The 55882-nt window shown below is 42.9% G+C and carries 62 protein-coding genes (2 of these 62 running past the window's edge); 23 read left to right on the top strand and 39 right to left on the bottom strand.

The window, feature by feature from the left end; all coding sequences use genetic code 11:
- Positions 1-283 carry the 3' end of a DMT family transporter gene (locus tag OFY17_RS03080; protein ID WP_263529234.1) on the top strand. 641 nt of this gene lie to the left of the window's left edge, so 283 of the gene's 924 nt are visible here — the last part of the coding sequence; its start codon lies off the left edge, out of view; it ends in the stop codon at positions 281-283.
- Between the two features lie 12 nt (positions 284-295).
- The gene (locus OFY17_RS03075) at positions 296-589 is read left to right on the top strand and encodes a putative quinol monooxygenase (RefSeq protein WP_263529233.1); all 294 of its coding nucleotides are present in this window, start codon (positions 296-298) and stop codon (positions 587-589) included.
- A 6-nt stretch (positions 590-595) separates the two neighbouring features.
- On the opposite strand, the gene OFY17_RS03070 is transcribed toward OFY17_RS03075, so the two are convergent.
- Both OFY17_RS03070 and OFY17_RS03065 read right to left on the bottom strand, forming a co-directional pair.
- Positions 596-1129 carry a DUF3750 domain-containing protein gene (locus OFY17_RS03070; protein WP_263529232.1) on the bottom strand — a complete coding sequence of 178 codons (534 nt, stop codon included), beginning with the start codon at positions 1127-1129 and terminating at the stop codon, positions 596-598.
- A gap of 81 nt (positions 1130-1210) precedes the next feature.
- Positions 1211-1849 (bottom strand): NAD(P)H-dependent oxidoreductase, encoded by a 639-nt coding sequence (locus OFY17_RS03065; RefSeq protein ID WP_263529231.1) that lies wholly within the window; start codon positions 1847-1849, stop codon positions 1211-1213.
- 364 nt (positions 1850-2213) lie between these two features.
- Here OFY17_RS03065 and OFY17_RS03060 point away from each other — a divergent pair, with 364 nt between their 5' ends.
- Complete coding sequence (locus OFY17_RS03060) at positions 2214-2732, top strand: glycine cleavage system protein R (protein WP_263529230.1); 519 nt, start codon at positions 2214-2216, stop codon at positions 2730-2732.
- A 29-nt stretch (positions 2733-2761) separates the two neighbouring features.
- Here OFY17_RS03060 and OFY17_RS03055 read toward each other — a convergent pair whose 3' ends face one another.
- The 3 genes from OFY17_RS03055 to OFY17_RS03045 are packed head-to-tail and all read right to left on the bottom strand — an operon-like array spanning position 2762 to position 4233.
- Positions 2762-3343 carry a LysE family translocator gene (locus OFY17_RS03055; RefSeq protein ID WP_263529229.1) on the bottom strand — a complete coding sequence of 194 codons (582 nt, stop codon included), beginning with the start codon at positions 3341-3343 and terminating at the stop codon, positions 2762-2764.
- 55 nt (positions 3344-3398) lie between these two features.
- Complete coding sequence (locus OFY17_RS03050) at positions 3399-3632, bottom strand: helix-turn-helix domain-containing protein (RefSeq protein ID WP_263529228.1); 234 nt, start codon at positions 3630-3632, stop codon at positions 3399-3401.
- Between the two features lie 10 nt (positions 3633-3642).
- Positions 3643-4233 carry an AraC family ligand binding domain-containing protein gene (locus tag OFY17_RS03045; RefSeq protein ID WP_263529227.1) on the bottom strand — a complete coding sequence of 197 codons (591 nt, stop codon included), beginning with the start codon at positions 4231-4233 and terminating at the stop codon, positions 3643-3645.
- Positions 4234-4362: 129 nt separating this feature from the next.
- Between OFY17_RS03045 and OFY17_RS03040 the strand changes: the two genes are divergently transcribed.
- Both OFY17_RS03040 and OFY17_RS03035 read left to right on the top strand, forming a co-directional pair.
- The gene (locus OFY17_RS03040) at positions 4363-4788 is read left to right on the top strand and encodes a VOC family protein (protein ID WP_263529226.1); all 426 of its coding nucleotides are present in this window, start codon (positions 4363-4365) and stop codon (positions 4786-4788) included.
- A gap of 117 nt (positions 4789-4905) precedes the next feature.
- A complete protein-coding gene (locus OFY17_RS03035) occupies positions 4906-5247 on the top strand; it encodes a zinc ribbon domain-containing protein YjdM (protein ID WP_263529225.1) in 342 nt (113 codons plus the stop codon).
- A 61-nt stretch (positions 5248-5308) separates the two neighbouring features.
- On the opposite strand, the gene OFY17_RS03030 is transcribed toward OFY17_RS03035, so the two are convergent.
- From OFY17_RS03030 to ahpC, 6 genes are all read right to left on the bottom strand, one after another.
- Positions 5309-6427 carry a siderophore-interacting protein gene (locus tag OFY17_RS03030; RefSeq protein WP_263529224.1) on the bottom strand — a complete coding sequence of 373 codons (1119 nt, stop codon included), beginning with the start codon at positions 6425-6427 and terminating at the stop codon, positions 5309-5311.
- Positions 6428-6516: 89 nt separating this feature from the next.
- Entirely contained in the window at positions 6517-8592 is a 2076-nt protein-coding gene (locus OFY17_RS03025; RefSeq protein WP_263529223.1) for a TonB-dependent receptor, read from the bottom strand.
- 83 nt (positions 8593-8675) lie between these two features.
- Positions 8676-9917 (bottom strand): MFS transporter, encoded by a 1242-nt coding sequence (locus tag OFY17_RS03020; RefSeq protein ID WP_263529222.1) that lies wholly within the window; start codon positions 9915-9917, stop codon positions 8676-8678.
- Between the two features lie 153 nt (positions 9918-10070).
- Positions 10071-10958, bottom strand: coding sequence for an AraC family transcriptional regulator (locus OFY17_RS03015; RefSeq protein ID WP_263529221.1), 888 nt, complete (start codon positions 10956-10958; stop codon positions 10071-10073).
- Between the two features lie 182 nt (positions 10959-11140).
- On the bottom strand, positions 11141-12688 hold the full coding sequence (gene ahpF, locus OFY17_RS03010; RefSeq protein WP_263529220.1) for an alkyl hydroperoxide reductase subunit F: 1548 nt from the start codon (positions 12686-12688) through the stop codon (positions 11141-11143).
- Between the two features lie 206 nt (positions 12689-12894).
- Entirely contained in the window at positions 12895-13452 is a 558-nt protein-coding gene (gene ahpC, locus OFY17_RS03005; RefSeq protein ID WP_263529219.1) for an alkyl hydroperoxide reductase subunit C, read from the bottom strand.
- Between the two features lie 340 nt (positions 13453-13792).
- On the opposite strand from ahpC, the gene OFY17_RS03000 reads away from it, so the two are divergent.
- Genes OFY17_RS03000 through OFY17_RS02980 form a run of 5 tightly spaced genes read left to right on the top strand, consistent with a single transcriptional unit; the run spans position 13793 to position 19268 of the window.
- A complete protein-coding gene (locus tag OFY17_RS03000; protein ID WP_263529218.1) occupies positions 13793-14650 on the top strand; it encodes a MurR/RpiR family transcriptional regulator in 858 nt (285 codons plus the stop codon).
- A 34-nt stretch (positions 14651-14684) separates the two neighbouring features.
- Positions 14685-15890 (top strand): aspartate aminotransferase family protein, encoded by a 1206-nt coding sequence (locus OFY17_RS02995; RefSeq protein ID WP_263529217.1) that lies wholly within the window; start codon positions 14685-14687, stop codon positions 15888-15890.
- Positions 15891-15919: 29 nt separating this feature from the next.
- Positions 15920-16939 carry an arginine N-succinyltransferase gene (gene astA / locus OFY17_RS02990; protein WP_263529215.1) on the top strand — a complete coding sequence of 340 codons (1020 nt, stop codon included), beginning with the start codon at positions 15920-15922 and terminating at the stop codon, positions 16937-16939.
- Between the two features lie 33 nt (positions 16940-16972).
- Entirely contained in the window at positions 16973-18433 is a 1461-nt protein-coding gene (astD, locus tag OFY17_RS02985) for a succinylglutamate-semialdehyde dehydrogenase (RefSeq protein WP_263529214.1), read from the top strand.
- A 34-nt stretch (positions 18434-18467) separates the two neighbouring features.
- On the top strand, positions 18468-19268 hold the full coding sequence (locus tag OFY17_RS02980; RefSeq protein ID WP_263529213.1) for a DUF1338 domain-containing protein: 801 nt from the start codon (positions 18468-18470) through the stop codon (positions 19266-19268).
- An 81-nt stretch (positions 19269-19349) separates the two neighbouring features.
- On the opposite strand, the gene OFY17_RS02975 is transcribed toward OFY17_RS02980, so the two are convergent.
- From OFY17_RS02975 to OFY17_RS02955, 5 genes are all read right to left on the bottom strand, one after another.
- The gene (locus OFY17_RS02975; RefSeq protein ID WP_263529212.1) at positions 19350-20207 is read right to left on the bottom strand and encodes a hypothetical protein; all 858 of its coding nucleotides are present in this window, start codon (positions 20205-20207) and stop codon (positions 19350-19352) included.
- A 73-nt stretch (positions 20208-20280) separates the two neighbouring features.
- The gene (locus OFY17_RS02970; RefSeq protein WP_263529211.1) at positions 20281-21453 is read right to left on the bottom strand and encodes an alcohol dehydrogenase family protein; all 1173 of its coding nucleotides are present in this window, start codon (positions 21451-21453) and stop codon (positions 20281-20283) included.
- Between the two features lie 210 nt (positions 21454-21663).
- Positions 21664-22245, bottom strand: coding sequence for a YceI family protein (locus tag OFY17_RS02965; protein ID WP_263529210.1), 582 nt, complete (start codon positions 22243-22245; stop codon positions 21664-21666).
- The gene (locus tag OFY17_RS02960; protein ID WP_263529209.1) at positions 22242-22811 is read right to left on the bottom strand and encodes a cytochrome b; all 570 of its coding nucleotides are present in this window, start codon (positions 22809-22811) and stop codon (positions 22242-22244) included. Before OFY17_RS02960 ends, OFY17_RS02965 begins: the two co-directional genes overlap by 4 nt.
- A gap of 137 nt (positions 22812-22948) precedes the next feature.
- Positions 22949-23869, bottom strand: coding sequence for a LysR family transcriptional regulator (locus tag OFY17_RS02955; RefSeq protein ID WP_263529208.1), 921 nt, complete (start codon positions 23867-23869; stop codon positions 22949-22951).
- Positions 23870-24053: 184 nt separating this feature from the next.
- Here OFY17_RS02955 and OFY17_RS02950 point away from each other — a divergent pair, with 184 nt between their 5' ends.
- Entirely contained in the window at positions 24054-24782 is a 729-nt protein-coding gene (locus OFY17_RS02950) for an SDR family oxidoreductase (protein ID WP_263529207.1), read from the top strand.
- A gap of 81 nt (positions 24783-24863) precedes the next feature.
- On the opposite strand, the gene OFY17_RS02945 is transcribed toward OFY17_RS02950, so the two are convergent.
- The 5 genes from OFY17_RS02945 to OFY17_RS02925 form a co-directional block, all read right to left on the bottom strand.
- Complete coding sequence (locus tag OFY17_RS02945) at positions 24864-25895, bottom strand: succinylglutamate desuccinylase (RefSeq protein WP_263529206.1); 1032 nt, start codon at positions 25893-25895, stop codon at positions 24864-24866.
- A gap of 22 nt (positions 25896-25917) precedes the next feature.
- Complete coding sequence (locus OFY17_RS02940; RefSeq protein WP_263529205.1) at positions 25918-26391, bottom strand: Lrp/AsnC family transcriptional regulator; 474 nt, start codon at positions 26389-26391, stop codon at positions 25918-25920.
- Between the two features lie 17 nt (positions 26392-26408).
- Entirely contained in the window at positions 26409-27746 is a 1338-nt protein-coding gene (gene astB / locus OFY17_RS02935) for an N-succinylarginine dihydrolase (RefSeq protein WP_263529204.1), read from the bottom strand.
- On the bottom strand, positions 27743-28771 hold the full coding sequence (locus tag OFY17_RS02930; protein ID WP_263529203.1) for an arginine N-succinyltransferase: 1029 nt from the start codon (positions 28769-28771) through the stop codon (positions 27743-27745). Before OFY17_RS02930 ends, astB begins: the two co-directional genes overlap by 4 nt.
- Positions 28772-29130: 359 nt before the next feature.
- Positions 29131-29787 (bottom strand): glutathione S-transferase family protein, encoded by a 657-nt coding sequence (locus tag OFY17_RS02925; RefSeq protein WP_263529202.1) that lies wholly within the window; start codon positions 29785-29787, stop codon positions 29131-29133.
- A gap of 104 nt (positions 29788-29891) precedes the next feature.
- On the opposite strand from OFY17_RS02925, the gene OFY17_RS02920 reads away from it, so the two are divergent.
- On the top strand, positions 29892-30752 hold the full coding sequence (locus tag OFY17_RS02920; RefSeq protein ID WP_263529201.1) for a LysR family transcriptional regulator: 861 nt from the start codon (positions 29892-29894) through the stop codon (positions 30750-30752).
- A gap of 44 nt (positions 30753-30796) precedes the next feature.
- On the opposite strand, the gene phnP is transcribed toward OFY17_RS02920, so the two are convergent.
- The 13 genes from phnP to phnC all read right to left on the bottom strand — a co-directional run bounded on the left by phnP (position 30797) and on the right by phnC (position 41538).
- On the bottom strand, positions 30797-31561 hold the full coding sequence (gene phnP, locus OFY17_RS02915; RefSeq protein ID WP_263529200.1) for a phosphonate metabolism protein PhnP: 765 nt from the start codon (positions 31559-31561) through the stop codon (positions 30797-30799).
- 3 nt (positions 31562-31564) lie between these two features.
- Positions 31565-32131, bottom strand: coding sequence for a ribose 1,5-bisphosphokinase (phnN, locus tag OFY17_RS02910; protein WP_263529199.1), 567 nt, complete (start codon positions 32129-32131; stop codon positions 31565-31567).
- A gap of 57 nt (positions 32132-32188) precedes the next feature.
- Positions 32189-33325: an alpha-D-ribose 1-methylphosphonate 5-triphosphate diphosphatase gene (gene phnM, locus OFY17_RS02905; RefSeq protein ID WP_263529198.1), complete on the bottom strand. Its 1137-nt coding sequence runs from the start codon at positions 33323-33325 to the stop codon at positions 32189-32191.
- 29 nt (positions 33326-33354) lie between these two features.
- Complete coding sequence (gene phnL / locus OFY17_RS02900) at positions 33355-34068, bottom strand: phosphonate C-P lyase system protein PhnL (RefSeq protein WP_263529197.1); 714 nt, start codon at positions 34066-34068, stop codon at positions 33355-33357.
- Positions 34069-34109: 41 nt separating this feature from the next.
- The gene (phnK, locus tag OFY17_RS02895) at positions 34110-34889 is read right to left on the bottom strand and encodes a phosphonate C-P lyase system protein PhnK (protein ID WP_263529196.1); all 780 of its coding nucleotides are present in this window, start codon (positions 34887-34889) and stop codon (positions 34110-34112) included.
- Positions 34879-35787 carry an alpha-D-ribose 1-methylphosphonate 5-phosphate C-P-lyase PhnJ gene (locus tag OFY17_RS02890; RefSeq protein WP_263529195.1) on the bottom strand — a complete coding sequence of 303 codons (909 nt, stop codon included), beginning with the start codon at positions 35785-35787 and terminating at the stop codon, positions 34879-34881. The genes phnK and OFY17_RS02890 overlap by 11 nt, the downstream gene beginning before the upstream one ends.
- Positions 35784-36893, bottom strand: coding sequence for a carbon-phosphorus lyase complex subunit PhnI (locus tag OFY17_RS02885; protein ID WP_263529194.1), 1110 nt, complete (start codon positions 36891-36893; stop codon positions 35784-35786). Before OFY17_RS02885 ends, OFY17_RS02890 begins: the two co-directional genes overlap by 4 nt.
- Entirely contained in the window at positions 36893-37540 is a 648-nt protein-coding gene (gene phnH, locus OFY17_RS02880) for a phosphonate C-P lyase system protein PhnH (protein ID WP_263529193.1), read from the bottom strand. Before phnH ends, OFY17_RS02885 begins: the two co-directional genes overlap by 1 nt.
- Before the next feature lie 2 nt (positions 37541-37542).
- Complete coding sequence (phnG, locus tag OFY17_RS02875; RefSeq protein WP_263529192.1) at positions 37543-37992, bottom strand: phosphonate C-P lyase system protein PhnG; 450 nt, start codon at positions 37990-37992, stop codon at positions 37543-37545.
- 3 nt (positions 37993-37995) lie between these two features.
- Positions 37996-38688 carry a GntR family transcriptional regulator gene (locus OFY17_RS02870; RefSeq protein ID WP_263529191.1) on the bottom strand — a complete coding sequence of 231 codons (693 nt, stop codon included), beginning with the start codon at positions 38686-38688 and terminating at the stop codon, positions 37996-37998.
- Between the two features lie 44 nt (positions 38689-38732).
- Positions 38733-39521 carry a phosphonate ABC transporter, permease protein PhnE gene (gene phnE / locus OFY17_RS02865; protein WP_263529190.1) on the bottom strand — a complete coding sequence of 263 codons (789 nt, stop codon included), beginning with the start codon at positions 39519-39521 and terminating at the stop codon, positions 38733-38735.
- Between the two features lie 120 nt (positions 39522-39641).
- Positions 39642-40655, bottom strand: coding sequence for a phosphonate ABC transporter substrate-binding protein (gene phnD / locus OFY17_RS02860; protein ID WP_263529189.1), 1014 nt, complete (start codon positions 40653-40655; stop codon positions 39642-39644).
- Between the two features lie 16 nt (positions 40656-40671).
- On the bottom strand, positions 40672-41538 hold the full coding sequence (phnC, locus tag OFY17_RS02855; RefSeq protein ID WP_263529188.1) for a phosphonate ABC transporter ATP-binding protein: 867 nt from the start codon (positions 41536-41538) through the stop codon (positions 40672-40674).
- Positions 41539-41913: 375 nt separating this feature from the next.
- Between phnC and OFY17_RS02850 the strand changes: the two genes are divergently transcribed.
- On the top strand, positions 41914-43344 hold the full coding sequence (locus OFY17_RS02850) for an EAL domain-containing protein (RefSeq protein ID WP_263529187.1): 1431 nt from the start codon (positions 41914-41916) through the stop codon (positions 43342-43344).
- Between the two features lie 228 nt (positions 43345-43572).
- Positions 43573-44079: a DUF7482 domain-containing protein gene (locus OFY17_RS02845; RefSeq protein ID WP_263529186.1), complete on the top strand. Its 507-nt coding sequence runs from the start codon at positions 43573-43575 to the stop codon at positions 44077-44079.
- Positions 44080-44101: 22 nt separating this feature from the next.
- Here the strand turns inward: OFY17_RS02845 and OFY17_RS02840 are convergent, their stop codons facing one another.
- A complete protein-coding gene (locus OFY17_RS02840; RefSeq protein ID WP_263529185.1) occupies positions 44102-45211 on the bottom strand; it encodes a PA0069 family radical SAM protein in 1110 nt (369 codons plus the stop codon).
- Positions 45212-45373: 162 nt separating this feature from the next.
- Here OFY17_RS02840 and OFY17_RS02835 point away from each other — a divergent pair, with 162 nt between their 5' ends.
- A complete protein-coding gene (locus tag OFY17_RS02835; protein ID WP_263529184.1) occupies positions 45374-45742 on the top strand; it encodes an MmcQ/YjbR family DNA-binding protein in 369 nt (122 codons plus the stop codon).
- Between the two features lie 35 nt (positions 45743-45777).
- On the top strand, positions 45778-46236 hold the full coding sequence (locus tag OFY17_RS02830; protein WP_263529183.1) for an OsmC family protein: 459 nt from the start codon (positions 45778-45780) through the stop codon (positions 46234-46236).
- 26 nt (positions 46237-46262) lie between these two features.
- Here the strand turns inward: OFY17_RS02830 and OFY17_RS02825 are convergent, their stop codons facing one another.
- The 3 genes from OFY17_RS02825 to prlC all read right to left on the bottom strand — a co-directional run bounded on the left by OFY17_RS02825 (position 46263) and on the right by prlC (position 49446).
- Positions 46263-46874, bottom strand: coding sequence for a glutathione S-transferase family protein (locus tag OFY17_RS02825; RefSeq protein WP_263529182.1), 612 nt, complete (start codon positions 46872-46874; stop codon positions 46263-46265).
- 183 nt (positions 46875-47057) lie between these two features.
- On the bottom strand, positions 47058-47318 hold the full coding sequence (locus OFY17_RS02820; protein WP_263529181.1) for a YheV family putative zinc ribbon protein: 261 nt from the start codon (positions 47316-47318) through the stop codon (positions 47058-47060).
- 97 nt (positions 47319-47415) lie between these two features.
- Positions 47416-49446 (bottom strand): oligopeptidase A, encoded by a 2031-nt coding sequence (gene prlC / locus OFY17_RS02815; protein WP_263529180.1) that lies wholly within the window; start codon positions 49444-49446, stop codon positions 47416-47418.
- A gap of 189 nt (positions 49447-49635) precedes the next feature.
- Between prlC and OFY17_RS02810 the strand changes: the two genes are divergently transcribed.
- The 7 genes from OFY17_RS02810 (at position 49636) to OFY17_RS02780 (ending at position 54030) form a co-directional block, all read left to right on the top strand.
- Complete coding sequence (locus OFY17_RS02810) at positions 49636-50181, top strand: gamma carbonic anhydrase family protein (protein WP_263529179.1); 546 nt, start codon at positions 49636-49638, stop codon at positions 50179-50181.
- Positions 50182-50547: 366 nt separating this feature from the next.
- Complete coding sequence (locus OFY17_RS02805) at positions 50548-51180, top strand: RNA polymerase factor sigma-70 (RefSeq protein WP_263529178.1); 633 nt, start codon at positions 50548-50550, stop codon at positions 51178-51180.
- Complete coding sequence (locus tag OFY17_RS02800; RefSeq protein ID WP_263529177.1) at positions 51177-51383, top strand: zf-HC2 domain-containing protein; 207 nt, start codon at positions 51177-51179, stop codon at positions 51381-51383. Before OFY17_RS02805 ends, OFY17_RS02800 begins: the two co-directional genes overlap by 4 nt.
- A gap of 163 nt (positions 51384-51546) precedes the next feature.
- Positions 51547-51822: a BufA1 family periplasmic bufferin-type metallophore gene (locus OFY17_RS02795; protein WP_263529176.1), complete on the top strand. Its 276-nt coding sequence runs from the start codon at positions 51547-51549 to the stop codon at positions 51820-51822.
- A 15-nt stretch (positions 51823-51837) separates the two neighbouring features.
- Positions 51838-52749 (top strand): MNIO family bufferin maturase, encoded by a 912-nt coding sequence (gene bufB / locus OFY17_RS02790; RefSeq protein ID WP_263529175.1) that lies wholly within the window; start codon positions 51838-51840, stop codon positions 52747-52749.
- Complete coding sequence (locus OFY17_RS02785; RefSeq protein WP_263529174.1) at positions 52746-53489, top strand: DNA-binding domain-containing protein; 744 nt, start codon at positions 52746-52748, stop codon at positions 53487-53489. Before bufB ends, OFY17_RS02785 begins: the two co-directional genes overlap by 4 nt.
- A gap of 61 nt (positions 53490-53550) precedes the next feature.
- Positions 53551-54030 carry a DoxX family protein gene (locus tag OFY17_RS02780; RefSeq protein WP_263529173.1) on the top strand — a complete coding sequence of 160 codons (480 nt, stop codon included), beginning with the start codon at positions 53551-53553 and terminating at the stop codon, positions 54028-54030.
- 341 nt (positions 54031-54371) lie between these two features.
- On the opposite strand, the gene OFY17_RS02775 is transcribed toward OFY17_RS02780, so the two are convergent.
- A protein-coding gene (locus tag OFY17_RS02775; protein ID WP_263529172.1) for a methyl-accepting chemotaxis protein crosses the window boundary here: on the bottom strand, positions 54372-55882 show its 3' portion. 115 nt of this gene lie beyond the right edge of the window; only the last 1511 of its 1626 coding nucleotides appear in the window; its start codon lies off the right edge, out of view; it ends in the stop codon at positions 54372-54374.

Genomic DNA, 55882 nt, shown 5'->3' with positions numbered 1-55882 from the left:
AACGGAAGCGAGCCAGTGGTTAGATCTTGTTGTATTGGGTGTACTGCTGACAGGCTTCATGTACATTATTATGTATGACAGTTTCCAGAAGTTATCGACCACCCTGATTGCGATATTGTCTTTTATCTACCCAGTTACCGCCCTTTTTGTAGATTATCTCGCTTTTTCGACACAGATAAGCGTGTGGCAAGGGTTCGGTGTTGTTCTGATATTACTAGCGGTTTGTGCTGTGAAGTTTAACTGGCGCTTGTCTCTAGGCAGTAAAAAAGCATTAACTAGATAAGGAGGTTTTGCTATGGGTGAAAACACGACGGGAAAAGTAATATTAAGTGGGCATATTGAAGTGACAGAAAATGAGTTGGAAGTGGTATTGACTGAACTACCAAATCACATGGCACTTACTCAGCAAGAGGAAGGTTGTTTAGTATTCAAAGTAGAGCGATGTAAAGATGACCCCTGTTGTTTTAGTGTCTATGAGGAATTTGAAAGTCAGGCAGCGTTTGATAAGCACCAAACGCGTGTTAAGTCTTCATATTGGGGAGAAATTACGAAAAACGTCAAACGATTTTATAGTGTGAAACAGGAGTGATGTAGCTTATTTTTTGCTCGCGTAACCACTTCCAATTGCACTAAAAGGCATGTCTAGGTTAAGTTCTGGTACTTGTAATCCAATCCAAGTTGGAAAAGTATTGCTATTGGGTCCGGGAAAAACTTTATATTCATCTTTCCAAGGGTAACGTGCCACTGCTGCGTTAATTTCAGGGATAAGTGCTTCAGCTTTCGGTCCAATAATAGACAGTATTTTTTCTGGCTTAGAGCCAAACCAATAGCGATCAGGGGTTTTTGTTTGGTACTGATGTAAAGCTGGTTGCCCGCGCTTAACTCGCCAACCAGTTACCTCGTAGACTTTATAGAATGACGCTCCCTTCTCTTTTACTGCTAGCCAAGAATGTACTGCAAACCACCCTCGCCAACTAAAAGCGTCTGCAGCGTAGAACTCAATAACTGCTGCATTTTCTTGTTTAGGGTCAGGAGCTATCCCTGCGGGTTCTCTACTAGCCGTCCGCCAGTCATTATTAGAACAAGCGCTGATTAATAAGCTACTTATAAGTAGGTAGAGATATTTCATAGTTAGCCTTTTAAAACATGAATTAATCGACTTCCATTATCTAAATACACAATTAGATAATGGAAGCTTGATTACCAGTGTTTATTTCATTTCAGTAATGAATTGCTCTTTGGGACGACGTACTTTCTTCAAGTCTTTTAGCCAATCACCTTCTTCAGCACGGTAACCTAGTGGCAACAAAATCACGGAGCGAAGTCCACGCTCTTTCAAGCCAAGTATCTCGTCGACTTTTTCTGGGTCGAAACCTTCCATAGGGGTGCTATCAACACCTTCTTCAGCGGCAGCAATTAAGGCGGTACCTAGTCCAATGTATGCTTGACGTGCAGCGTGTTGATAATTCACTTCGGCATCGCGCATTGGGTAGGTTGCTAAAAGCATTTTCCGGTAATTCTCCCAACCTTCGTTTACAAAACCGCGTTCATCATTAACAAGATCGAACATAGTGTTGATTCTCTCTTCGGTATAGTCATTCCAAGCAGCAAAGACTAATAAGTGCGAGCCATCAGTAATTTGGGCTTGATTCCAAGCATGAGGAACAATTTGTTCTCGTAACGAGTCGTTGGTAACCACAATGACTTCATAAGGCTGTAGACCGCTTGAAGTCGCTGTTAAACGAATGGCTTCTAGTATGCGTTCTACCTTTTCACTTGCTACAGGTTTACTCGGGTCCATTTTCTTTGCTGCGTAACGCCACTGTAATTGTTCGATTAAGTTCGACATTGAAAGTCCTATTTTTAATAAAGTATTTAAAGCAAATATGAGTCTCATATTGAGTGAATTCAAGCCTGACATTAAGAACAAAGTGTGCAAGTGAGCAGTGCTCGTTAAGCGGCTTGAGTTGGTTTTTATTTTTGCGTGTAACTACTTTGAATACAGAGTGTCTGATTATTGATAACTATACTTATGCTAGTTTGCCAGCTTGTATCAGCACTTATTATAGGAAAAAACACGATGAAGGAATCATGGGAAGTGTTTGTTTTACAGAGGCAGTAGTGAACAACTTTGGCTTATTGGAAGTGTTTTAATAAAGCGTCTAATGCCGAATAAGCCTATTCATAATAAAAAGTTTAAAAGGAGAGTTATTATGACGCAGTTCCTAGTTTTGAGTTTCATTGGTGATGATCGACCAGGCATTGTGGAACGTTTATCGGATACCATTTCTCGTCATCATGGTAATTGGGCTGAAAGTCGAATGGCACATCTGGCCAATAAGTTTGCTGGTATTCTTATTATCTCTGTTCCTATTAATCATCAAGAAGCCTTGATTAATGAGTTGAACGATTTTAAGCAATTAGGCCTGAATGTTTTAGTTGAATCCGCTTGTGAGAGTCCTTCATATGGTTCAACGTTATCGTTGACAGTAGTAGGTAATGATCGCCCAGGGATAGTAAAAGAGGTGTCAGAAGTACTTCATTCTCTCGTGGTGAATGTAAAAGAACTTAGCACGGTTTGTGAGCCAGCGCCGATGAGCTCGGACATGTTGTTTAAAACAGAAATGATCTTATCCCTTCCGGACGGGCTTTCACTCACTAAGCTGGAAGAAGCATTGGAAGGGATTAGTAGTGATTTGATCGTCGAACTGTCTATTAATGAGTTTGCGTAGCCCGTTATAAGACGTAGTAGTCTATTGCCTTAAGACAATACGAAATCATAAGCTACATAGAGCAGCAGCACTCCCATTATACGATTCAGCGCAGCCATGATGTTGGGTTGTAGCATGATGCTTTTTAGACTTCTTCCTGCTAGTAGATAGACACTGGGTGCGCCAAAAGCGAGCAAGCCCAGTAAGAGGCTCCATAGGGCAATTTGCTCCCCGACAATACCTGCTTTGGGAAAAAGTACCCCTGTCACAGGAATGATCACAACCAGAGATTTTGGATTACATAGTTGTAAAATCAGACCAACTTTAAAACCAAGGTCTTGTTGCACGAGCTTATGAGTAGCTGGCTGAAAACTCGCGATAAGAATTTTTACGCCTAGATATGCGATATAGGCTCCCCCAATGATAGCAATGCCCCGTTGAAAACGTTCTGGTATGACTTCACTTCCTAAATACCCAATGGTTAAAAACAATAGAAACATAGCGCAACCGACACCAAGGCTATAGAAGAGTATTCTCCAGCTTCGACTATGAACTCCAGCCATAAGAGCGATTAGGTTAACTGGCCCCGGTGTGTACATGATTGTGAATGCAAAAAGTAAAATATCAGACATAAAAACGCCTCAAATGGTCTTTGATAAAAAAGTGGTTAGGTAGTTTTGCTTACTATTAGAGAGTGTGTAAGCTGCGTTGGAACTGGTAAGGGGTCATACCGAATACTGGCTTAAAGCAACGGTTGAAATAGCTTAAGTCATTGAAGCCGAAGGTATAAGCCGCATCAGAAATAGACATGCCTGTTTCAAGAGCTTGTCTTGCTTTACTGAGTCGATGGTTTTGCCAATATCTATGGGGTGTCATGCCAAAATAATCACGAAAGCAACGCAGGAAATGATACTTCGACATATTTGCCAGTTTACTTACCTCTTACCTCGTCTAATGAAACCTCTTCTGTAACATGGCTGTGCAAGTAATCTCTTACTCTTTCAAATATGAAGTCTTTGCGAGTATTTTTTGACTCTATTTGAGTACCTGTTTGTGCGGTCAAGTAGCGAGCGAATTCAAATAAAGCCGATGAGTATTGCAACTCTGAGGTGTGCTTATTCTCAACTAATAAAGCGAGACGTAAAATATGTTGTCGTAATATCGGGTCTTCATGCACACATTGCTTCATACGAAATTGATGAGGGTTTGATAGTCCAGCATTTTTGAGCATAGGTGTTAGCTGATCTGGATGTATGTAGAGCATTTTGTAATGTAAAGTATCATCGCCACCAGAATGGCCGTCATGGGCATCATCAGGGTTAAATACAATGGTATTACTCGGGTGACTCTTGTGGTGTTCGCCGAGTGCAAAGAAGTCCTGTCTCCCTGCTAAAGTGACACCGAACGAAAACTCCTCATGGGCGTGCATTCCATAAGAAAAATCATTCATGGAAGCATCAAGCAATATGACTTCATTATCGAGGCTGCTTTTGGCATATTGAAAGTGATTTTCTGATCGCATGCTGTCATCCTGAAGTGGTACTTGAGTATTAATGAATATGATTCAGTTTAGCTATATGTGTTCTAAAAATATTGGATAATATTGCGCAATGCTAGCCAATACTAGTTTACTGAATCGCGGGAGAAAAATATGAAACAAAACTTGGTGCATATTGCTTTAGTCGTAAAAGATTATGATGAAGCGATTGATTTCTACGTGAATAAATTACAATTTGATCTCGTAGAAGATACCTATCAGCCAGAGCAGGATAAACGCTGGGTAGTTGTTGCTCCACCAAACTCGACAGGCGCTGCTATTTTATTGGCTAGAGCCTCTAAACCAGAGCAGCTTGACTTTATTGGTAATCAAGCTGGTGGTCGCGTGTTTTTGTTTTTAAATACGGATGATTTTTGGCGAGACTATGAAAGAATGAGGTCGGTAGGCATTAGTTTTGTTAGAGAGCCAAAAGAACAAGACTACGGTTGGGTGGCAGTTTTTGAAGATTTATATGGAAACAAATGGGACTTATTGCAACTTAATAGTGACCACCCTATGGCTAAGCGTATTAATCAGTAAAAGAATCTTTATTAAACATAGTGCCATTTCATTGATATCAATGAATAACCCTTGAGAAATTAAGGGTATAATGCGCGAAACTTTCCAATTCACCTTATTAAGGTAACGATAAAAACCATGAGCCTCCCTAATTGCCCACAATGTAACTCAGAATACGTTTATGAAGATCAAATGCTACTGGTCTGCCCTGAGTGTGCCTACGAATGGAACCCTAATGAAGAAGTGATTGATGAGGATGCATTAATCATTAAAGACATGAGCGGTAAGCTGCTACAAGAAGGCGATAAGGTGACTCTAGCTAAAGACTTAAAAGTTAAAGGCTCTTCTCAAGTTCTAAAAATCGGTACCAAAGCGACAATCAAGCGTCTTGTCGATGGTGACCATGATATCGACTGCAAGGTCGATGGCGCAGGTGACATGATGTTGAAATCTCAATTTGTGAAGAAACAGTCAGCATAATATATTCATAGATCAGGTATTGAATAACTAAATACCTGATCTCACCTTATTCTGATCAGCTTTATTTGTTCAACTTCCAATAAGCCTTCACGTGGTTATCTTTACCGCTTAATTGATATTCATTGCGTAAAAAATGTCGAACCTCTTTGGCAGATTTTGCTTCGCATGCACCCCAAGCTTTCTCAATTTTCCCCAATGTTTTTATAACTTCCAGTACCCTTTCTGACTGTTTTTCAGGGGGGCAAATAATTCTATGGGTAAGGTTTTCTGGTAGAGGTACGTTATCTTTGTCAAAGTAATCTCGGTCTTCCTCTTTTGAGCTGATCAAAATTACATGAGGTAATAATGGATTTGTCCACTTTTCTAAGATACCAGCTAATGCTGGGTAGGCCGTTTCATCGGCAATCAAAAGCGCTTGTCCCTCAGTTAAATGCTGATGTTTATCCGCAGACTCAGAACGACTCATAATGATGTCGCCCTCCGACAATGATTTCACCCATTTGCCGCCTGAGGTTTCCCCATGGATGAAAACATCAATACTACCCTTGTCTTCTATTCCATTATTGGGGTCACTTTTCCAAGATTTTCGTAAGGTATATAAGCGAATATCTTTATTGGCACTTTGTAATAGCTTTTCACGGTTTTTCGGCGATAGGTGTTTCATCATATAAACAAAAAAGCGGTCGAATAGTTGCTTATGCCAAGACTTACCCTGTTTATTTTTTTGGGGACTCTGGGGCACTGATTGCATCTTTTTAAGAACAAAAGCGTAAGCGTATCCGGGGTAATACTCTGGTAAAGCTGAGCTACTTCTTACATGGATACGCATGATGTTCTTGGTAATGTTCTCTGTACTGATAACCTCAAAAAAATTCTTACCATTACCACTGAAATCACGGCCTTCTTTGACGATTGCTGCATAAGCAAGATAGAGAATCTGATCTTCCAACTCGCCTTCAATTTGAAAGAACACCATCACCTGATTGGTAGCATATTCAGAGGTCACTTCAATACTCACACCTTCCTCGAATATATCTAGCACCTTTGCGGAAATCAGTTTTTGATTTCCCTTTGTATTATTTCTGGCTATGGCCAGTACTTCCTCTGGGTGATCTTGGTTAACGTGATCAATAATATCTAGCTTCTGGTCGATATTTTTAATAGCTGTGTATTCGCTCATTAAAATTCCTAAGGAGTAAATGAAAAAACACGCTTCTAAAAAAAGAACTGTGTTTTTAATGATAATCGTTTCTAAAGTTTAGCAGTGTACTACATCTTGTATATAGCGTTGATGCCGTAAGTGCGAGTTTGCCCCACTGTCGCTAAGGCACCCGTTGCTCCACTTCTATAATATACCGCATCCTCATCCATCACATTTTTGATATAAGCATTGATAGTCAGATCGCCAAAGGAATATTGAGCGCTTGTGTTAAACAAGGCAAAGCCGCCTGCTTTTTGGCTGTCTGTGTTTGCAAGGTCGGAGAAATACTCGTCTACATAGGTAGCGTCTGCACTAACAGACCAGTTTTCTCCGATATATTGAGTAAAGCCTAAACTCAAATTACTTTCTGGGGCACTAGATAGCTGGTTACCTTCATTACTTGTGTTTGACGCATATTCATTGATCTCACTTTTCAGAAGCCCTAGGCCAGCGCGAATTTCTAAGTCTTCACCAAGCCAAGTTATGGCTTCCAATTCGATTCCGTAAGTTGTGGCTGATTCCACATTGACAATTGTAAACCCAGAAAGAGCTTGATAATCCTTGTAGTCGTTGTAGAAAGCATTGGCATTCACTGTGGTGCCATTATTAAAGTCACTTTTACTACTTAATTCAAAAGACGTTACCTCTTCACTGTCAAAGGAAAAAACGTCTCCTGACGTATTTATATAAGTTCCACTGGGACTGTAGCCTTTACTTATACTGGCTCCTAATGTTGTTATTTTGGAGGTGGCGTGGGTTATAGCAAGTTTGGGTAGGGCATATGTTTCATCAATGTCTTGGTCAACTTCTGTGGTTGTGTAGAAAGAACCTGTTTTATCTATGTTTTCATTTTCCACACGTAACCCTGCGATGACTGCAGTTTTTGCTGATAAGTCATAAGAACTCTCGCCATAAATAGCCGTGGTCTCTACTTTGTAATCTGTATCAATGTTGATGACCCCTTGGGTGGCATCAATAACGGATTCTTTATTAGAGACAAATAACCCAAGAACTCCTGTCAGTTTTGAGTGAGTAGGGGTAAGAATGACGCGATTCTCTAACGAGTTTGTTTCTTGTTGAATATCATAGGTGTGTGTTGTTGTACCGCTTGCATAGCCATATCCATCAGCATAAATGTCGGAGTCAGTGTGGCTGATAATTAATGAATTCGTGATTGATGGTGTCAATTTATAAGAAACATCTATAGATGAGGTGTTTTCTGTAGAGTCTTGTACCCGTGAAAGAGCACCGCTAGAGTCTGCTATTGTCAGTGTCTGAGTTGCAATTCCTTCGCTTGTATTACTGGAAAAACTTGCATGCTCACCTTCGTTTTTTAAATGATTCAGTGTTAATTTCACAGATAGTTTTGGCGTACTTTGAGGCTCCCATAAAAGCTTGCCTCGTATATTCAAACTGTCCGATTCACTCAAATTGGGCAGATCACCGCTGTATCCACTGGTGTCGTAATTAAGCCAACCTTCACCTTCTGTTTTATCAATAGCAATACGATATGCTAATTCATCATTAATCAAACCCCCTGAAGACATGGCTGCTACATTGTATTTTAGATTTCCATTCTCATAGCTTTCCAAGCCAGCTCGTACAGCCGCTTCGCGTTCAAAGGTTGGGTCATTAGTATTGACGACTACAGCACCGCCTATAGCACTAGCGCCTTGAGTGGTTGATTGAGGGCCGCGTAATATTTCTACTTGTTTCGTATCCCATAGGCTAACAGGGGAAAAATTATAGCCGGACCAATCTTTAGTTGATCCGTCCACAACGGTTGTAACGCGAGCGCGAGCACCAGTCATTAACGCTACTCCACCTGTTGCAGCACCGCCACCAGAGACACCTCGCACAGAAACATTATCAAATGAGTCTGTGACGATATTGGGCGCTAAAGTAGCTAGCTCTTTTGCATTTTTTATTTGTCCAGAATCTAGGTCGTCAGCAGAAATTACGGTCACTGCCGTTGTAGTGTCTTTAATATCTTTATCAATTTTTTCACCGGTAATGATGATAGGTTGTAACTCAATAGCATCTGCATGAGCAGAAGAGGATATGAGTAAGCTGTTAATGCTGAGAATGGATAACGCGATAAGAGATAGTCGTACAGGAATGCGATTCATAGTTGCTTGGTTCATCGAGTGTTTGTCCTATTTATAAAGGTGATATTGTTGTTAATAATCATTTGCTATAAGTTTTAGAGAACTTAAGATAGCCATTATTAAAGTAAGCTGTGTTGTCGTGTGTATTGGGCCGTCTTGCGTTTAAGTGAGAGCACAATAAAAAAAGCTATGCAGATAGAGAGCATGGTTCCTATTGTCACAACTGTGCTGTAACCGACATGTTTTGCTATGGTCATGCTGATGCCTGAATATAGAAAGCCTAAAAGAGAGGCAAAGCTAAACTGTAAAGTGAAAAATGTTGCCTTATGATGAGTATCTGCAGCCTTATCTATGATGATGGTTGAAGTAATAACTAACAGCGCAGGGAAGCTCATAAAATGAAGAGTGACTGCAGCGTAAACCATAGTTTTATCCAATGATCCCAGCGTTAGAGGAATGACCATAGCTAAGGCAATTACTTGTAGAAGGATTGCACTAGATAGCGCTAATGCCTGTCCTATTCTTGCGATCAGAGGGGCGGCTAGCAAGGCTGATATGAGGCCGATGATAGAGCCGTAAATTTTCATAACAAATCCTATGTCACCCAGTGCCCACCCATGATCTACCAATAAAGGATTGATTAAAGAAAACCCACATGTGGAAGCAATAGGGTAAAGCGCCAGAATAGTGAACCAGCTCTTATGTTCAAGAACAAAAACCTTAATCGCGTATAGCAAGTTAGTGGGATTTTCAGGGTTGATATCGTCTTCGTCTAAATCATTTGGCTCTTGAAAGAAGATGGTTTGCAATAAAGATAAAGAGGTTAGTAAGGCAATGACCCACAATGCTCCTTGCCATTCCAGCGACGAGTAAAACATTAAGATCAATCCGCCACCTAAGATATTACCAAGCAAGTTACCTGAGAATTGAATACTGCTGGCGAGCTTACGTTTGTCTGGTGGAAAAAGCTTGCAAGATAAACCGTCAATCGAAACATCTTGAATGCTAGTAAAAAAAGCATAAAAAGCGAGACAGGTGATAATTAAGTGAAACTGACTGGAGAAGTCCATAAGCCCAGCGATCAGTAATAAAAGAGTCATGCAGGATTGTGAAATGATTAACCAACTACGGTATTTACCTTGTAAAAAGGCTTTGTATTTATCGATGAAAGGAGCGTATAACAGCTTTCCCATCATAGGTAATACAGCTAAATTCAGTAACGCTAGTTTATCTAATGCAATGCCTTGCTGACGCAAAATAGCGACAGCGGCAGATAGAATAAAGGCAATACCTATGTATTGCGTAATATAAACGCTCGCTAACATACCCCAAGGGTATTGTGCGCTTTGGCCATTTCTCATTTATGATCCTAGAATTTCACCCGATGTTAATAGGTATGATTATCATTTTATTTTAGTTGTGAGGAGGTAAAGAGTCTTTTGAATGGAGGTATGTTGCTTTTGAAAGTAGGTATTTCTATAACGCTTGAATCTGTCCGATACTTAACATTGTTATTAATGTTCAATAACGTTTTGGATTAAGAGTGATTTACGGTATTCGCTGGGAGATATGCCAGTCTCATTTTTGAACAGGGTGGCAAAATGAGCTTGGCTTTTAAAGCCAATACTATGTGCAATATGTGTGATGCTTTCCTTGCCGTTTAGTTTCTCGAGGGCAGACTCCATCCTGATTTTCTTTAGCCATTCTCGAAAGCTCATATTGGTTAAATTTTTGATATCTTGTTTAACGTAAGTGGGGTTACTGGCGGCCAAGCGAGCGACAGCGTCTAAAGACCAGTTGTCTTCTAAATGTGATTCAACATATCGCAATGTACTTTGTAAGTTGGTGAGCCTTGAGGGCAATACATCGAGGCTTTGAGAGTTTTTTTTATGCAAAAATAACGACAGTACTTCTAGTGCTTTGGCTTTGATGAAAAGCTCTCGTTCTATACCTTGAAACGTACATTGCCAAACAGCTTCACAGCAACTCAAGATATCTCTTGGGATGGGGCCAGATTCAGCCAGCCGATCTTTTCTTAGCAGCTTTGTAGATAAGCCTTTTACTTGTGGTAAAGAGTACTTATGAAATTGGTTGAGTGGCAACATGATTGAGAATGTTTGCCATGAAGTATTTTTTGCAAAATGAAGCTTGCTATTAGTAGCTTCTTCAACAGTGGCGACGATAAATTGATAGCTATAGTCACAATCTTCAAATTTATCATTATCAAACGTCTCACATCGGCACTTTCCTAGCATGGAAATATAAAGCCCGGGTGAAAAGTGGTTTTGAATTTCTGTATCTGCAGTAAAGTGATTGTTAACAATACGTACGCAACTTTGCGAACCAAAATCCAGATTCAAGTGTTCGAATGTCGGAACATTTTCAACAGCATGGCTTAACATTACAAACGCTCCTGCTTTGGATAGTTACAATAGCATTGATACTTCAGTTAAGAATCATTATCACCTATTCTTGGTTAGATTAAAAATAAAAAAACGCCTCCTAGTAAAACTAGAAGGCGTTATCAAGGAACTGCGTTGGAAAAAGAAAGGGGGTCTTATACCAACGCTAATGGTAACTAGCTTTAGTTGCGAATCAGGTAATCAAAGGCACCTAGAGCCGCTGTTGCACCGCCACCCATTGAGATAATGATTTGCTTGTATGGTGTTGTTGTCACGTCACCAGCAGCAAAGACACCTTGGATAGAGGTTTCACCGTGTGCATTAATGACGATTTCGCCACGATTAGTTAACTCTAGTGTATCTTGTAAGAATTCGCTATTTGGTACTAAGCCAATTTGTACAAAGATTCCTGCCAGCTCTACAAGGTGTGACTCATCGGTACGGCGGTCTGTGTATTTCAGACCAATGACACGCTCGCCATCGCCCAGTACCTCAGTGGTCATTGCTTCTTTGATGATAGTGACGTTAGCAAGAGATTCTGCTTTCTTCACCAATACATCATCAGCTCGTAATGTGTCACCAAATTCAAGAACTGTTACGTGTTCTACGATACCTGCAAGGTCGATAGCGGCTTCGATACCTGAGTTACCACCACCAATAACCGCCGTTTTCTTACCTTTAAACAATGGGCCGTCACAGTGTGGGCAGTAAGCAACGCCTTTACCACGGTATTCTTGCTCACCCGGAACGTTCATTTCTCTCCAGCGTGCACCCGTTGCTAAGATGACCGACTTACTCTTCAATACTGCGCCGTTTTCAAGTTCTAATTCAACGAACTCTTTTTTCTCTAAACGAACTGCTTTTTGTGTTTTCATTAAGTCTACATCGTAATCTAATACGTGCTGTTCAAGGCCTGCGACTAACTTCGGGCCATCTGTCGCTTTGACAGAGATGAAGTTCTCAATCGCCATAGTGTCGGCAACTTGACCACCGAAGCGCTCGGCAACCACACCAGTACGGATACCTTTACGAGCAGAGTAGATTGCTGCGGCTGCACCTGCAGGACCACCACCAACAACCAATACATCGTATGGATCTTTTTCAGACAAAGCAGCTGCTTGCTTATCTGCAGCACCTGTATCTACTTTGTTTAAAATCTCATCTAATGTCATGCGACCTTGGCCGAAGTGTTCGCCATTTAGGTAAACAGACGGTACCGCCATGATGTTCAGGTCATTGACTTCATCTTGGAACAAGGCGCCATCAATCATGGTCGCGGTTACTTTCGGGTTCAATACCGCCATCAGGTTCGTTGCTTGCACAATGTCTGGGCAATTGTGGCAAGAGAGGGAAATGTACACCTCGAAGTTTAATTCAGTATCTAGAGACTTAATTTGCTCTAGTAATTCTGGTGCCGCTTTTGATGGGTGACCACCAGCTTGCAACAAGGCCAAGACTAAAGATGTGAATTCGTGGCCCATTGGGATGCCTGCAAAACGCACTCGAGGTGCTTCACCTTTAGGAGCGATAGCCATTTGTGGCGCACGACCTGCTGGGTTCTCGTCTACAGTCAGTGTAATTTTGCCGCTTTCAAGCTCAGTGATTTCACGAGCTAGGCTAAGTAATTCTTGTGATTTTTCTGAACCATTTGAGGACACAGTAATTTCAATCGGATTAACGATATTCTTTAAGTATGCGCCCAGTTGCTGTTTTAAATTTGCGTCTAACATAATTTTTAACCCGTTGTATTTGTTGGTAATTCAATTAAAGTGCCGGTGAATTTCAGACATAGAAATCCCTGACCTATAAATTTAGGTCTAAGCATTTTATGTTTGAAAGGTATCTATTGGGCCTTTGTTTGCTGGCCTACATGTTTTGAGAGAGTAGGCGAGCCCAATGTTGGGTGCAGAAAGCACCCAACAAAAGGGAAGGCTTTTTAGATTTTGCCTACTAGGTCAAGAGATGGCGCAAGAGTCGCTTCACCTTCTTTCCATTTAGCTGGGCAAACTTCACCTGGGTGAGCTGCTACGTATTGAGCTGCTTTCACCTTGCGAAGAAGATCTTCAGCGTCACGGCCGATGCCTTCAGCAGTGATTTCCATTGCTTGGATAGTACCTTCTGGATCGATCAAGAAAGTAGCACGGTCTGCAAGGCCTTGACCTTCACGCATTACGTTGAAGTTGTTAGTAATGTTGCCAGTTTGGTCACCTACCATGTAGTAGTTGATTTTGCCGATAGTGTCAGAGCTGTCGTGCCAAGCTTTGTGAGTGAAGTGAGTGTCTGTAGAAACAGAGAATACTTCAACGCCTAATTTTTGTAGTTCTTCGTATTTGTCTGCAACATCACCAAGTTCAGTTGGGCATACGAAAGTGAAGTCAGCTGGGTAGAAGAAGAATACAGACCATTTGCCTAGTACGTCTTTTTCAGAGATTTCTACGAACTCGCCAGATTTGAATGCAGTTGCGTTGAATGGCTTAAGTTGAGTATTGATCATTGTGTTTCTCCTAGTAATTAACTTTGTTTAAGTTGTTAGTGCGTTTCCGATGTAAGGTATAGTAAAGAAAGGTTTCGATTTAATGAAATTGTTATTTTTTTATTTGTTGATAAAGAAAACCTATCATGCCTTTTGTGGTTAATATTTGATCTTTATTATGCTGGTCATAAAGCCACTTAATTTAACCCTCACACTCAAGCCCCCATCTACCAATAGTCACCTCATAGGAAATTTATTCCTCGTCATCTGATAAAATAATTCCAAATAAATAAAAAATTATTAATTTGACATTATATTTTTAATTTGATTTGATGTCGTTAATGATTAAAGAAGAAGCCTTATGACTATAAAAGACCGAATTGAAGAGATGTTTTCTCAACTGACAGCAACAGAGCAGCGCTTAGGGACGGCTATTTTAGCGGACTACCCGTTTGCTGGCTTGCAGCCTATTAATGAGCTTGCTGAGAAAACCAAGGTATCGCCACCTACTATTTCTCGCTTTGTTGCGAAGTTAGGGTGTGCGGGTCTTCAAGAGTTCCAACAGCTTCTGATCTCTGAGTTAAAAGAGAGTCAGCGTTCCCCTGTGGATTTAAAACGTACCAGTGCGCCAGTGGAAGGGGCTTATCTAGCGGGCTTTATGGCACGGGTTGAAGGCTTGGTGAAGCAGACAACAGAATCGATCACGGAAGCGCAATTTGAGAGAACGTGCAATCTCTTGGCAGATACGAGCCATAGGCTATTCATTATTGGTGGTCGAATGAGCGACGCCATCGCTGTGTATGCCTTTAAGCACTTCCGACAAATTCGCACTAAGGTGTACCACATACCAGCAGATCCAGAAGAGTGGCCAGAGTATCTGCTTCAGATGCAACCGAAAGATGTTTTGCTAGTGATCAACTTTAGACGTTACCAAGATAATTTATCAGACCTTGCAGAACAGGCGCGTAAGCAGCGCAGTGCGAACATTATCCTAATGACAGATCCTTGGTTGTCGCCAGTTGCCCAGTGGTCAAAGGAAGTGCTCACCTTGCCAATAAACAGTAATACGGTGTGGGATTGTTATGCACCTGCCTTTGGCGTGATGGAAGCCATTTTAACCTATGTTGCTGAGTTAGATTGGGATCGTACTAAAAACAGAATTGAGGCTTGGGATGTATCCAGAAGCCAAATCGGAAAAAATCGAAATACCAGTAAGTAAGAAAACTGAATTGAATTTTATAAGGACGAAGAAAATGACAAACAAAGTAGAACGTAGCTTATTTGATGACGTAATGGTGCCTTGTTACAACCCAATGAGCGTGATCCCTGTAGAAGGTAAAGGGTCTCGTGTATGGGATCAGGAAGGTAAGGAGTATGTCGATTTTGCTGGCGGTATTGCCGTAAGTTGCTTGGGGCATTGCCATGAAGATCTTGTTAATGCTGTGACAACGCAAGCGAATAAGCTTTGGCACCTTAGTAACGTGATGACCAATGAGCCGGCATTGCGTTTAGCTAAAAAGCTAACGGACATTTCCTTTGCTGACAAAGTGTTCTTCGCTAACTCAGGAGCTGAGGCCAATGAAGCGGCTTTGAAATTAGCTCGCCGTGTGGCAGTGGATAAATTTGGTGCGGATAAGTCAGAGATCATTGCCTTTAAAAAAGGTTTCCATGGACGTACTTTCTTCACAGTTACTGTTGGTGGTCAAGAGGCTTACTCAGATGGTTTTGGCCCTAAGCCGGGTCAAGTGACACACCTCGAGTACAATGATGTGGACGCTCTTAAAGCGCATTTCTCGGATAAAACTTGTGCCGTCATGATGGAGCCTTTGCAAGGTGAAGGCGGCATCATTTCATCTTCTCCTGAATTCATAAAAGCAGTACGTGAGTTATGTGATGAACATAACGCTCTATTGATCTTTGATGAAGTTCAAACGGGTAATGGCCGTACTGGTACTTTCTACGCTTATGAAGGCCTTGGTATCACACCTGACATCCTAACAACGGCGAAGTCATTGGGTGGTGGTTTCCCTATTGGTGCCATGTTGACGACGGATGAGTTTGCACCGCACATGAAAGTGGGAACACACGGTTCAACCTATGGTGGTAACCCATTAGCTTGTGCTGTAGCGGAAGCGGTTGTGGATGTTGTTGCCCAGCCAGAAACCTTAAAAGGTGTTAAAGAAAGAGAAGCACTGATTCGCGAAGGTTTGCAGCAGATTGATGAAAAATATGATGTGTTTAGTGAACTTCGTGGTCAAGGCTTGTTGTTAGGCGCAGTATTAAATGACCAGTGGAAAGACAGAGCCCGCGATATTTTGGTAGCGGCTGGTCAACACGGCTTGATGGTGTTGGTTGCTGGGACAAACGTGGTTCGTTTCACGCCTTCTTTGATCATTCCAATTGAAGATATTAAAGAAGGCTTGGCGCGTTTAGATAAAGCGATAGCTTCGCTTCGTTAATCTGATTAACGCCGCTAGGAGGCAGAACAATGCTTGTTGTTAGACCAATTAAACAATCCGACTACGACGCGTTAAATGTGTGTGCAGAAGAGTCTGGCTACGGCTTCACTTCTCTGCCCGTTAACGAAGAGTTGCTGAAAAATAGAATCAATCACTCTATTGAGAGCTTCGCTAAAAAAGATGTGCAAGAGCGAGAAGGTGAAGGCTATCTAATGGTGGCTTTCGACTCTGAAACGTGTGAAGTAGCGGGTACGACGGGTATTGAATCCTCGGTCGGTTGGGACATCCCTGCTTACAACTACCATATTGGTAATGTTGTTCATGTGTCCCACGAGCTTGGTATTAAGAATACGGTAAAAACCTTAACGCTGGGCAATAACTACACTGGCTGCACAGAAATTTGTACCTTGTTTTTACGACCGAATTTTCGTGGTGGTTTGAACGGAAAGCTGATGTCTAAGTGCCGATTTCTGTTTATGAAGGAGCACGAAGAACGCTTTTCGCGGTTAGTTATCGCTGAAATGCGTGGTGTTTCTAATGCAGAAGGTAAGTCTCCGTTTTGGCAGTGGCTACAGGAAAACTTCTTCTCCATTGATTTTACCCAAGCCGATTATCTGATGGGTATTGGTAAGAAAGGCTTTGTTGCGGATTTAATGCCGAAATTGCCTATTTATGTGAACTTGTTGAGTAAAGAAGCCCAAGCGGTGATTGGTCAAGTGCATCAAAAAACAGTCCCCGCGTTGAAGTTGCTAGAGAAAGAGGGCTTCACTTGTCGAGGTTATGTGGACATTTTTGATGCGGGTCCAACTGTTGAGTGCGACATACGCAATATCTCGTCAATCAGGAACTCGTTTCGTGCTCGTGTTGAGATTGGTGAACATGCATCGACAGAAAATTATTTGATTGCCAATACCTCTTGTGAAGACTTCCGTGCTGTTGCACAACCTGCGTCTTACAACAAAGAGACTCAAACTGTGGTGGTGTCAAAAGACGCTGCCGATGCTTTACAGGTAAACGCAGGTGAATTCGTGCGCATGCTTTCTATTTAGGTCAGGGCGCTAATAAATACTATAGGAATGATTATGAAAACTCAGTGGATATCAGGACAGTGGGTAGCTGGTGAAGGTGAAGCGATGGCTTCAACTAGCCCATACGACAGCAAGGTGATTTGGCAGGGCACAAGTGCCACCTCTGCACAGGTGGAAGAAGCCGTTACGACAGCACGGGATGCTTTGGTTGAATGGAGAAAAACCTCTTTTAAACAGCGTGAAAATATCATTCTCGCGTTTGCAGAAATCGCCAAAGAAAATGGTGATGAGATCGCCCGTATCATTTCACAAGAAACAGGTAAGCCTTTCTGGGAAACAAAAACAGAAGCGGCTGCTGTCGTTGGTAAGGTTGCCGTTTCTATTAAGGCTTACCATGAAAGAACAGGTGAGAAACAACGTGAAGCAGCAGGCAACAAGATCGTTTTGAGACATCGCCCGCTTGGCGTAATGGCGATTTTCGGTCCTTACAACTTCCCTGCCCATTTACCGAATGGACATATGATTCCTGCTCTATTAGCCGGCAACACTATTGTCTATAAACCTTCTGAGCAGACTCCAGCGATTGCCGAATTCATGATGACACTTTGGCAGAAAACGGGTATTCCTGATGGCGTCATTAACTTAGTTCAAGGCGCAAAAGAAACCGGTATCGCGCTTGCTGAGTCAAAAGGCATTGATGGATTGCTGTTTACGGGAAGTGCTAACACAGGTCATATCTTGCACCGTCAGTTTGCTGGTCAGCCGGGTAAAATGCTTGCCCTAGAAATGGGGGGTAATAACCCTATGGTCGTTTCAGAAAACTACGGTGATCTTGATGCTGCTGCTTACACCATTATACAGTCTGCCTACATGAGTGCTGGCCAACGTTGTACTTGTGCTCGCAGGCTATTTGTTCCTGCGGGTGAGCAAGGTGATGCTTTGCTAAATAAACTGACTCAAAGTATCGCTAAGATGAAAATGGATGAACCATTTGCTGAGCCTGCACCTTTCATGGGGCCGCAGATTTCTATTCAAGCCGCTCAAGGCATTTTGAACGCTCAAACCAATCTATTGTCGCTTGGCGCAAGCGGCATTGTTGAAGCAAAAAATACTCAGCATGCCTTTGTTACTCCGGGCTTGATTGATGTGACCAATGTTGCAGAACTGCCAGATGAAGAATACTTCGGGCCACTGTTACAGGTGATTCGTTACCAAGGTTTGGATAACGCGATTAAGCAAGCAAACGATACTTGCTTTGGCTTATCCGCAGGTCTTCTATCCACAAATGATGCCGAGTGGGATGAGTTTGTAGAAAACATTCGCGCTGGCATAGTAAACCGTAATCGTCCTTTGACAGGCGCAAGTGGTGATGCACCTTTTGGCGGCCCTGGAGCGTCCGGAAACCTACGTCCGAGTGCATATTATGCAGCGGACTATTGTGCTTACCCTATGGCTTCGATTGAAGGCAGTGAAGCATTGTTCCCAGAAACCTTAACCCCCGGGATTGAGTGGTAAGCCGTTTAAGTGGTTGTTCAACTGAGAGGTATTTATGCAAGCATCTGAATTTTTTGATTTTCTGTGGCAGAACTACATTGAAGTGACGCCTCAAGCGGAGCAGATACAAGAAATGTTCAAGGGGAATGGCGAAGAGGTGATTAACGACCATGTCGCTTTTCGTACTTTCGCTCATTCACCTGTTTCGTTAGCAAAGCTAGAGCCACAACTGGAAAGTATGGGCTATGTGGCCTATGGCGCTTTTCGGTTTGAGGCTAAACATCTTGTGGCAAGATGTTATAAGCATGCTGACCCATTGTTACCCAAGATTTTTCTATCAGAGTTGTTAACGGAAGAGCTGCCACAAAACTGCCAAGACATTATTGGTAAGTTGGTTGCTGAAATCCCAGAAGATGCGGTGCAATCGCCAGCTATCTTTTGGGCGAAGCGACTATGGAATACGGTGAGTTCAGAGGACTATGAGACTCTACTTGAGCACAGTGAATACGCTGCTTGGCTAGCAACTATGGGTCTTCAGGCGAACCATTTCACAGTGAGCATTAATCAACTGAATAACTTTACGAGTATCGAGGAAGTCAATCAGCTGCTTTTAGATGAAGGCTATACTTTGAATGAAGTGGGTGGCTTAGTAAAAGGTTCACCGACTTTGTTCTTAGAGCAATCTTCTACTATGGCGGATAAGATGTCTTTCACCTTTGCGGATGGTAAAGAGAAAACCATTTCCACTTGTTTCTATGAATTTGCCCGCCGCCATGAGATGCCAAATGGCGAGTTATTTGATAGTTTCATTGAAGGTAATGCGGATAAGATTTTTGACTCTACTAACGTTCAATAAAGTCGTTAGTTAGCGTTTTAAAATGCCAATCTTTTATGTAAAAGGTTGGCATTTTTTATCGCTATAAAAGTGTGGCTAGATCTATAAATCCATAATGTGTGGTGCCATGAAGAAAGGTATGTAAAGCACCCAAATTATTAAGAGTACATGCAATACATCGTTCTCAGAGAACCAAATTCCTTTCGCCCATAATTTGTTAGTAATATCGGCTTTGTAATACAGCCAATAGCCCAACATAGTAATAATTAATCCTGCCCAGCAACCTAATAAGGTTAAGTCCATTAGGTTTGGATTTTGCCAGTAACTCCAAGTGTTTAAAGCAATAAAGAAGATCACGATTGGAGTGGATACCTGCACCATAAACTCAAAAGTAATGAGCCATTTTATGGGCATGATAGCGCCATAAAGTACCAACAAAGTGTAGAGAATACTTAGTCCAATGGCGACTAGGATGAGCAGATCCAGTAGCCAGCCGCTGGTGTTAGAGTAGGCCACTGCGACCAGCATGACATTCATACTGACTTGTTGAAAAATAAGATAAATAACTTCCCACCAACTGGTCCAAACTGCTTTAGGTCGACCCTGACACTTGAGCTGAAAGCCAAAGGCTTGATAGCTAGTGCCAGCGATAATAGCGCCTAGGCCCCATAACACGAGAGACCAACCCCATAAGTGGCGGGACATTTGCCCTTCAGCAATAACAAAAAAGTAACCGCCAATCAGGGTGGTTAAAATACCCAATAGGTATACCCAAAAACTGGAGCTTGGCTGTGTGATGAAAACGGATTTGGAACCAAATTGATAACGTCGGCATGGCTGAACTTCTTGCCAGCGCGCTTCATCCATCGTTGGGTCACTATGGGGGATAGTTTCAAGGCGCCTTAAAGCTGCCTTGTTTAAAGGGGGAAGGTTTAGAGGAGGAAGGTTAAATAGACTCATAATCTCTCAAAAATACAGCCCCAGATGCCAAAGCAATCTGGGGCTGTTAGTTATCTGTAATTAAAAGGAAAGCTTAAGCAAGGCCATCGATATAGGCTTTTTGAGTGTCCGTCAGTTCTGGCGGAAGCAGCACAAACTTACCAACGTGCTTTTTCTTGGTGAATTCTTCTTGCGCTGTAGCAATCTCTTCAAGAGGGAAAGTCTTTGCTAATAGAGGTTTGATTTTACCTTGCTCAATGTATTTCACTAGGTCAGGGAAAGCGGGTTCATCCCAAGCGGTGCTACCGAATAGAGTTAAATCTTTTAAGTAGAAGCTGCGCATATCAAGGCTGACGATTGGGCCTGCAATGGCACCAGAAGAGGCATAACGACCACCACGCTTTAGCACTTCGATAATTTGACTGAAAGCTTCACCAGCTACATTGTCTACCGCCACATCCATGGATTTTGCACCAAGTACTTCAACTAGGTCTTCATCACGAGCGACCACGAAATCAGCACCAATGGCTTTTACTTGGTCGAATTTATCGCGACCACAAATAGCGGTTACTGTAGCACCACGACATTTTGCCAATTGAATTGTGGCAGAACCTACGCCACCAGATGCACCGGCAACAAGAACATGGTCATTCGCAGTAACATTGGCACGATGCAACATGGTTTCTGCTGTACCGTAAGCACAAGGAATGGTGCCGAGTTCCGCATCTGTCCAATCGCAATCTACAGGAAAGACTTCGCTTGCTGGAATACGAACAAACTGAGCGAATGCGCCGTCATAGTCGGAAGCCATCCAAACGTTTTCTTTAGAATCCCAACCTTCAGTACGAGAACAGGCACGAATAAGAGCACGTTTCCCCATTAATGCTTGGTCTGCATTTGGACCTACCGCTACTACACGACCACAGCAATCCGTCCCTTGAATGAAAGGGAAGGGGGTTGCTTCATTCCAGCCACCGTCTGCCTTTTGGCGACCGCGTTCCTCTTCGTCTCCATCTAAGCCTTCAGTTCCGGTTGTGACAGAGGCAGAATACCAACCCATACGAGTATTAATTTCAGTGTTATTTACACCCGCAGCAAGAACCTGCATAAGCACCTCACCTTCTTCCAAAGTAGGAATAGGCACGTCTTTGTATTCCAGCTTATCGTAGCCACCGTTTCCCGTTGTGATAACGGCTTTCATAGTGGTGCTTTTGTCATTCACGTCAAAACGCTGCTTATCATTGAGAGTTGGGGCTTTAAAGGTCATAGGATTACCTGAGAAGAATAAATGTGTGGGATATTGAATGCGCTAATGCATCCCATAACTGAATTTGAATAGGAGTGTAAAGGAGCGCTGAACGCTTATCAAATACTGTGTTATGAAACGGCTTTATTATCTGAATTTAAATGGTAAATAAAAAAGGGAGCACTCTCGGTGCTCCCTTTTTAAACAAGTGATGCGTTTAAGCAAGTGATGTTATTTTTTGGTAATACCTTCAAAAAACATGTTCACAGTGAAGTCATTGGTGCCGATACGCTTGCCATTGATATTGAAATCATCAAACTCAAGATCAACAGAGCCTTCGAATCCTGCGCGGTAATCACCCCAAGGCGAATCACCTTCACCAATTAACACAGCATCAAAGCTGATCGGCTTAGTAACGCCATGAAGAGTGAGGTCACCATTCACTTTTACTTTGCCATCGCCCATGTCGGCAATGCTAGTACTTTTGAACATTGCTGTTGGGTATTTAGACGCATCTAAGAAGTCTGACCCTGTAATGTGCTTATCGCGTTTAGCATGGTTGGAATCGAAGCTTTGCGTATTGATGGTCACTTCAACACTAGAGTCATTAATATTGGCTTTGTCGTAGTCAAAAGAGCCAGAAAAGTCATTAAAACGACCTTTTACCCAGCTCACGCCAATGTGTTTTACCTGAACGTCAATTTGAGCATGGGCACCTTTTGAAGCATCGTCGATGACGTAAGTAGCGGCACTTACTAAACTGCTGGATGCTATGGCGAGGGACAGTAATGTACCTTTTACTAAATTTTTCATTTCTTCTCCTTGATTCCTAACATATTTTTTAGGGTTGAGTCTTTATCTATGAAATGGTGCTTGAGCGCAGCCACCGTGTGCAGTACCACTAAGCCAATAAGAGCAAAAGCGGCATAATAATGAACTTCACCAGCGTAAGTGGCTTGGTTCTCAAAGAAGTCGTCTGGTCCGGGTATCAAAAACCAATCGAATATTTGAATACCTTGGCCGCCGGCATAACTGATGAGTAGGCCAGATAACAAAATGACGAATAACAATAAATACAGAGCTTTATGGGCGAGGTGACTGGCTGTATTGATAAAGGCGGTATTGGTTTTTGGAGGTTTAGGTACTTTATTGAATAGCCGCCATACAACGCGGAAAAGCATGAGAGCCAACACAAGTATGCCAACGGCCTCATGTATTTGCGGCGCTAATGTATAAAAAGAGTCGTAGTAACCTAGGTCCATCATATATAGGCCTAAAGCAAACAAACCTATGATGGGAAGCGCTAACCCCCAATGTAGAATGATGACCACCCAGCCCCATTGAGAATCGGTATTTTTATAATTTTTGATTAAACGCATGAATCACCAACATGTCCCTTCTTGATGAATGAAACTGTAATAGATGATCCGACCAATAGTTAAGAGAGGAGTTCCCAAAAATGTACTTATCCTTAATTGATTCTTTTTTTGTCCTCATCATGGCGCTTAAACAACAGCTATTTTAATGTGAATACGGCTTGTAAGTGCTCTAAAAGAGCCTCCCATATACAGCTAGATGCTCTGGTTCGATAGTTTCTTCCAAGACAGACTAGATTAATTGGCAGGCTGTCTGTGTATTGCCATTTTGTCAGTACAGGAACCAATGAGCCGTTGGCTATATCATCGCGAATTAAGATAGGATCTATCATCATTATCCCCATGCCCAAGCGAGACATTTCAACTAAGGCTCGGCTGCTGTCTGTGGCGAGTTGATTCTTGATTTTGACCTTATGTACTTCGCCAGTAGGCGATTTAAAAGGCCAATGGTCTAAGGTGACGTTTTTATTTTTGAAGACTAAGCAGTCGTGCTCTACCAAATCTTCGGGTGTTTTCGGGTACCCGTTTTTTTGTAGATAAGCTGGACTGGCGTACCAACCCCAATGCTTTTCACCGATTTTTCTGGCGACTAACGAAGAGTCGGGTAAGTGACCGATACGTATCGCAATGTCGATTTCTTGCTCAATGAGATCCACATAGTCGTCACTTAAAAATAACTCTAATGAAACGTCTGGGTATAAGTCTCGTAGCTCTTGTAAAAAGGGCAGAAGAAAGTGTTCTCCTATAAGGGTTGAGCTGCTAATACGAACTCTACCGGAAGGACTTGTCTCATGTTTTTCAACCACTTGCTGTGACGCTTCAACGACCTGATGTAAGGATTCTGAGGCAGCTAACAAATCTCTGCCTGCTTCTGTTAGGTTCAGCTTTCTTGTACTTCGTTGAATGAGACGTTGACCAACATGTTGTTCTAGTTGCTGAATTTTTTTACTGACAGAAGAGCGCGGTAAACCATATTTCGTCGCAGTGGCTTGGAAACTGCCTAGCTTGGCAATACTTTGAAAAAGATAAAGGTGAAATAAGTGATTGTGCAGTGAATCCATAACAAGGTTACCAATAAAGTAAGTCTAAGGTGTTTCTGCAAGCATAGCGCAAAAAAGGTCGCTCTATTGTTTCTATAAAAGAAATTTTAAGTTAGTTAATTGGTGTCTTATTAGAATCAGTTGAGGCTATTAAGCTTTCTTCCAAATAGGGCAATCAGGCCCCATTATCTTGGGAGATGAGAGAATGAAAACTAAGACTTTTTTAATAACGGGTGCTACTTCAGGCATAGGCTATGAAGCAGCAAAACAAGCGGTAGCCTTGGGTCACACTGTGATTATTACTGGTAGAACGCAAGACAAACTCGATGCTGTGTCGGCTGAGCTTGGGGTGAAGGCTTATTTGGCAGACAGTGCCGATTTGTCGGCACAGTTTGATTTAGGAGAAAAACTCAAGAAGGACAAGGTCACGTTAGATGGTTTAGTACTGAATGCGGGCGTTTTTTACCCCAGCTCCTTTGTAGAGGAAACGCCAGAGCAGTTTGATCAGTCTTTTGCGATTAATACCAAGGGGCCATTTTTCACTTTACAGGCGCTACTGCCTTGCTTGGCGAAACCTGCCAGTGTCGTTTTCACCTCTTCGATAGCCGTTCATAAAGGCTTTGTTGGAGGAGCGGTTTATTCTGCAACTAAGGCCGCTTTTGAAGGTATGGTTCGTACTTTGAATCTGGAACTGGCGGATTTGGGTATTCGTGTGAACTCTATTCGCCCCGGTATCACTGCAACAGAAATTCAAGCCAAAGCTGGTATGACGAAAGAACAAGAGCAGGCGCTGTTTGATAGTTTACAGACAACACCTGTTGGTCGAGAATTAGTTTCTGATGACCATACGGGCGCTATCTTGTACCTGCTAGACGATGCATCCAGTGCGTTACGTAATGCAGTGATAGAAGTAGATGGTGGTTATTGCCTTTAAGTTATTGTCTTTAAATAGTTATCTCAAATCTTAAGCCCCAACCGTATCATGGGTTGGGGCTGTATTTATTGAGTGTATGTACTAGCTGTTAGGCAAACTAAATTCTAGATAATCATCATTAAAACAGGCATTTACTTCGGTCACCATGAGGGCTGCACGGCTGCCAAGAGCCACATCTTTATTAGGGAAAACGACAGCTTCGTATTCTTGTTTCACCGTCAGAGTTGTTTCACCATCATGGCCTAGTTCATCCCCTTTATAAAAGCGGGTGAAGTTTTTCACTTTCGCATCAAAAGTGAAGTCGAAGTCTTCCTGAGTTCTGGTGAGGGTTTGGCAAACACCATAAATAATACTTTTAGACGTCGCTTCGATAGTGTCTAGCTGGCCACATAGTAATGCTCTTAATGCCAAGTTAAATCCATCCACCAATGATAAATCATTTTCTCCTAAAGGAGACACTTGCCCTAGCTCAACGGTAAGTGCTTGAGCATTATGGGTGTTAGCGCTGAAACAACTGAAAGTATTGGTTTTGCCTTGGGACAATAGAACTGCGTCAAGTTGTGCTTTATCAATAAAAGAAAATAATTCTCTTGAGCGTGTTTTTGTAAGGGTGTGGGGTGATACTGCAAAGGTAAAATGTTCAGATTTACGAATGGCGCAATGCAAGTCTAAATGCCAGCGTTGTGATTCTGGGGTAGGAGCAAAAAAAGCGCTCACGTCAGCCATCAGCTCTTTCGCTATGTCCACTTCTACACTCTCTCCTGCAACCTCTTTATAAAACAGGCGATTAAGGTTTTCATCAAGAAATCGGGTTTTATTATTAATGGCTTTTGGGTACGCCAAGATAAATAAGCAGCGCTCTTTTATTTCAAATGTCCCTGCCAGAATGTCATTAACAATGGCATCGACTAATTCTAATGGTGTTGTCTCATTGCCATGCACTCCAGCAGAAATAACGATGGATTTTGTCGCTTCGTTTACTTCGCTTGGTGTTACTTCCAACACACCACGTCTGATTAGTTTTAACTGGCCACCTGCGACTGCTTTTGTTGCAGCGGTTGGCATTTCAGTTGTTAGGTCCAATGTGTCGAATAAAAAGGATTGTTTAAACAAGAGTGTAACCTTCCATAAATTTCTAATTTAAAGTGTCTAAATCCACGTTAGTAAAAGGCTTATTTTCTTCCATAACCACATAACTATTGATGGTCGCTAAATAGTTAGGATTACTAATGAGTTGATCATTAATAGCTAGGTAAGCAGGCATATCACGGCAGACAATTTTTAGGATGAAGTCGCATTCACCACTGACCGTATAGTACTCAACTATCTCTGGAATAGAGGCCACCGCTTCTTTAAAAGCCAAAAACTCTTGATGGGTATGGTTTTTCAAATGTACGCCAGCAATACAGGTCACAAATCGGCAGACCTTATGTAAATCCACTCGTGCGTGATAATTGCTGATGATGCCTTCTTCTTCGAGATGTCGAAGACGCAATAAGCAAGAGCTTGGCGCCAAGTCTACCTGACGCGCCAGTTCTTGATTGGTAAGCCTGCCATCCTTTTGCAGTATGTCTAAAATTTTATAATCGATGTGGTCGAGCTTTTTCATTTTAAGACCCTTTATAGTTAATTTTTTTGAAAGTCATAAATAGGCCCGATATTTAGAATCTGCGTTAGTTCGTCTAATGCTGCTCTGGACTCTGCTAGTAATGCAGGGTCATATAAATCATCGGGTGTAAGTTCATCTCTATAGTGGCGGTTGACCCAATCTTTTAATTCTTGATAAAGAGAGTCTGTTAAAAATACATTTGCCTTGGTTTGTTCAATCTGTTGCTGGCTCATCACCACGCGCAAACGTAAGCATGCGGGGCCGCCACCGTTACGCATGCTCTGTTCTAAGTTGAAATAGTGTACTTGATTGATTTGCTGGTGGCGCTCAGGCAAGGAATCTAAATACGTTTTAACACTCTCAACTTTCATGCATTCGCCCGGCACAATCAGAGTGTAGCCAGTTTGCTCTGGTACAGTGAGTAGCTGAGAGTTAAATAAATATGAGCTAACGGCATCTTTTAGAGGTACTTCGCTATCGGCGACTTTAATGCTTTGGAAGTGGCCATCCATACTTTCTTCTAACTGAGAGATTACTTGCTCAGAATCTAAGAAAGCCAGTTCGTGATAAAACAGTAGGTCACGAGTACCTACGGCAATAACATCATTATGGAATACACCCGCATCAATTACGATAGGATTTTGCTGAGCAAAAACGGTCTTGTTGCTAGACAAACCGTGCTTCCTCGCAATTGCTTGACTGGCTTCTAATGTTTGACGAGCTGGAAATACCGCAGGTTTTGGTGTGTTTGGGTTAAAGCGGCTAGCGCCATACACAAAAAACTCGACCCCTTCCTGTCCATATTCTTGGCAGAAGCGCGTATGGTTTGCGGCACCTTCGTCTGAAAAATACTCACCAGCTGGAAGAGGCTCATGGTGACTATAGTCGTCCCCTTGGAAGATGGCTTTTAGAATATTACTGGTTGTTTTGGCTTCAATAGAGCGATGAAACATACTGCTCAAATTGGCTGGCGTGAAATGAGTCTTGCCATTTTGTGTATCACTAAATGGCGATACAGTCGCTGCATTCGCTACCCACATGTTGGATGCAGAAGACACTTGTTTTAGTAAGTATGGTGCTGAAGCAACCACTTCTTTTAAGACATCGCTGTCTGTCTCGCCTTGGAAGCCTAATTCCCGTAGGGTAGGAATATAAGGGCGCTCATGGGGCGGTAAAACGGCTTGTTTCATCCCCATATCAGCTAGGGCCTTCATTTTCTCTAAGCCCTGTAAGGCGGCTTTTTTAGGAGAAGAGGTCAGTGCGGCGTGTTTATTGGATGCCACGTTACCAAAGGAAAGCCCCCCATGATTATGAGTTGGGCCAATGAGTCCATCAAAATTCACTTCGAAAGTCATACTATCTCCAAAATATATAGGGGGCTACCAGCTTTCACTTGTAGAAGTTCTGCTGCTTGAGTAGAAATTTGAACGCCTTTAGATGAAGTATGTACCTGTGTGGGCACTACTCTAAAATTCTCTAAACTGCCGTTACTGACCATGCAGTATTGTGCAATGGCACCTTCTTCAGGGAACTGTTGGAATGTCGATTCTAGAAGAGCCTCTTTTATCTGCTGAATCGATTTGATCTGATCTTTTTGGCATTGAACTACAGGACCTGCATCAAAAATATCGACCGAGTTTTGCCATGAGAAGCCTTCTTTTTCTAACAGTGACATAGCGGGTCGAGTATGGTCGTGGGGTTTACCAATCACTTCCCTTGCTTCATCGGGTAAAAGTTCGAGATAAATGGGGAGTTTAGGCATTAAATCAGAAATGAACTGATGGCCATTTACCCCACTGATAAAATCCGCCTTATCAAAAGGAATCTTGAAAAACTTTCTGCCAACGCTCTCCCAGAATGGCGAGCGGTCTTGTTCGTCTAACCAGCCGCGTAATTCAGCGAATACAGTGTCGCCAAAGCGTTCAGAAAAGTTGTGCATCAGCATAAAGCGTGATCGGGACAAGGCTTGGCCTAGCTTGTCTCGTCGATATTCAGGTTTTAAATAAAGTGAAACTAATTCAGTAGCACCAGTGAAATCGTTAGCTAAATTCAAACAGTTACTTACAACGGTAATATCGAGAGTTTCAGAAGAGTTAACTAACTTAGACAAACGGTAGTTATAGAAAGGTTTATTACTGCCTATCCCAGTATGAACGCCACAACTGCCGACAATTTTACCGGTTTCTGGGTCTTCGAGAATCAAAAAGTAAATGTGCTCATTATGTTCAAGACAAGTGTCCTGATAACTGGCATCGACGAGATCAAGCTTTTTCTGCCACGATTGTCGATCAGCAGGCATGGATGTCATGCCTGAAGAGATAGAAGCCGACAGTTCTACCAAAGCATCTAAATCTTTTTTATAAGCGCGGCGAATGATCATAATGTAGACACCTTTTGGTTAATAATTTCGAATTTAATTCAATTGGGCCTTTTGGTTATTTGTGTAGTGTGGTTTATAAAATATAAATATATGATTTATAAGTAAAAATATATTTATTAGGCCCTGTTTTGTATTTTTGTTTCTATTATTAATTTAGCAGATACTAGGCCGAATTAGTGATGAATTTTGGCCTTTTTTATAGAGTAAAAACAAAATTTCTATATTTTATGAAATATAATTCGGTTTTAGGTGAAAGGCAGGAAAGAGTGAAAATTCAACAGAATGGTTAAGGAAGTTGAGTCGATGGATAATATAGCCATAAAGACGGAGTAGAAGATCTTTATGGCTATAGGCTAAAGCTAGGAAATACTTTCGCCTACTTCAGCGACCTCAATAGTGGCTTCTTCTTCAATGGAAGCTTGTAGCCACTCTTGCATGGCAGGATGAGCCAATATAGCTTGTATATAAGCTTGTGACTCACTGGAGACCGAGATGCCATAAGTATTGAAACGAAATACCACAGGGGCAAAAAACGCATCAATCAAACTGAACGGACCAAATAAAAAGTCCCCTTGGCTGTCATGCTGTTTTCTTAATGCTGTCCAAGTGTTGTCTATCCACAGAACTTCCTTTTCGGCATTTTCTGACAGGGTAATTTTCTTTTTAGCTCGGCAGTTCATTGGCATTTCGCCTCGTACTGCAAATAAGCCTGAGTGCATTTCCGCTACAAAAGCACGAGCCTGTGCCCTTTGCTGTTGGTCTTTTGGCCAGCCTTGGTGATTTAAATAGGCTTCATTTAAATACTCACAAATGGCTAATGAATCCCAGACATTCGTGTCCCCATCGACTAATACTGGCACCTTTCCCACAGTCGAATGTTTCGCTAATTCAGAGTAGAAGTTGTCTGTGAAGAGGCCTAGCTTGACCTCCTCAAAGGAAACGCCAAATGCTTTTAATGCGAGCCAAGGTCGTAGCGACCATGAAGAATAGTTTTTATTACCTATGATGAGTTTCATTGCTTACCTCCTTAATGAATAAATCTATTTTTACAGCTTGTTTTTAAAACGACTAACGAATAGTTTTGATGTTTCCCATTCAAAATACTGATAGATGACTTTTTATGGATATTGATGCATTACGCAGCTTCATTGCTTTTGTGGATACGGGCAGTTTTACTCGAGCCGCTAAACAAACTTTTCGCACCCAAAGTGCCATTAGTATGCAGATGAAGCGTTTAGAAGAAGAAGCGGGTCACGCTCTATTTGTAAAAGAAGGCCGGAATTTAGGTTTGTCTGTACAAGGTCAGCAGCTAGTGAGCTATGCCAGACGTTTAGTCTCTTTGCATGATGAGGCCATAGGGCACTTCTCTTCACACCGACAGCATCCGCCTTTAGTGATCGGCTGCCCAGATGATTATGCCGAGTCTATTCTGCCTTCCGTCGTCGATTTATTACGGGATGCCTTGCCAGAGCAAAGTTTACGAATTGTCTGTGAATGCAGCACACAGTTACGTTTGATGCTAGATAAAGGGGAAATCCAATTGGCAATTCTGACCCGAGCACCCGATGCAGAAGAAGGTTATCTTCTGAAGCACGATACGGGTGTCTGGGTGAAAGGGGCTAATGTAGCAAATTTGGAAAGTAAAACGCCTCTGCCTTTAGTGCTTTATGAGCCAGACTGTAAGTTCCATAGTGCAGCCATTGATGGCTTAGAGAAACAGGAACGAGATTATCGAATCATGTGTAGCAGCTCCAGTGCCACAGCGATAAAGAGCTTGTTACGTAAAGGTCAGGGTATCAGTGCAATGGCTCGATCTAGTGTGTCCTATGGATTAGAGATGGTCCAAAATGCCGACTTACCTGCCATTCCTTCTGTGGATATCGTTTTAGCTGTTGCTCCCGTACCACACCCTTTATTTGGTTCCCACCGAGCAGCGAGTTTGAGCCAAGAATTTTTTAAAGCGAACGCAGAAGCTTCTTAGAATAGCCAGTCTTTAAGATAGGCAGTGGCTAGCATGGAAAGTGGCTATATCGACACAATATGCATGCCGTCTTTTGCGATGTGCATATTGCTTGGCAAAGTGTCGGCATGTTCCATTAGCCAGCAATCTAGACGGTGACTTATATGAGTCAGAATCATCTGTTTAGGTTCTAGGGTGTTGTATGTCCAAAGAGCAAGGTTGATGTCATTGTGGTTGCGGGGTGCAGACGGTGTTGGAGGTTCAGAGCAATCCAGTATTAGGTAATCCAATGTTTTGTTGGATAGAAAGCGCTGGGTTGAGTCTGGTAGCCCTACCGTGTCTGTCAGGTAAGCCACACAAATACCCTGTCTTTCAATAAGGTAGCCGAGTGTGATTTTAGAATGCAATAGTGGCAAAGGGGTAATGCTAAAGTCTTTGAATTCCATGGTTTGAAAGGGCACAAAGGGGGGCTGAAAATCCAGTACGCCGGGGTGCTTGTATAGGTCATCGGCACCTTTCTCATCGTCAGGTCGAAACACAGGAATTTTCTCTGGTCGCTCAGACCAACGTAAGTGAAATAACCCCTGCACATGATCCATGTGAAAATGCGTGAGTATAATGCGTTGAATATCGTCGAAGTCATAGCGCTCAGCGAGATTGGTCACCCCTGCATCAATCAGAGTCACCCCCAACTCGGTACGAATTTCAAGACTGCAAGGGCCACGTTGGAAAGAGGTGTCTAGCCTAGCGCGCTCACAAGCCACACAGTGGCATCCCCAAACAGGCACCTGCCCTGCGTTACCTGAGCCAAGAATATTAATGTCCAGCATAGCTTAAGATTCCATATCGACTAAAGAGTGCACCAAGCTAATAAACTGCTGACCAGCCTCTTCGATTGAAGTGTTGTTGTGGATAACATGACATTTATCCAGCAAAGCCGCCTGATTCTGTGTTTGATTACGCTTTAGGCGAGCCTCAATGTCTGCTAAAGACTCTCTGCCTCTTGCGATTAACCTTTGTCTTAATACATCAGGGTCCACTTGAATCAGCAAGGGCTTTAAAGCATCGCCATACAGAGACAGGGCAGTAGCAAGGTACTCTCGGGAGCCATTAACCACGACGACTTGCTCTTGTTCTAACCAGAAGTCGAGTTCGCGACCTATGCCGTAATACAGCCCGTTTGCTTGCCAAGATAAGGCAAAGCCGCCTAATGCTTGTCGGCGTAAAAACTCACTTTGACTGAGTTCAATATGGTTTTCATTTCCTGACTGCCAATCTCGACAAATATAACGATGGGCGATCATCAAATTGAGCTTGGATGAATCCGTTTGGCGCAGCCAAGATAAAATGGCGTCCTTACCGCTGCCTGATGCGCCAATTAGATAAATAATCTTTCCCATCTTGTTCCTTTGCGTATTAGAAGTAGAAGTTGCGTGCTGAAGCTTTACGGTCAGCGCTTAAAAAGCACGCTGACCACTTTTCCATACTTGCTCAATATGAACATGATCCTCTTCGAGGGTACTCCAAATAAGATCAGCCTTCTTGCCGATGGCGATCTCGCCTCTGTCGTTTAAGCCCACAGCTTTGGCAGGGTTAAGGCTGACCAGTCGCATGGCTTTGGGAATATCGTAGTCGTTTGACTCAAGATGCGCGACCATAAATGCCGATTCCAAAAGGCTGGCTGGGTAATAGTCACTGGATAACACATCGAGTACACCGGCTGAGGCCAATTCGTGGGCGGCGATATTGCCCGAGTGGGAACCACCGCGAACCACGTTAGGAGCGCCCATTAATACACTCATGCCTTTCTTATGGGCAGCATGAGCAGCTTCTGCCGTCGTTGGGAACTCAGCGATGACCATATTAAAGTCATGGGACTCTTCCACGTGAGCAAGGGTGGCATCATCATGGCTGGCCAGTGGAATGTTCAGCTCATGGCAGGTTTCACAAATACTTTTTCTAAAGGGGGAGCTGTATTTTGCACTGGCATCCACTTGGCGAGTAATAAAGGCTTCCATCTCGGCATCAGAAAGCTTGTATTTGCCTTGATAGTATTCACGGTATTTGTCCATTTTGGCGAACTGGCGTTGGCCGGGGGAATGATCCATCACAGACACTAGCTGAACAGGGGTTTGCTTCATTAACTTATTGAAGTTTTCTAAGGTATCTTGGTGGCTCACTTCGCAGCGGAAATGCAGGAAGTGATCCGCACGAGTGAGGCCACGTTCACGGGACTCATTCAGTGCGCCGACCATGCGGGTTAAGTTGTTAAGCCTTTCACTACCTTCGATCACATCACCAATGGAGATCGCATCAAATACAGAGGTAATGCCAGCGCTGGCCATTTGTGCGTCGTGTACTTTGAAAGCTTGCATGGCAGGCCATCTAACACCGGGTCTTGGTGTGAAGTGCTTTTCCATATTGTCGGTGTGCAGCTCCACCATGCCTGCCGTGACGTAGCCATTATTGCAGTCGATAGCACTGCTAACAGAGACATTGCCGTGGTCAATTGAGTCAATGACACCATCCTTGATGACTAGAGTTCCTTTAATGACTTCGTCTGCGAGAACGATTTGTGCGTTGGTTAAAATCATAATACTTTGCTCCGCTATAAAGGATTTAACTAGGCGATTTTTACCTTAGGTTGAAGATGGTTGGCGCTCACATCGAAGACATGATCGGCTAAGGCTTCTCTGACATCTGCATCGTGAAAAATACCGACAACTGCGGTGTTTTTGGCGAGGGTTTCTTGTATCAGCTCAATGACAATTTGGGTGTTTTTCTGATCCAAAGAGGCCGTTGGTTCATCCAACAATAGAATGGGATAATCTTGAATGAAGCCTCGGGCAATATTGACCCTTTGCTGCTCACCACCAGAGAAGGTACTGGGCGCAAGCGACCATAAACGTTCAGGAATATTCAGCCTTGTTAATAATTCGACTGCCTTAGATTCTGCTTCGTCATTTTCAATGCCTCTATCTCTCAAAGGTTGTTTCACCACATCTAAAGTGGAAACCCGAGGAATGACGCGCAAAAACTGGCTCACATAGCCAATGGTTTGGCGACGAACTTCTAACAGCTGGTGGCTAGTAGCACAGGCAAGGTCAATCATCTCGCCATTGTGACGAACATGAATGGCACCAGAGCTGGGTAAGTAGTTAGCGTACAAAGAGCGCAGTAAGGTACTTTTTCCCGAGCCACTCTCGCCAAATAATACCGTGCATTTGCCTGCAAAAACTTCTAGATGGATGTTATCCAAAATAGGGAGTTGTATACCCCCTTGATTGTGTAAAGTGAAGGTTTTACTCAGGCCTTCGATATGAATCATGCTTGTCATCTTTCAATACCTTGTGGTTGTAAGTTCACCTAATATGCGAGCTATGGCGTTAACACAGAAGACACCAATAATTGGGTGTATTCGTGTTGTGGGTCATCCAGTACTTGGTCGGTTAAGCCTGTTTCGACGATTTTCCCGTGGCGCATAACGATGAGTCGCTGTGCCAGTAAGCGGGCCACTGCAAGGTCGTGGGTGACGATAATCACAGCGAGGTTCATTTCCGTCACCAAGGTGCGCAGTAAGTCCAACAAACGAGCTTGTACGGATACATCTAGGCCGCCAGTGGGCTCATCCATAAAAACAACCCTTGGATGTGTCACTAGATTGCGGGCTATTTGCAGCCTTTGCTGCATGCCGCCTGAGTAGGTAGAAGGCTTGTCATCAATACGACTGACATCCAGTTCCACATCTTCCATCCACTGCAAACCTTTGGAACGGATTTTCCCGTAATGACGTTCACCAACAGCCATTAGTCTTTCACCTATGTTGGCACCAGCCGAGACACCCATACGTAGGCCATCACGAGCATGCTGGTGGACAACTCCCCACTCAGTTCTCAATAAATAGCGGCGATCGGTTTCCGAAAGTTCATAAAGGTTGAGCCAGTTGTTTTCTCGGTTGAGATAGAGCACATCACCAGAGTTCGGAGCCAAACGCGCCGATAAGCTGGTTAATAAGGTGGATTTACCTGAACCTGATTCCCCGACAATGCCCAATACTTCCCCCGGATAGAGGTCAAAGGAGATGTCTTCGCAGCCTTTGCCCGGCGCATAGAGCTTGGTTAGCTGATTAACTTGTAAAAGCGGTTGGCTAGTTGTCATCTTGCTCTCCTTCTGCGGCTTGTTCTTCTTTTTCTGCTTGCTTAGCAACTTGTTGCTGACAATAGTCTGTGTCTGAACAAAGGAAATTTCGGGTGCCTTGGTCATCAATAATGACTTCATCTAAGAAGCTGTCTTTGGAGCCACAGATGGCACAGCTTTCTTCCCATGCTTGGATTTCAAAAGGGTGATCCTCAAAGTCCAAACTGGAGACATTGGTGTAGGGAGGAACCGCGTAGATACGCTTCTCTCGACCAGCCCCAAAGAGTTGCAAAGCCCGCATTTGATGCATTTTAGGGTTATCAAATTTTGGAATCGGAGACGGGTCCATAATGAACCTGTCATTGACTCGCACCGGGTAGGCATAAGTCGTCGCTATGTAGCCAAAGTGAGCGATGTCCTCATAGAGTTTGACGTGCATCACACCGTAATCTTTTAAAGCGTGCATTTTTCGCGTTTCGACTTCACTTGGTTCGATAAAGCGCAAAGGCTCAGGAATAGGCACCTGATAGACCAAAATTTGATCCGCCTGCAGAGGCGTTTCTGGAATGCGGTGGCGAGTCTGAATAATGCTGGCTGCCGAAGTGCTTTCCGTCGTTTTCACCCCTGTTAGCTGCTTGAAGAAAGAGCGAATACTCACCGCGTTGGTGGTGTCATCTGCCCCTTGGTCGATGACTTTTAAGGTGTCACTTTCGCCAATGACTGCGGCGGTTAGCTGCACACCACCTGTGCCCCAGCCATATGGCATAGGCATTTCACGCCCACCAAATGGGACTTGGTAGCCGGGAATGGCCACGGCTTTTAATAGGGCGCGGCGTATCATGCGCTTTGTTTGTTCATCAAGGTAAGCGAAGTTGTAGCCGTCTTTGATGGGTTCAAGAGTCGCTGTATTCTGGTTCATGATTGATCTCCTGATGCCGCGTCGGGTGTGGTTCTTTCTGCTCGTAGGCGGCGTAAAAGCTCTAGCTCAGACTGAAAATCAACGTAATGGGGCAGCTTAAGATGGGAAACAAACCCGGCCGCTTCTACGTTGTCGCAGTGGGATAAAATGAACTCTTCTTGCTGGGCAGGTGAAACTCGTTCCTCACCGTATTTTTCGGCTTGAAGGGCACGATCAATCAAGGCCATGGAGAGTGTTTTACGTTCGTTCATGCCGAACGCGAGACCATAACCACGGGTGAATTTGATATCGCCGTCTTCTAGCTTGCTAAAGCCATTGATCATTTCACATTCGGTGACTTCTATGGTGCCAATATCAATGCTGAAGCCAAGCTCCTCAGGCAATAGAGAGACAGTGACATCCCCTGTGCGAATCTCCCCAGCAAATGGATGATTACGGCCATAACCACGTTGGGTGGAATACCCTAGAGCCAATAAGAAACCTTCATCTCCTCTGGCTAAGGCTTGCAAGCGAGCACTGCGGTTACAAGGGTAAGAAGGTGGGTCTTGGGTAATATCCGCGGGCGTTTTTTGCTCGTCTTCTTCCGCGACCATGAGGGCTTCTTTTTCCAGCATTTCTAGTACTCTAGGTATGCTTTCGGATTCGCTCTCAGAGTTATCTTGAGAGGTGATATTGGCTAACTCTTCTGGCGTACGACCGTCTGCAAGTAGGGTGAAATCGAGCAGTCTATGGGTGTAATCAAAAGTTGGCCCGAGCAGCTGACCACCGGGAAGATCTTTAAACGTAGCTGAAATGCGTCGAGCAACCTGCATTGTCGTAGTATCGATTGGCTCGCTGCTGTAAAAGCGGCTCAATGTCGTACGGTAGGCACGCAACAGGAAGATGGCTTCGACTAAATCCCCTGCCGACTGCTTAATGGCTAAGGCAGCTAATTCTGGGTCATATACAGAGCCTTCTGTCATGACACGAGAAACCGCCAGAGGCAATTGTTTCTGAACCTGAGCAACCGATAACTCAGGGAAGGTTAGGTCGCCACGACGCGTTTTATCGAGCAACTTATGAGCATTTTGAATGGCGCTTTCTCCGCCTTTTACCGCGACATACATTAGATGACCTCCACAAGAGTGGTTCTTGGCAAACAGAAGACTTGATGTTGATCGAGGAAAATGAAATCCAGACCCAACGGGAAGGCGCTGTGATGTACGCCAGAGTTATTCGTCAGATAACTTAGGAAGTTGGCAGGTAGAGTACTGAGTGAAACCTGTTTTTCTGATTCAATTCCCGGCCCTGTTAATTTCAATTTTGTCGCATCAGCCTGTTGGCTGTGGATCTTCTTCACTTGAACTAACACTGTGCAGCCGGTCTCTGGGTACTCACTAGAACCCTGAGAAAAGCCTTTTTCATTGTCGCTTGTGAAGCTCGCGGCCACGTCATTTAGTGACTCTAATTCGTCGCTCTTTAGTAGCGCGAAAGAGGCGTCTGTTATCTGATCTGTGAGCGTGACACCCGAGTGGAAATGCAAGTTATGCTTGATCTTTTGGCTATCGAAATGGGGTGATAGCCATAGGGGTGTCTGTTGATCCATTAAACTTAGGCAAGTTGCAAAGCTGCTAGGGTAAAGGTTTTCTATTGCCTCAGCTGAATGCAGTTCCACTATGGTTCCGGGTTCACTCATGGCTTTGAGTATTTGTCGGAAAACCACTTGGCTATCTTGTGTTGGGCTGTGGAAGCCTTTTACGAGTGGTGTTGTCATGGTTAATCTTCCCCTCGTACGAGCGTGAAAAAGTCGACTTTGGTTTGTGCTACTTCATTCGCCTTGGCCGCAGCATTTTCTGCTAAGGTGGCCTCTAATGGCTGAATGAGCGAAGCGAGAGTGGCAGACTGATGCTCGTCATCTTGAAGAAGCGCGTCTAATTGTGCTGCTCGATAGGCATGGTCTTTATTTCTGCCTTTGATATAGCTGTAGCCATAGTGCCCTTTTGTGGATTGGACGACGCAGCGGGTGATGGTCATATCGCCAACATTAAATTGGGAGCCTGTGCCCCCCATGCGACCACGTACCTGTGTTAAGCCCACTTCGGGTGCTCGTATGGTTTCAAAGTCTTGGCCCGCTATATATTCGCTAGACAGATCTAAGAAAAGTTCGGCATTTGACTTGGCCATTACTGAGATCCAATGCTGTCTGAGTGTTTGATCCTGAGTCATGGTTTAAGGCTCCACGCTGTATTCAAAAGTGTCGCTGCGGCTAATGCTGATGGAGTACTCCATTAGCTCACCGCTTTCGACTAGGTAATAGTTAGAATGAATCTCCATGACGGGGACGCCACGGCCAATGTTGAGCTGCTGGCATTCATCCAAAGTTGGCATACGTGCTTTAAGTCGAGTTTTACCTCGCTTAGCTTGGTACTGGTAATGGGTTTGCAGGTACTTGTGCAAAGAACCTGACTGATAACCACGCATGACATTGAGGGACACACCAAACAGGTGGTGCTTGATTAGCGTGGTCGGCTGTTGGTTAATCGAGCGGCAGGTCTTTATTTGCACTGATTGTAGATTTTCGTCCACTTGCAAACGCTGAGTAAGATCCTTTGGAAGACGTTTTTCAGTGCAACCAAGTACCTGTGTATCCAGCGTCATACCAGCTTTAGATAGGTTATAGGTAAAGCAGGATTGGTTATCTAAGGCGTAATCAATGGCTGGCTGCGTGACTTGGTTGCCTAGTCCTTGGAAGCGTTTGATTAAACCATCTTGAACCAACTCATCAATAGCACGTCTGACCGTATGACGATTCACAGCAAAGCGCTGTGCGAGCTTCTGTTCTGGCGGTAATAGGTCGCCAGATTCATAGTCCCGATGAATCTCGTTTTTAAGCTGTAGGGCAATGTCTAAATAAATGGCCATTTTTCTTTTCTCTTCTTGTCTATACAAATTTAAGAGCAAAAAAATTAGATAAATAAGCGTCTTAGTTTCACCGAAATAAGGTCAATAATGACGACACAAATTATGATGACGATCATCACGGCACAGGTTTGTTGGAAGTTAAAACCACGCATGCTTTCCCAAAGAATGACACCAATACCACCGGCACCGACCATGCCGACAACGGTCGCTGAGCGTACATTCGATTCAAAACGATATAGGGAGTATGAAATCCATAGAGGCAAAACTTGTGGAATCACGCCATAGAGAATTTCTTCTAACTTATTAGCGCCTGTGGCTCGAACGGCTTCTGCAGGGCGAGGGTCAATGGCTTCTACGGCTTCAGAAAACAGTTTGGCTAATACGCCTGTGGTATGAATAAACAGCGCCATCACGCCAGCAAATGGACCAAGTCCAACCGCCACAACAAACAGCATGGCAAATACCATTTCGTTAATCGCACGAGCGGCATCCATCACGCGGCGAACAGGTTGGTAAACCCAAACAGGTGCCATGTTCTCAGAACTCATTAGGCCAAAAGGTACAGCAAAAATAATGGCGAGAACGGTTCCCCAAAGGGCAATGTGTAGGGTGATGACCATTTCATCTAGATAGTAGGAAATGTCTCGAAAATCTGGCGGGAAGAAATCCTGAGCAAATTCGAGCATGTTGTCACTGTCTTTGATCAAGACCAGTGGGTTCATTTCTGCAGCGCTCCAACCCCAGCTGAGTAACATGAAAAGTACCGCCCAGCTAATGGCAGAGACCCAATTAAAAGGCTTGTTAACAAGCTCGTTTGCAGTGATGTCGTTCATCTTATATCTCAATGGCATTGGGTGGTTGTAAAGAGTGGATAGAGAGACTTAACCAATAAGGCTTGCCTCTCTATCCGCAACACATCCATGTGCATTTAACAAAAGCTTTAAAAATTTAGATTAATTCGCTTTTGCTGCGGCAATAGCATCCATGCGGCGGCCTAGTTCTGCTAACTGGTCATCCAGTGCTTGAACTTTTGTCGCTTTGTCTTTTGCAGACATGTTTGAGTTGATTAGCGTTAGACGCTCTTTGAAAAGAGCAAGCTGACGAATCGGTAGTAGCTGATCATCGTTAGACGCTTTGAAAGGAGCCCACTGAAGTGCTTCTAGGGTAGCTAACTCAGATGCATCGTTTGATTTACCGTAATTCATCATGAAGTCATAAATTTTGCCTTTTGCACTTTCAGGCAAGTTTTTACGCCAAACGATAGGGTCAGATGGGATAAGTGGAGACTTCCAAATGACTTTTACTTTATCGAATTTATCTGGGTGAGTGACCTTGATGCGAGACACGTTTTCAGTGTTGTTTGTTGCTACATCCACTTGGCCTGTTGCAACAGCAAGGAAGTTGCTTTCGTGACCTGCGTTAGTCATACGCTTAAAGATTTTTTTAGGATCCGCGTTGTTTTGTGCAAATACATAGTAGCTAGGTACTAGGAAGCCCGATGTAGAGTTTGGATCACCGTTACCAAAAGTCAGCTCTTTGCTGTATTTGAACATGTCATCAAGAGAGTTGATTTTGTCGTTGTCTTTGTTGACCAACAACAGACTCCAGTAACCAGGGTTGCCTGTTACATCAACGGTTTGAGCGAAGATTTGACCGCCAGAACGATCTACGGCTTCTAGTGCTGATTTGTTGCCTAACCAAGCAAGGTCAACTTTATCAAAGCGCATTGCTTGAATAACACCTGCATAATCAGAAGCGAAGAAAGGTTTGACTTCCATGCCTAGTTTTTCAGACATGTCATTCAAGAAAGGCATCCATACTGTTTTTAAATTTTGAGAAGACTCAGTAGAGATAATGCCAAAGTTTAATGACTTAACTTCTTCTGCTTGTGCTGTAAATGGCACAGACAGGAAAGTAGCTAATGTCGCTACAGAGGCTGCCTTTGCAAATAACCTTTTCAGTTTCATAACACAACTCCAGTAATTAATTTAATAGTGAATGGTTTTCTTTAGGGTTTATGCGTCCATTTTCTGCGAGTAAGATTCCATTTAAATCTTTCATGTCTAGCTCTGTAGACGTTTCTTCTGGTGTATGTTGAGCACCATAAAGAGAGGCAAGTAGATCGTCGTTTAGGTGCTGAATTTGACCATCGTAAAAAATGGCTCCGTCTTTCAGGGCAACTGCGCGGCGGCAATACTTTTGTGCGTAATCGACTTGATGCAAGGTGACAACAACGGTAATACCGTCTTTTTCATTAATGTCTTTGAGAGTTTGCATAACAAGGCGGGAGGATTCTGGATCTAGTGAGGCAATAGGTTCATCAGCAAGGATGACTTCGGCTTTCTGCATGAGAGCGCGAGCAATGGCAACACGTTGCTGCTGGCCGCCAGATAATTCAGATGCTCTTTTTAATACCACATTTTTTAAGCCGACCCGTTCTAGTGCTTCTAAAGCCAAGTGTTTTTCTTCCGTTGTGAAGTGGCCTAATAAGCTGCGATAGCTGGGGGTGCGAGAAAGTGCGCCTATCATCACATTGGTTAGTACACTTAAACGATTAACGAGATTAAATTGCTGAAAAACGTTACCGATCTGCGCGCGAGAGGTGCGGATATTGCGATCTAACTTACCACCTTGCTGAATCGAGTTGCTGAGAACCTTGATAGCAGACTGACTGTTTTTATCCGCTAAGGTTAAGCCCGATACATGTCTCATTAGAGTAGATTTACCTGATCCAGATGATCCAATGAGCGCAACCATTTCACCTTTCTCGATGGTTAAACTGATATCTTTTAACGCATGAATCTCTTTGGAAAAGTGCTTAGTAACTTTATCAATTTCAATGATGCTCATTGTGATTACTCTCTCAGCCGTTCATATCGAAGTAACTTTGATGAGCGATCTTAGAAAGGAATTGTGACAATTTAGTTATCTAGATAAGTCAAAAAAAAGTCGAAAAAATGACAGTTTAAATTTGCTGGCTGGGTAATTAGACAAAGGGAGGAAATTGTCTAGTTGGGCTGTGAAAATAAATATGATTCTTATTAATGATTTACAGACTAAGAGGCGATACTTGTCTATATAAGCTGGTGGGGAGATTAATTTTTTTTATATATTAAATATATGGAGTAAAAAATATATTTTTTTTTCGTATCTTGATATAAATGTAAAAGTTACTAAAAACTGCAATTACATAGTGTATTGCTAGTCAGCGCTGTAAGGTCATTTATGTCTCCGTTATTCAAGACATTGCTAACCATTCTTCTTAATGTTTTTTCTACCTTAATTGTTGTTGTTTCACTCTATACCGTTGAACGTGATTTGAGCCAGAAAGCAGCAGAAATAGAGTATGAGAGAAAGCAAGAATTGTATGTTGAACGAGTGGAAACCTACTTAGACTCTGTTACCTCCTACTTATCTGATGTATCCGAAACTTACGAAGGTGTTTGTCACCGTGATTTCATCATTCATATGCGCAAAGAGTTATTCAACATTACCGGCGCAATTGAGTTTGGTGTGGTGGAAAAGAAAGGCAAGGTTGGGGAGATAGTCTGTAACTCTTGGGGAGAAGATGAACGAGTATTAGTTCGTGCGCCGAAACCCCATGACGGCTTTTTGATGACAGGCCCGCACACTATTAATTCGTTACAAATGCCTATCTATGTGATTAAAAAATCAGAGGGCGACTTTGAATATAATGTCGTTATAAAACGCGACAGCCTTGATGATATTCTGCTTAATGACTTGGGTTTTAGCATCACCAATAGTCGCAAAGTGATGCTGGATACTTTTGCTCAATCGGATCACGTTAGGAATATTCACTATATCGTAAGCCCAAGGGACTATAGTTCGTCTCCGAGTGTGTTTTTCATCCCCCTCTCAATTCTATTATTTATCGTTTTATATTTCCTAATTATACCGAAATGGGTGAGAGCAATAGATAGAACCATTCTGCGTAGGAAAATCAAAAATCATCATTATTACAATGAATATCAACCAGTTATTGATGTTAGAAAACAAGAAGTTTTTTCTATTGAGGTTTTTTTAAGAAGCCGAGACCGGATTAATGCAAAAGACAGTGTCGATAAAATAAAAGATTTAGACTTAAGCATAGAGCACACTATTATCCAGATAGAACAAATTGAAAATAATTTCGATGATAGCTTTATTAAGGAAAATAGCTTTCAAATTAATATCTCTAGCCGTCACCTTGAAAGTAAAGTATTTGTTAAAAGCTTACTTAAGTTAGATAAGCGCTTTAGATCGAGAATCATTTTAGAAGTCACGGAAGACGAGAACCTAATGTCCATGAAGAAAAGCATTAAGGCGCATATGAATATTCTCAAAACCAATGGTGTTCGGTTTGCTATCGATGACTTTGGGGTGGAATATTCAGGCTTGTCTTATTTGTCTGAATTCAGTTTTGACATGATAAAAACGGATAAAATTTTTATTGAAGATAAGGATAAAAATACCGCTATTTTGAAATCCGTATTTTTGTTGATTAAAGAGCTAGGTATTATTTGTATTGCCGAAGGTGTTGAAACGGAAGAAGATGCTGTAAAAATGCAGGAGTTAGGCTTTTACATCCACCAAGGCTGGTACTACGCTAAGTCAATGAGAGCGGAAGAGGTGGTGGCATTTCGTTTGAACGATTAGTGCGTCTTCTATCTTGAATTTTAATGTCACGTATAGATACTTCAATCAGTCACTATATAAAGTTGATTGGAATTATTAAGCTCACCTATTGTCTTAAGAAAATAATGGCTCAACTTGAATCCATTAGAGAGTCAATGAAATTTGTATTGGGAAGTGAATGCTTGTTTGCTATTACTCACCGCTTTTGTATAAGTTATATTCCATAAAAGAAAAAGAATAGAGGTTAGTATGTTTTTTAAAGGGATCTGCTTTATTACGTTAGCGCTTTTGCTCGGTGCTTGCACAAGTGCTCCAAAAAATCAGCAAGTAAGCTTTCCTGTTTTAAAAGCATGGTATGAAGGTAAAGACGTTTTGTATGTTACGACGGATGTGTCTGATCGTGAGATGGCAAAAGCGATGAACGCCAACTATGCCCCTAGATTAAAAGATGCCATTCCTCGTTACCCCAAACCACCGCACGTAAAAACAGCGTTGGAAAGGGTGTATGCTTTTCCAAATAAAGAGCAAGATCGAACCGTTTTTCCTTCGGCGCCAGAGCCTTTAGGATACTTGAGTGAAAACCGTGCTTATTCTCCATTGTGGATCATGTATGCTGTGGTTTGGAAAGATCCATCACAAGCCTATGATCTTAAGTCAGAAGAGGCTATTTTCATTGCCGAAGATCAGGGGTTAGTTACCATTGAGCGTACGGATATTGTGGTGAACTGCCCGGTTATCCCTTTCGTTGTTGAGTAATATTTAGGTTCTAGGAAAAATCTTAAAATAAGGGGATTTGATCCCCTTTTTTAGTGGGAACAGAGAAGTTTCTACAATTAAGTGAACTTAATCTGTGGTTATCTAATCCGTACTTTCTTCGTGCCAAATGAAAGCGTTGGTTAATCACGTCTGCAAAAATACCTTCTCCTGTCATGCGTTTGCCAAATCGACTGTCATACAGTTTTCCTCCCCGCATATCCATGATGCGTTGCAATACATGGTCGGCTCGGTCTGGGTAATGTTGCTCCAGCCAATCTTTAAACAAAGGTGCGACTTCGTGGGGCAGGCGTAGCATGATGTAATGAATGGACTGTGTTCCGACCTTTGCCGATTCCGCCACAATGGCTTCAAGTTCATGATCATTGATAAAAGGGATAACAGGTGCCACTAAAACCGTGACGGGAATATTGGCATCGCGTAGTGCCTTGATGATTTTGAGACGAGTTTTCCCCGATGCTGTTCTTGGTTCTAATAAACGCTTTAAATCATTGTCTAGCGTGGTGACACTTATTGCCACGTGCACCAGCTTCTTTTCAGCCATAGCTGCAAGTAAATCTAAGTCTCTTAAAATCAGCGTACTCTTGGTAATTAAGGATATGGGTTGGTGATGGGCGAGAGCGATTTCAAGCAATTGTCTGGTGATACCTAATTGCTTTTCTATTGGCTGGTAAGCATCCGTATTGATACCTAAAGCAATGGGCTCACAACGATAGCTAGGGTGGGCAAGTTCCTCTTCAAATAAAAAAGGCGCATTGGTTTTTGCCACCAGTTTAGTTTCAAAGTCTAAACCGGGAGATAAGTCCAAATAGGCGTGGGTAGGGCGAGCAAAGCAATAAATGCAGCCGTGCTCACATCCCTTGTATGGATTAATGGATTGTCTAAAAGGTACATCAGGGGAGTTATTTCGGGAAATAATACTCTTCGCTCTTTCGTAGCGTACTTGGGTTTCTATCGAGGAAGTTTCTAACTCGGCAATCAGTTCATCGCTTTCATCCAGCTCGACCTCAGTAATAGCAAATCGTCCAGCTATATTATTACCTGTACCACGGCCCTTGATAGGGGAGTTAAAGGCATTTTGCTGAATGATTTTTAGACTACTATGTTGAGACATTGCATGGCCTTTTTGATAAATTATACTGTATATATATACAGTATAATGATGCGATTTTAATCATAATGCAAGTTCATCTGCAGTGTGTTTTACTCATGGTGGGCGTGAAAGAAGCCCGTTAGCTTTAGTAGCGAGATAGGGCGAAGGTGTTGGAGGGAAAACATGACCTATGAAGAGTTCAATCAGTTTTGTGGTGCCATGACAGCGACAAGCAGCGTTGTTCAATGGGGCGGTGCGCATGTCTGGAAAGTGGGCGGTAAAGTGTTTGCTATTGGAGGTTGGGGGGAAGAAGGCCGAGGTGCTTTTACCTTTAAAGCCTCAGAACTTAACTTTCAAATTTTAAGTGGGGAAGAAGGTTATAAGCCAGCACCCTACATGGCGTCTCGTGGCTTGAAGTGGATTCAACAATACGATGATTCCCCTCAACGTGATGATGCACTTAAATACTACATAGAAGAGTCTTATCGTTTAGTGTCGTTAGGACTTACGAAAAAGTTGCAGAAGGAATTAGGCCTTAATCAGCCTGAATAGAATCTGCTTTATTGCTGCATTAAGAGGGAGTTGGTATGTCGGAATATTTTGCTAGGGTAGTTTGGGAAAGGGGTTCACAAAACTTTATTGATAAGAAATACAGCCGCGCCCATGAATGGCAATTTGAAGGTGGCGTTGTCGTGCCTGCTTCTTCCTCTCCCCATATTGTGCCTATTCCCTTGTCCATAGCTGAAAACGTCGACCCTGAAGAAGCCTTTGTAGCTTCCGTCTCAAGCTGTCATATGCTGTTTTTCCTTGATTTCGCCTCTCGAAAAAAGCTGGTAGTAGATCATTACATTGATCGAGCAATCGGCACCTTAGCAGTAGGTGAGAGCGGTAAAATGATGATGACTGAGGTCGTGTTAAAGCCAGAAGTGACTTTTGTTGGAGAGGAACCGGGTCGTGAGCTATTAGAAGAGCTCCATCACTTATCCCACGAACATTGCTTTATTGCTAACTCATTGTTAACCAAGGTACGAGTTGACCTTGGTTAACTTTACGTTCTTTAACTCTTGTCACTTTAGTGCTGGGAGATGGGCACGTACCAGTCCATGGATTCTATGGTGCTAATCCAGCGTAGAATATTCGGGTACTGGCCTAAATCATAGCTGCCACCTTCCTCTGCCACATGGGTATAAGCAAACAAGCAGATATCAGCAAGGGTGATCTTTTCACCTGCAAGGAAGGTCTGGAGTTCGAGGGTTTCATTCATGAGCTTAAGAGCCGCATTTCCCTCTTTAATACGATTAGGTAGCATCTGCTCTTTTAATTCGTCCATGGCGTCGTGCGTAAGCCAGAAGCGAGGTGAAGCGATGTTCGGCTCATGACTGTATTGCTCCCAGAACAACCATTTATAGACCGCTGCTTTTTCTATGGGCTTGCTAGGTAGAAGAGGTGATTCATATTTTTCAGCGAGGTAGAGGAGAATAGCGTTACTTTCGCTTAGGCATTCACCGTTATCTAGTTCAAGAACAGGGATTTTGCCGTTTGGGCTAATGGCTAAGAATTCCTCTGTACGAGTTTCGCCCTTGGTGATGTCATATTCTTTCAAGGTGGGCTTTAGGCCTAAGCAGGCGCATAGTAAACGTATTTTATAGCCGTTACCCGAAGGTAGATAATCGTGCAAAATCATAAACTTCTCCTTGCCGAAAAGGCGATCCATAACAAACTTGATCACCCATCTTCTAGCAAAGAGAAGAAAATAAAAAGCCAATTTTTTTGAAGCTATCTATTCGTATAATGAATAGGTTAACGAAGGTACGAACAAGTCCACAGGCATCAGCCTGTGACCCACTCTTTATTGTTCACACCTCTCTCAATGTTTTGTGGTTCCCGGGTTAGGGATAAAGTTGATCACCATTTCTTCTGCAGCAGGTTCTGAAGTGTGTGGTGTATTCACCCTAGTAGGAAGCTCGGGAGATTGAGCTTCTATCTTGGTGGATTGTGCATCTTCATAGCCACAGCTAATGCATTCACGGTACTGTTTTTCTTCTTCATCGCTACGCCATGCACGAATCTTGTCCATTTCGCTACAACGTGGGCAGACTGCACCAGCAATAAAACGTTTTACTGTCATTTTTTACCCTCAAAAAAGCGGCGTTTTCTCTAAGGAAATCACCCTAGAAAAAAGCCGCCGCTTATTGTTTTTTGAACAGAGCTATCGGTCAGCAGGGTTATGCTGCAATGCCACTGTGTCGTAATAAAGCGTCTGTACTTGGCTCACGACCACGGAACTCGGCAAATAATTCTGCCGCCGAACGTGACCCGCCATTTGCCAATATGGTATCACGGAAGTGAGCCCCAGTATCGACATTGAAAATGCCTTCTTCTTCAAACTTGGAAAAAGCATCCGCAGAGAGTACTTCTGCCCATTTGTAGCTGTAATACCCTGCCGCATAGCCGCCGGCAAAAATATGCGAGAAGCTATTTTGGAAGCGGTTAAATTCAGGCGGTGTTGTCACTGCAATATTGCTGCGCACATCATTCAATAAGGCTTGCACAGAAATTCCAGCTTGATACTCCTTATGTAGGCGTAAATCGAACATAGAGAACTCTAATTGACGAACCATTTGCATGCCTGACTGGAAGTTTTTCGCTGCCAGCATCTTCTCTAACAGGTCATTTGGTAATGGCTCGTTGGTTTCAAAATGGCCTGCAATATGAGCTAAGGCTTCTGGCTCATAACACCAGTTTTCCATGAATTGACTTGGTAGCTCGACAGCATCCCAAGCCACACCATTAATGCCTGAGACAGCTGAAACATCCACTTGAGTTAGCATGTGGTGTAAACCATGACCGAACTCATGGAACAAGGTGGTGACTTCGTTGTGAGTTAATAAAGCTGGCTTGTCACCAATTGGTGGTGTGAAGTTACATACTAGGTAGGCGACGGGCAGCTGAAGCTGGTTATCACTTAAACGGCGGCGAGTACGGCAAGAGTCCATCCAAGCTCCACCACGTTTTGCTTCGCGGGCATAAGGGTCTAGGTAGAAACGAGAAATGTCTGTGCCATTTTTGCTGATAGTGAACAGCTGTAAATCTTTATGGTAACTATCGAATTCTGTTTCTTCGCGAATTTCAATGCCAAATAAAGTTTGTGCCACGTGAAACAATCCAGACAAAACTTTGTTCATCGGGAAGTAAGGGCGTAACTCTTCTTGGGAGATGGAATACTTATGCTCACGCAGTTTTTCTGAGTAGTAGGTGATGTCCCATACATTCAGTTCATCGACACCATTCTCTTCTTTGGCAAATTTTTTGAGCTGTTCAAGATCTTGTTCTGCCGAAGGTTTTGACTTATCGGCAAGGTCTTGTAAGAAGTCGATAATCTGTTGACCATTGTCTGCCATCTTGGTTGCTACTGACAATTCAGCGTAGTTTTCAAAGCCTAAAATTTCAGCCATTTCATGGCGTAGGGCGAGAATTTCGTCGATCAAAGGTGCGTTATCAAATTTCACATCGCCCCCTTGGTCTGAAGCACGAGTTGAAAAAGCACGATACATTTCTTCTCTTAGTGCAGCATTATCTGCATAGCTCGCCACAGGGATGTAAGAAGGGAGGTCGAGCGTAAATAACCAACCTTCTTGCTCTTTGGCTTCGGCCATTTGTTTTGCTTGTGCAAGGGCGGACTCTGGTAAGCCGCTTAGTTCACTTTCGTCTGTGATTAGCTTGCTCCATGCTTGAGTCGCGTCAAGAACGTTTTCGCCAAATTGGCTGCCTAGCTCAGAAAGGCGCTGGCTAATTTCGCCGTAGCGTTTTTTAGCTTCGCCCTCTAGACCAACACCGGATAGCTCAAAGTCACGAATCGTTTGAGTGAGCGCTTCGGTTTGAGCTTGTGTTAACTCTTTTGCCGCAGGGCTTTCAGCTAAGGCTTTATAAGCTTCGTACAGTGCCTTGTTTTGGCCAAGCTCTGTGTAATATTGGGTAAGCTTAGGCAAGCAGGCATTATAGGCTTCGCGGATTTCGGCCGAGTTCTTCACTGAGTTTAAATGGCTGATTGGTGACCAAAAGTTATGTAGATCATCATGTAGTTGGTCTAAAGGTAAGACAAGGCTTGCCCATGTTGGATTAGCATTTTCTTTTACTAGCTTATCTATGCCTTTTTGGTTGGCTTCTAGTAGTTGCTCTAGGTCTGTTTCAATCTTGGCGATTTCTAGACCTGAGAAATTGGGTAGGCTGGTCGCGCTCCACACAGATGATGACATATCATGTTATCCTTTTGATTCATTTAGCGCCGTATTATGTCGGGCGTTGTTAATTCGTTTATTTGCTGCTGAGTTTGTAAGAGGTCTGCCATATAAGATATGTGGTCTTTGTCTTTTTTCAATCTCTAAATAGCTATTTAAGTCGATAGTTCTTATCTTTTTGACACAAAATGTCCATAGAGAGGATATATGGTGATGAAATCGTTTCGAGGTAAGATGCCTCAATTAGGCAATAAAGTATGGGTTGATGATAGCGCTGTGATCATTGGCGATGTGGAAATTGGTGATGACAGTTCGGTTTGGCCTTTGGTCGCAATTCGTGGTGATATGCACCGCATTCGTATTGGGGCTCGCACCAGTATCCAAGACAATTCCTGCCTACACATTACCCATGCCAGTACTTACAAGCCGGAAGGTCACCCATTAACCATTGGTGATGATGTAACCGTTGGGCATATGGCTATGCTGCATGGTTGTTCAATCGGCAATAAAGTCTTAGTGGGTATGGGTACGACCATTTTAGATGGCGCTGTTATTGAAGATGAGGTCATTATTGGCGCAGGCTCTTTGGTACCGCCGGGTAAACGCCTTGAGTCTGGCTATTTATATATGGGCTCGCCTGTTAAGCAAGCTAGGCCTTTAAGTAAGGCAGAAATTGAATATTTTCAATATGCAGGTTTGAACTACGTAAAATTAAAAGACGAATATTTAGCAGAAAGTGAACTATCTGAATAAAAACCCCACTAAGCACAGGGACTAAGGAAGGTGTGAATAAGTCTTCTGAGCTTCAGTCTTATCAGAGAAACGGTCTATCAAGGCAAGAGTGAGCAGGAATGTTAATACCTTTCAATTACTCTTAACGCAGAGAGACCATTTCTCTGAAAGACCCGAAGGGCGTGGGCTAAACGCTTTTTATTCTTTGTTAAGCTTCTGGCCAGTATGTTCATATTGGACTACGAAGCTTGCCTCGAATAATAAAGGTTTATCCACACGCTGAAGCCAGTGGACTTGTTCGTACCTTCCTTTAATAAAAAAGATTAATTTTTGTAAGAAGGTTAGACCTTCTTGCGTCTAACTAATTAAGTGAAAGCTGAGGTTAAAATGCTCGATGCTCATTCATCGTCAAATACTGACGGTAAAGAATCGGCTGCTATGTTTCATGATGCAGTGTTCATGGAAGATTTGCGCATGCAAATGATAAAGTTTGCGCAGCTGCAAGTGCGAGATAGTCAACTAGCGGAAGACGCGGTCCAAGAGGCCATTATTTCTGCTTATCAAAATATAGAAAAGTTTGGGCGCCAGTCGGCATTTAAAACTTGGGTGTTCTCTATATTGAAGAATAAGTTGATTGATTTGTTGCGTAAGGAAAAACGTTACACCGCAGCCAGTGAGTTAGAGGAAGGTGCCAATTTAAACGGCGATGAGCTGATTGATGTGCTGTTCAAGAAGAATGGCCATTGGCAAAAAAGCGAGCGCCCTCAAAAATGGGATCAGCCTGAGCATGGTGTAGAAAACAATCATTTTTGGCGAGTTTTTGATGCTTGCTTAAATGCATTACCTGAAAAATACAGTCGCTTATTTATGATGCGAGAATTTTTGGAAATGGAAACACCAGAAATCTGCCATAACGAAGAGCTAACAGTGAGTAACCTTAATGTCATTCTTTATCGTGCTCGTTTGCGGTTAAGGGAATGTTTAGAAGACAACTGGTATCAGGCAGAAAAATCGAAATGATGAATTGCAAGAGAGCAACAGAGCTACTATCTGAAAAATTGGATCGTCCTTTGAGCACGAAAGAGAAAGTTGCTCTTGGCATCCACACTACTATGTGTGTGAGCTGTCGTTTATTTTCCCAACAGATGCAAGGCTTACGTGATCTCTCTAAGTTCTACGTAAAGGGAAATGGTGAAGAAACAAATAATGACGAAAAAAAATAAATTCTTTGTGTAAGATTGTTTAAGCTCAGTACGTCAAAGGTTTGTAACAGAAATTAAGCGTTTAAATGAAGTGGTAAGTAATAAACGTAGCAGAGTGATCTGTTATCTAGCGATATAACTCATTGACAATAATGTCATTTATTTTATTAAAGAGGATTTAATTATGAAAAATACAAAAGCATCTTTGGCTCTTGCACTTGGTACTGCTGTTGCTATTTCTGCTGTTGCAGTACCTGCACAAGCAGCAAGTAAAGAAAAATGTTACGGCGTTTCTTTAGCAGGTCAAAATGACTGTGCAGCAGGCCCAGGTACATCTTGTGCAGGTACATCTAAAACAGATTATCAAGCAAATGCATGGAAACTTGTTCCAGCTGGCACTTGTACTGAAATGAAGTCTGAAACTTCTTCTACTGGCTTCGGTCAACTTAAAGCGTTCTAAGAATAGACAATTTTTATGTCTCACGTTCTTTCAGAACCTTCGTCTCCTCAAGCCGTAGAATCCCCTTTTTCTAGCGGCTTAGAGGATACCTTTTTATCTCACACTGGCATTAGTCTAAAACCTGCTTATTATGCTCCCATCTTAGCTGAGCGACCTAGCGTAGGCTTTTTTGAAGTTCATGCCGAAAACTATTTAAGTAAGGGTGGCCCTGCCCAGTATTATTTGCGAAAAATTCGCGAACATTACCCTGTTACCGTGCATGGTGTCGGCCTTTCTATTGGTGGCGAACAAGACATCAATATGGAGCACTTGAAGCGAGTCGCTCAACTTGTAAAGGATATTCAGCCAGAAGTCTTCTCTGAACATTTGGCTTGGTCAACACACGATACTTTTCTCAATGACCTTTTACCTGTGGCTTATGATGAAGCCACGTTGCAAAAAGTGTGTGATCACATAGATATTTTGCAGAATTTCTTACAACGCAAAGTACTGATCGAAAACCCTTCTACCTATTTCCAGTTTAATCGCAGTGAAATGAGCGAGATCGACTTCATTACGGAAATGAGTCGGCGCTCGGGCTGTGGTTTACTGCTAGATGTGAATAATATTGAAGTCTCTTGTCATAATCATGGACACAATCCTTATCACTACCTAGAGGCTTTCCCCGTCCATGCAGTAGGACAAATTCATCTGGCTGGCCACACCACAGACACTAATGCCTTAGTGCCTTTGAAAATAGACAGTCATGATGAACCTGTACCTGAAGATGTTTGGTCTCTGTATCAATATGCTTTAGTGAAGGCTGGCAATTGCCCGACCTTAATTGAGCGGGATGGCAATTTACCCGCCATGAAAGAGCTGGTTGAAGAAGCGCATAAAGCCGATAGCATCCGAGATGATATGTTTCGTCGAGGAGCAAGGCTGTGAATAAGTTGTTTAAAGCGGCATTATTTTCCGATGACACTGGATTTTACAATGAGATGAGTGCTGCCACACTTGCCGAGCAAGAAGCCCGAATGAACGTCTATCGGAATAATGTGGTGGTGTCCTTGGTTGATGCTTTAGGGGATATTTTTCCCGTCAGCCGGACGGTTGTAGGAGAAGAGTTTTTCCATGCTATGGCTCGTGTATACGTGATGGAGAACCAGCCAAATAGCCCTGTTATCAGTGAATATGGCGGTAATTTTTCCGACTTTATTCGTCAATTTGAGCCTGCGAAAGGTGTCCCGTTTCTCGCAGATTTGGCCGCTCTTGAATATGCTATGCTGACGTTAACCAACAGTGAAGAGTTCGAGACGCTGGAGCATGAAGCTATTTCACAGGCTTTTAGTTCTGTAGAAGACCCGAGTGGGTTGACGTTGAGTTTACCTCCTACAACACAAATTCTAGAGTCGCCTTTTGCGCTTGGCTCCTTGTATCGAGCTCACTTTAGTGACGATCAGCAAAGCCTAAATCAAATCGATATTAATAAAGCTGAGTACTTACTTTTAGTAAAGTCTCACTTATATAGTCAGTTACATGTACTATCAAGGGACGAGGCTTTATTTATTAAAGGGCTTACTCAAAATAAAAACTTAGAGGAGGCGCTGCCAGAGTCAGAAACATTTGATTTAGGGGAAGTACTGGCGAAGTTGATTCAATGGAAAGTCATAACTGCTATTACCTAATAGCAAGCGAACAAATTACGCTCAATCAATGCGATAAAATATTATAACTAAGGATGTCACTATGCTCTCTCTCGTTAACTTTATTAATGCTCAAAGTGAAGCTCTCTTTCGTAAGATACCTGAATCAGTGATTTTGTTTCTATCACGTTTTGCCATTGCGGCTGTTTTTTGGAAATCTGGTCAAACTAAGATAGAAGGCTTTAAGTTAGATATAATCGCAATGAATGCAGAATTTGGTTGGCCTCGTCTTGCGGAGACGACAGGCTTTTTATTCGAATACGAATATGACCTACCCCTTATTCCGCCTATGATTGCTGCCGTGTTAGCCACAATAGGTGAGCATTTACTGCCGATTCTAATTCTTACTGGCTTATTTACTCGCCTAGCAAGCTTCGGTATTGTCATGATGACGCTTGTTATTCAGATATTTGTGTATCCAGATGCGTATGCAACGCACGCTACATGGATGGCTGCTGCCTTGTTCTTAATGTACAAAGGACCTGGTAGTTTCTCCCTAGATCACTTCTTTGCTAAGCGTTAACCCTATAAGTACTGCTTAGCTTCCCCATTATCCTCGTTGAGCCATCTTTTGAAGATGGCTCTTTTTTGTGCCGAATCTTCTATTTAGTTTTTATTTCCTTAACTCTTTTGCGTTTCATGCTTAGGGGTTGTATGGAGAATCTTCTAGGGTGCTTTTTAAACTATATTGCCTTTAAGAATAGTTATATAAAGGATGGCCGAGTGCTGATGAGTGCCCGACGATAATGGGGGTTATCCGCCCATAGCGGCAGACATGATGAAAGTAAGGGGCCTAAAAAAAGCTTATCAGGCCATAACCTATTAAGCTTTTCTACGAGTACCTTGGAAGTGAGGAGCTTCTAATTACTTTGGTAAAGTGAAGGTAGAAGTCGCTTGTTTGGTCTGCTCTGCTGCACCTGATAAGTCATTGGTTAATGAGGTTAGGTGCAGAGAAGTCTGCCCGTTTTCTGTGGTCACTTCTACTATTTGGGTGATGCGCTCGGCAATATCATTTGCTTCGGTTGATTGCTGTTGAGCTAGGCCTGATAACTCATCTAAGCTATTGAGTGACACTTTTGAATCCTGTTCTAGTTGTGTCAAAGGAGCCACTACATCTTGTATTTGCGCGACGCCGTGGCGCATTTTTTCTTGTCCCTGTTCCATCTCATCAGAAACCTGAACTGACAGGCTGGCAATAGAGGTAATGACTTTATCAATAGATTCAGTGACTGTAGAAGTGTTGTTGGCAAGATTACGAACTTCATCCGCAACTACCGCAAAACCTCGGCCAGTTTCACCGGCACGCGCGGCTTCAATAGAAGCGTTAAGTGCTAATAGATTGGTTTGCTCGGCAATGTCGCGAATATTGTCAACAAAGGCTGCTACAGTACTGGCGCTTTCTTTTAATTCCGCTACAGAATGAGATGTCTCTTCAATATAACTGGCAACGGAAGTGATATCACTAGCAGCAGCACTGATGATCTGTTTACCATGCTTGGCTAATTCATGGGCCGCTTCTGCTTGATCATGCGAAACCGTCACGTGTTCCGCCATAGTGCTAACGCCTCTAGAGAGTTCGTCAACGGACTCTTGAATATCATTGGCCATAGACTCTTGCTTGTTTGAGCCTTGTTGTACGCTAGAAACATTACTGCGGATATTTGATACCGCATCAACTACCGTTTGTGCACTAGAGTCAATCTTCTCTACTACATCTGCTAGGCTAGTACGCATACTTTTTACACTGGTGACCAGTTTGCCGATTTCTCCTTTCGGGCTAATCTTGATAGCTTGTGAAAGGTCGCCTTTAGCAACACGGTTTAACAGTTCACCCACTTCTTCTAATGGGTTAACTATGCTGCGAGTGATGAGCACAGACATAATAGAACCTATTAGCAAAGCAATAATGCCTACCCCAATAATGATCAATATGGCACCCTCAGACTCAGACAATACTTCGTTTTGACGAAGTTGCATCATGGCCTGCTTTTGTTCAGCAAGAGCCTGTGCTTGGGCGACAAATTTGTTTAATTCATTTTGAGTTGTGCCTGACATCATGGCTTTTGCATCGGCAAGCTCTCCAAATTCCAGTGCCTCAACTGTTGATTGTAAAGCGGCCTGATAAATATCTTTTTGTGCTTTAAGGGAATCAATAACGGAGCTGTCTTCTGCTTGAATAAGCTTTGACATGGCTTCTAAACCAGCGTCCATTTGACCATTGTGAGAGTCAATTTCTTTATAAATAGCAACTCGTGAATCTCGCTCATCAACAACAAACAGCAGTAATAAACGGCTAGCGAGGCTTTCGGCGTTAATGTTTAGCTCATTGGTGAGTTCTACTAGGGCAGCATTCTCTTCCACTATGTCTTTGATAT

Source organism: Marinomonas sargassi, assembly GCF_025716875.1.
GTDB lineage: Bacteria > Pseudomonadota > Gammaproteobacteria > Pseudomonadales > Marinomonadaceae > Marinomonas > Marinomonas sargassi.
The sequence above is the reverse complement of the archived record's forward strand: the minus strand, read 5'-3'. Positions and strand labels throughout refer to the sequence as shown.

Excerpts from the sequence above, each read along its gene's own strand:
- OFY17_RS02890 (WP_263529195.1), bottom strand. The coding sequence starts at position 35,787 with ATGAACCAGAATACAGCGACTCTTGAACCCATCAAAGACGGCTACAAC.
- OFY17_RS03025 (WP_263529223.1), bottom strand. The coding sequence starts at position 8,592 with ATGAACCAAGCAACTATGAATCGCATTCCTGTACGACTATCTCTTATC.
- OFY17_RS02810 (WP_263529179.1), top strand. The coding sequence starts at position 49,636 with ATGGTGATGAAATCGTTTCGAGGTAAGATGCCTCAATTAGGCAATAAA.
- OFY17_RS02920 (WP_263529201.1), top strand. The coding sequence starts at position 29,892 with ATGGATATTGATGCATTACGCAGCTTCATTGCTTTTGTGGATACGGGC.
- OFY17_RS02800 (WP_263529177.1), top strand. The coding sequence starts at position 51,177 with ATGATGAATTGCAAGAGAGCAACAGAGCTACTATCTGAAAAATTGGAT.
- OFY17_RS02825 (WP_263529182.1), bottom strand. The coding sequence starts at position 46,874 with ATGATTTTGCACGATTATCTACCTTCGGGTAACGGCTATAAAATACGT.
- phnM (WP_263529198.1), bottom strand. The coding sequence starts at position 33,325 with ATGATTTTAACCAACGCACAAATCGTTCTCGCAGACGAAGTCATTAAA.
- OFY17_RS03015 (WP_263529221.1), bottom strand. The coding sequence starts at position 10,958 with ATGTTAAGCCATGCTGTTGAAAATGTTCCGACATTCGAACACTTGAAT.
- phnC (WP_263529188.1), bottom strand. The coding sequence starts at position 41,538 with ATGAGCATCATTGAAATTGATAAAGTTACTAAGCACTTTTCCAAAGAG.
- OFY17_RS02820 (WP_263529181.1), bottom strand. The coding sequence starts at position 47,318 with ATGACAGTAAAACGTTTTATTGCTGGTGCAGTCTGCCCACGTTGTAGC.
- OFY17_RS02965 (WP_263529210.1), bottom strand. The coding sequence starts at position 22,245 with ATGAAAAATTTAGTAAAAGGTACATTACTGTCCCTCGCCATAGCATCC.
- OFY17_RS02950 (WP_263529207.1), top strand. The coding sequence starts at position 24,054 with ATGAAAACTAAGACTTTTTTAATAACGGGTGCTACTTCAGGCATAGGC.
- OFY17_RS02850 (WP_263529187.1), top strand. The coding sequence starts at position 41,914 with ATGTCTCCGTTATTCAAGACATTGCTAACCATTCTTCTTAATGTTTTT.
- OFY17_RS02995 (WP_263529217.1), top strand. The coding sequence starts at position 14,685 with ATGACAAACAAAGTAGAACGTAGCTTATTTGATGACGTAATGGTGCCT.
- OFY17_RS02795 (WP_263529176.1), top strand. The coding sequence starts at position 51,547 with ATGAAAAATACAAAAGCATCTTTGGCTCTTGCACTTGGTACTGCTGTT.
- OFY17_RS03035 (WP_263529225.1), top strand. The coding sequence starts at position 4,906 with ATGAGCCTCCCTAATTGCCCACAATGTAACTCAGAATACGTTTATGAA.
- astA (WP_263529215.1), top strand. The coding sequence starts at position 15,920 with ATGCTTGTTGTTAGACCAATTAAACAATCCGACTACGACGCGTTAAAT.
- OFY17_RS02980 (WP_263529213.1), top strand. The coding sequence starts at position 18,468 with ATGCAAGCATCTGAATTTTTTGATTTTCTGTGGCAGAACTACATTGAA.
- OFY17_RS02955 (WP_263529208.1), bottom strand. The coding sequence starts at position 23,869 with ATGGATTCACTGCACAATCACTTATTTCACCTTTATCTTTTTCAAAGT.
- OFY17_RS02940 (WP_263529205.1), bottom strand. The coding sequence starts at position 26,391 with ATGAAAAAGCTCGACCACATCGATTATAAAATTTTAGACATACTGCAA.
- phnK (WP_263529196.1), bottom strand. The coding sequence starts at position 34,889 with ATGACAACTAGCCAACCGCTTTTACAAGTTAATCAGCTAACCAAGCTC.
- astB (WP_263529204.1), bottom strand. The coding sequence starts at position 27,746 with ATGACTTTCGAAGTGAATTTTGATGGACTCATTGGCCCAACTCATAAT.
- OFY17_RS03060 (WP_263529230.1), top strand. The coding sequence starts at position 2,214 with ATGACGCAGTTCCTAGTTTTGAGTTTCATTGGTGATGATCGACCAGGC.
- phnN (WP_263529199.1), bottom strand. The coding sequence starts at position 32,131 with ATGGGAAAGATTATTTATCTAATTGGCGCATCAGGCAGCGGTAAGGAC.
- ahpC (WP_263529219.1), bottom strand. The coding sequence starts at position 13,452 with ATGATCAATACTCAACTTAAGCCATTCAACGCAACTGCATTCAAATCT.
- OFY17_RS02960 (WP_263529209.1), bottom strand. The coding sequence starts at position 22,811 with ATGCGTTTAATCAAAAATTATAAAAATACCGATTCTCAATGGGGCTGG.
- phnL (WP_263529197.1), bottom strand. The coding sequence starts at position 34,068 with ATGACAAGCATGATTCATATCGAAGGCCTGAGTAAAACCTTCACTTTA.
- ahpF (WP_263529220.1), bottom strand. The coding sequence starts at position 12,688 with ATGTTAGACGCAAATTTAAAACAGCAACTGGGCGCATACTTAAAGAAT.
- phnE (WP_263529190.1), bottom strand. The coding sequence starts at position 39,521 with ATGAACGACATCACTGCAAACGAGCTTGTTAACAAGCCTTTTAATTGG.
- OFY17_RS02845 (WP_263529186.1), top strand. The coding sequence starts at position 43,573 with ATGTTTTTTAAAGGGATCTGCTTTATTACGTTAGCGCTTTTGCTCGGT.
- bufB (WP_263529175.1), top strand. The coding sequence starts at position 51,838 with ATGTCTCACGTTCTTTCAGAACCTTCGTCTCCTCAAGCCGTAGAATCC.
- OFY17_RS02925 (WP_263529202.1), bottom strand. The coding sequence starts at position 29,787 with ATGAAACTCATCATAGGTAATAAAAACTATTCTTCATGGTCGCTACGA.
- phnD (WP_263529189.1), bottom strand. The coding sequence starts at position 40,655 with ATGAAACTGAAAAGGTTATTTGCAAAGGCAGCCTCTGTAGCGACATTA.
- OFY17_RS02805 (WP_263529178.1), top strand. The coding sequence starts at position 50,548 with ATGCTCGATGCTCATTCATCGTCAAATACTGACGGTAAAGAATCGGCT.
- OFY17_RS03050 (WP_263529228.1), bottom strand. The coding sequence starts at position 3,632 with ATGTCGAAGTATCATTTCCTGCGTTGCTTTCGTGATTATTTTGGCATG.
- OFY17_RS03070 (WP_263529232.1), bottom strand. The coding sequence starts at position 1,129 with ATGAAATATCTCTACCTACTTATAAGTAGCTTATTAATCAGCGCTTGT.
- OFY17_RS03040 (WP_263529226.1), top strand. The coding sequence starts at position 4,363 with ATGAAACAAAACTTGGTGCATATTGCTTTAGTCGTAAAAGATTATGAT.
- OFY17_RS02975 (WP_263529212.1), bottom strand. The coding sequence starts at position 20,207 with ATGAGTCTATTTAACCTTCCTCCTCTAAACCTTCCCCCTTTAAACAAG.
- OFY17_RS03055 (WP_263529229.1), bottom strand. The coding sequence starts at position 3,343 with ATGTCTGATATTTTACTTTTTGCATTCACAATCATGTACACACCGGGG.
- OFY17_RS02930 (WP_263529203.1), bottom strand. The coding sequence starts at position 28,771 with ATGATCATTCGCCGCGCTTATAAAAAAGATTTAGATGCTTTGGTAGAA.
- prlC (WP_263529180.1), bottom strand. The coding sequence starts at position 49,446 with ATGTCATCATCTGTGTGGAGCGCGACCAGCCTACCCAATTTCTCAGGT.
- OFY17_RS03045 (WP_263529227.1), bottom strand. The coding sequence starts at position 4,233 with ATGCGATCAGAAAATCACTTTCAATATGCCAAAAGCAGCCTCGATAAT.
- OFY17_RS02780 (WP_263529173.1), top strand. The coding sequence starts at position 53,551 with ATGCTCTCTCTCGTTAACTTTATTAATGCTCAAAGTGAAGCTCTCTTT.
- OFY17_RS03065 (WP_263529231.1), bottom strand. The coding sequence starts at position 1,849 with ATGTCGAACTTAATCGAACAATTACAGTGGCGTTACGCAGCAAAGAAA.
- phnP (WP_263529200.1), bottom strand. The coding sequence starts at position 31,561 with ATGCTGGACATTAATATTCTTGGCTCAGGTAACGCAGGGCAGGTGCCT.
- OFY17_RS03020 (WP_263529222.1), bottom strand. The coding sequence starts at position 9,917 with ATGAGAAATGGCCAAAGCGCACAATACCCTTGGGGTATGTTAGCGAGC.
- OFY17_RS03030 (WP_263529224.1), bottom strand. The coding sequence starts at position 6,427 with ATGAGCGAATACACAGCTATTAAAAATATCGACCAGAAGCTAGATATT.
- OFY17_RS02840 (WP_263529185.1), bottom strand. The coding sequence starts at position 45,211 with ATGTCTCAACATAGTAGTCTAAAAATCATTCAGCAAAATGCCTTTAAC.
- OFY17_RS03000 (WP_263529218.1), top strand. The coding sequence starts at position 13,793 with ATGACTATAAAAGACCGAATTGAAGAGATGTTTTCTCAACTGACAGCA.
- OFY17_RS03075 (WP_263529233.1), top strand. The coding sequence starts at position 296 with ATGGGTGAAAACACGACGGGAAAAGTAATATTAAGTGGGCATATTGAA.
- OFY17_RS02835 (WP_263529184.1), top strand. The coding sequence starts at position 45,374 with ATGACCTATGAAGAGTTCAATCAGTTTTGTGGTGCCATGACAGCGACA.
- OFY17_RS02885 (WP_263529194.1), bottom strand. The coding sequence starts at position 36,893 with ATGTATGTCGCGGTAAAAGGCGGAGAAAGCGCCATTCAAAATGCTCAT.
- astD (WP_263529214.1), top strand. The coding sequence starts at position 16,973 with ATGAAAACTCAGTGGATATCAGGACAGTGGGTAGCTGGTGAAGGTGAA.
- OFY17_RS02830 (WP_263529183.1), top strand. The coding sequence starts at position 45,778 with ATGTCGGAATATTTTGCTAGGGTAGTTTGGGAAAGGGGTTCACAAAAC.
- OFY17_RS02970 (WP_263529211.1), bottom strand. The coding sequence starts at position 21,453 with ATGACCTTTAAAGCCCCAACTCTCAATGATAAGCAGCGTTTTGACGTG.
- phnG (WP_263529192.1), bottom strand. The coding sequence starts at position 37,992 with ATGACTCAGGATCAAACACTCAGACAGCATTGGATCTCAGTAATGGCC.
- OFY17_RS02870 (WP_263529191.1), bottom strand. The coding sequence starts at position 38,688 with ATGGCCATTTATTTAGACATTGCCCTACAGCTTAAAAACGAGATTCAT.
- phnH (WP_263529193.1), bottom strand. The coding sequence starts at position 37,540 with ATGACAACACCACTCGTAAAAGGCTTCCACAGCCCAACACAAGATAGC.